General features: G+C 55.3%; 54 protein-coding genes, 1 tRNA gene and 1 pseudogene (1 of these 56 running past the window's edge). 21 read left to right on the top strand and 35 right to left on the bottom strand.

Annotation, left to right across the window (positions count from 1 at the left end; translation table 11 throughout):
* Positions 1–505 carry the 3' portion of a DnaD domain-containing protein gene (locus AC01YT_RS05955; RefSeq protein WP_476673599.1) on the top strand. 200 nt of this gene lie to the left of the window's left edge, so the window shows 505 of its 705 coding nt (coding positions 201–705); its start codon lies beyond the left edge, outside the window; it ends in the stop codon at positions 503–505.
* 88 nt (positions 506–593) lie between these two features.
* A complete protein-coding gene (locus AC01YT_RS05950) occupies positions 594–1,862 on the top strand; it encodes an ATP-binding protein (protein WP_476673597.1) in 1,269 nt (422 codons plus the stop codon).
* A 74-nt stretch (positions 1,863–1,936) separates the two neighbouring features.
* On the opposite strand, the gene AC01YT_RS05945 is transcribed toward AC01YT_RS05950, so the two are convergent.
* The 5 genes from AC01YT_RS05945 to dnaG all read right to left on the bottom strand — a co-directional run bounded on the left by AC01YT_RS05945 (position 1,937) and on the right by dnaG (position 6,372).
* On the bottom strand, positions 1,937–2,110 hold the full coding sequence (locus AC01YT_RS05945; RefSeq protein ID WP_476673595.1) for a 4Fe-4S binding protein: 174 nt from the start codon (positions 2,108–2,110) through the stop codon (positions 1,937–1,939).
* Between the two features lie 136 nt (positions 2,111–2,246).
* The gene (locus tag AC01YT_RS05940) at positions 2,247–2,963 is read right to left on the bottom strand and encodes a CPBP family intramembrane glutamic endopeptidase (RefSeq protein WP_476673593.1); all 717 of its coding nucleotides are present in this window, start codon (positions 2,961–2,963) and stop codon (positions 2,247–2,249) included.
* Complete coding sequence (locus tag AC01YT_RS05935; RefSeq protein ID WP_476673591.1) at positions 2,960–3,406, bottom strand: bactofilin family protein; 447 nt, start codon at positions 3,404–3,406, stop codon at positions 2,960–2,962. The genes AC01YT_RS05940 and AC01YT_RS05935 overlap by 4 nt, the downstream gene beginning before the upstream one ends.
* Positions 3,407–3,463: 57 nt before the next feature.
* Positions 3,464–4,462: a hypothetical protein gene (locus AC01YT_RS05930; RefSeq protein WP_476673589.1), complete on the bottom strand. Its 999-nt coding sequence runs from the start codon at positions 4,460–4,462 to the stop codon at positions 3,464–3,466.
* Between the two features lie 5 nt (positions 4,463–4,467).
* Positions 4,468–6,372: a DNA primase gene (gene dnaG, locus AC01YT_RS05925; protein ID WP_476673587.1), complete on the bottom strand. Its 1,905-nt coding sequence runs from the start codon at positions 6,370–6,372 to the stop codon at positions 4,468–4,470.
* Between the two features lie 87 nt (positions 6,373–6,459).
* Here dnaG and AC01YT_RS05920 point away from each other — a divergent pair, with 87 nt between their 5' ends.
* Entirely contained in the window at positions 6,460–7,155 is a 696-nt protein-coding gene (locus AC01YT_RS05920; RefSeq protein WP_476673585.1) for an acetyltransferase, read from the top strand.
* A 35-nt stretch (positions 7,156–7,190) separates the two neighbouring features.
* Here the strand turns inward: AC01YT_RS05920 and AC01YT_RS05915 are convergent, their stop codons facing one another.
* A complete protein-coding gene (locus tag AC01YT_RS05915; protein WP_476673583.1) occupies positions 7,191–8,501 on the bottom strand; it encodes a serpin family protein in 1,311 nt (436 codons plus the stop codon).
* A gap of 156 nt (positions 8,502–8,657) precedes the next feature.
* Between AC01YT_RS05915 and AC01YT_RS05910 the strand changes: the two genes are divergently transcribed.
* Positions 8,658–8,733, top strand: a tRNA-Glu gene (locus AC01YT_RS05910).
* A gap of 39 nt (positions 8,734–8,772) precedes the next feature.
* On the opposite strand, the gene AC01YT_RS05905 is transcribed toward AC01YT_RS05910, so the two are convergent.
* Together AC01YT_RS05905 and AC01YT_RS05900 are read right to left on the bottom strand one after the other, a co-directional pair.
* Positions 8,773–9,750, bottom strand: coding sequence for an inorganic phosphate transporter (locus AC01YT_RS05905; RefSeq protein WP_476673581.1), 978 nt, complete (start codon positions 9,748–9,750; stop codon positions 8,773–8,775).
* Positions 9,751–9,755: 5 nt separating this feature from the next.
* Positions 9,756–10,385 carry a DUF47 domain-containing protein gene (locus AC01YT_RS05900; RefSeq protein ID WP_315625617.1) on the bottom strand — a complete coding sequence of 210 codons (630 nt, stop codon included), beginning with the start codon at positions 10,383–10,385 and terminating at the stop codon, positions 9,756–9,758.
* 202 nt (positions 10,386–10,587) lie between these two features.
* On the opposite strand from AC01YT_RS05900, the gene AC01YT_RS05895 reads away from it, so the two are divergent.
* The 7 genes from AC01YT_RS05895 (at position 10,588) to AC01YT_RS05865 (ending at position 21,189) form a co-directional block, all read left to right on the top strand.
* Positions 10,588–11,628 carry a LacI family DNA-binding transcriptional regulator gene (locus AC01YT_RS05895; protein WP_476673579.1) on the top strand — a complete coding sequence of 347 codons (1,041 nt, stop codon included), beginning with the start codon at positions 10,588–10,590 and terminating at the stop codon, positions 11,626–11,628.
* Between the two features lie 106 nt (positions 11,629–11,734).
* A complete protein-coding gene (locus AC01YT_RS05890) occupies positions 11,735–13,102 on the top strand; it encodes an extracellular solute-binding protein (RefSeq protein ID WP_476673577.1) in 1,368 nt (455 codons plus the stop codon).
* Positions 13,103–13,194: 92 nt separating this feature from the next.
* Positions 13,195–14,127: a carbohydrate ABC transporter permease gene (locus AC01YT_RS05885; RefSeq protein ID WP_476673575.1), complete on the top strand. Its 933-nt coding sequence runs from the start codon at positions 13,195–13,197 to the stop codon at positions 14,125–14,127.
* Complete coding sequence (locus tag AC01YT_RS05880; protein WP_315625621.1) at positions 14,124–15,308, top strand: ABC transporter permease subunit; 1,185 nt, start codon at positions 14,124–14,126, stop codon at positions 15,306–15,308. Before AC01YT_RS05885 ends, AC01YT_RS05880 begins: the two co-directional genes overlap by 4 nt.
* A gap of 19 nt (positions 15,309–15,327) precedes the next feature.
* Complete coding sequence (gene treS / locus AC01YT_RS05875; RefSeq protein WP_476673573.1) at positions 15,328–16,956, top strand: maltose alpha-D-glucosyltransferase; 1,629 nt, start codon at positions 15,328–15,330, stop codon at positions 16,954–16,956.
* Between the two features lie 197 nt (positions 16,957–17,153).
* The gene (locus AC01YT_RS05870; RefSeq protein ID WP_476673571.1) at positions 17,154–20,219 is read left to right on the top strand and encodes a PAS domain S-box protein; all 3,066 of its coding nucleotides are present in this window, start codon (positions 17,154–17,156) and stop codon (positions 20,217–20,219) included.
* A 103-nt stretch (positions 20,220–20,322) separates the two neighbouring features.
* Positions 20,323–21,189 (top strand): universal stress protein, encoded by an 867-nt coding sequence (locus tag AC01YT_RS05865; protein WP_476673569.1) that lies wholly within the window; start codon positions 20,323–20,325, stop codon positions 21,187–21,189.
* Here the strand turns inward: AC01YT_RS05865 and AC01YT_RS05860 are convergent.
* From AC01YT_RS05860 to rdgB, 3 genes are all read right to left on the bottom strand, one after another.
* Entirely contained in the window at positions 21,165–22,805 is a 1,641-nt protein-coding gene (locus tag AC01YT_RS05860; protein ID WP_476673567.1) for a ribonuclease J, read from the bottom strand. The two genes, AC01YT_RS05865 and AC01YT_RS05860, sit on opposite strands and share 25 nt — an antisense overlap.
* A gap of 235 nt (positions 22,806–23,040) precedes the next feature.
* On the bottom strand, positions 23,041–24,078 hold the full coding sequence (locus tag AC01YT_RS05855) for an NAD-dependent epimerase/dehydratase family protein (protein ID WP_476673565.1): 1,038 nt from the start codon (positions 24,076–24,078) through the stop codon (positions 23,041–23,043).
* 44 nt (positions 24,079–24,122) lie between these two features.
* Positions 24,123–24,761 (bottom strand): RdgB/HAM1 family non-canonical purine NTP pyrophosphatase, encoded by a 639-nt coding sequence (rdgB, locus tag AC01YT_RS05850; RefSeq protein ID WP_476673563.1) that lies wholly within the window; start codon positions 24,759–24,761, stop codon positions 24,123–24,125.
* 104 nt (positions 24,762–24,865) lie between these two features.
* Between rdgB and AC01YT_RS05845 the strand changes: the two genes are divergently transcribed.
* Positions 24,866–25,348, top strand: a complete 483-nt coding sequence (locus AC01YT_RS05845; protein ID WP_476673562.1) for a YceD family protein — start codon at positions 24,866–24,868, stop codon at positions 25,346–25,348.
* 76 nt (positions 25,349–25,424) lie between these two features.
* A complete protein-coding gene (locus AC01YT_RS05840; RefSeq protein ID WP_476673560.1) occupies positions 25,425–26,603 on the top strand; it encodes a sigma-70 family RNA polymerase sigma factor in 1,179 nt (392 codons plus the stop codon).
* Positions 26,604–26,607: 4 nt separating this feature from the next.
* On the opposite strand, the gene AC01YT_RS05835 is transcribed toward AC01YT_RS05840, so the two are convergent.
* The 3 genes from AC01YT_RS05835 to AC01YT_RS05825 all read right to left on the bottom strand — a co-directional run bounded on the left by AC01YT_RS05835 (position 26,608) and on the right by AC01YT_RS05825 (position 29,993).
* Entirely contained in the window at positions 26,608–27,450 is an 843-nt protein-coding gene (locus tag AC01YT_RS05835) for an alpha/beta fold hydrolase (protein WP_476673558.1), read from the bottom strand.
* A 22-nt stretch (positions 27,451–27,472) separates the two neighbouring features.
* Entirely contained in the window at positions 27,473–29,257 is a 1,785-nt protein-coding gene (locus AC01YT_RS05830) for a GAF domain-containing sensor histidine kinase (protein WP_476673556.1), read from the bottom strand.
* 82 nt (positions 29,258–29,339) lie between these two features.
* Positions 29,340–29,993, bottom strand: a complete 654-nt coding sequence (locus tag AC01YT_RS05825; protein ID WP_476673554.1) for a CBS domain-containing protein — start codon at positions 29,991–29,993, stop codon at positions 29,340–29,342.
* Positions 29,994–30,133: 140 nt separating this feature from the next.
* Between AC01YT_RS05825 and AC01YT_RS05820 the strand changes: the two genes are divergently transcribed.
* Both AC01YT_RS05820 and AC01YT_RS05815 read left to right on the top strand, forming a co-directional pair.
* Positions 30,134–31,372, top strand: a complete 1,239-nt coding sequence (locus AC01YT_RS05820) for a trans-sulfuration enzyme family protein (RefSeq protein ID WP_476673552.1) — start codon at positions 30,134–30,136, stop codon at positions 31,370–31,372.
* Between the two features lie 399 nt (positions 31,373–31,771).
* Positions 31,772–32,509 carry a response regulator transcription factor gene (locus tag AC01YT_RS05815; RefSeq protein ID WP_476673550.1) on the top strand — a complete coding sequence of 246 codons (738 nt, stop codon included), beginning with the start codon at positions 31,772–31,774 and terminating at the stop codon, positions 32,507–32,509.
* 13 nt (positions 32,510–32,522) lie between these two features.
* Here the strand turns inward: AC01YT_RS05815 and AC01YT_RS05810 are convergent, their stop codons facing one another.
* The 10 genes from AC01YT_RS05810 to AC01YT_RS05765 all read right to left on the bottom strand — a co-directional run bounded on the left by AC01YT_RS05810 (position 32,523) and on the right by AC01YT_RS05765 (position 42,417).
* Positions 32,523–33,644, bottom strand: coding sequence for a sodium ion-translocating decarboxylase subunit beta (locus AC01YT_RS05810; RefSeq protein ID WP_476673549.1), 1,122 nt, complete (start codon positions 33,642–33,644; stop codon positions 32,523–32,525).
* 9 nt (positions 33,645–33,653) lie between these two features.
* The gene (locus AC01YT_RS05805) at positions 33,654–34,100 is read right to left on the bottom strand and encodes an acyl-CoA carboxylase biotin carboxyl carrier protein subunit (protein WP_476673548.1); all 447 of its coding nucleotides are present in this window, start codon (positions 34,098–34,100) and stop codon (positions 33,654–33,656) included.
* Positions 34,097–34,465, bottom strand: coding sequence for an OadG family transporter subunit (locus AC01YT_RS05800; protein ID WP_476673546.1), 369 nt, complete (start codon positions 34,463–34,465; stop codon positions 34,097–34,099). The genes AC01YT_RS05805 and AC01YT_RS05800 overlap by 4 nt, the downstream gene beginning before the upstream one ends.
* Positions 34,466–34,495: 30 nt before the next feature.
* The gene (locus AC01YT_RS05795; RefSeq protein ID WP_476673545.1) at positions 34,496–36,046 is read right to left on the bottom strand and encodes an acyl-CoA carboxylase subunit beta; all 1,551 of its coding nucleotides are present in this window, start codon (positions 36,044–36,046) and stop codon (positions 34,496–34,498) included.
* Positions 36,047–36,224: 178 nt separating this feature from the next.
* Positions 36,225–37,568: a YbhB/YbcL family Raf kinase inhibitor-like protein gene (locus tag AC01YT_RS05790; protein WP_476673543.1), complete on the bottom strand. Its 1,344-nt coding sequence runs from the start codon at positions 37,566–37,568 to the stop codon at positions 36,225–36,227.
* A gap of 52 nt (positions 37,569–37,620) precedes the next feature.
* Positions 37,621–38,532 carry a PH domain-containing protein gene (locus AC01YT_RS05785; RefSeq protein WP_476673541.1) on the bottom strand — a complete coding sequence of 304 codons (912 nt, stop codon included), beginning with the start codon at positions 38,530–38,532 and terminating at the stop codon, positions 37,621–37,623.
* On the bottom strand, positions 38,533–39,729 hold the full coding sequence (locus AC01YT_RS05780; RefSeq protein ID WP_476673539.1) for a DegT/DnrJ/EryC1/StrS family aminotransferase: 1,197 nt from the start codon (positions 39,727–39,729) through the stop codon (positions 38,533–38,535).
* A gap of 47 nt (positions 39,730–39,776) precedes the next feature.
* The gene (locus tag AC01YT_RS05775) at positions 39,777–40,673 is read right to left on the bottom strand and encodes a vWA domain-containing protein (protein WP_476673537.1); all 897 of its coding nucleotides are present in this window, start codon (positions 40,671–40,673) and stop codon (positions 39,777–39,779) included.
* An 86-nt stretch (positions 40,674–40,759) separates the two neighbouring features.
* On the bottom strand, positions 40,760–41,854 hold the full coding sequence (locus tag AC01YT_RS05770) for a magnesium chelatase ATPase subunit I (RefSeq protein WP_476673639.1): 1,095 nt from the start codon (positions 41,852–41,854) through the stop codon (positions 40,760–40,762).
* A 122-nt stretch (positions 41,855–41,976) separates the two neighbouring features.
* Positions 41,977–42,417 carry an arsenate reductase ArsC gene (locus AC01YT_RS05765; RefSeq protein ID WP_476673535.1) on the bottom strand — a complete coding sequence of 147 codons (441 nt, stop codon included), beginning with the start codon at positions 42,415–42,417 and terminating at the stop codon, positions 41,977–41,979.
* A 358-nt stretch (positions 42,418–42,775) separates the two neighbouring features.
* Between AC01YT_RS05765 and speD (AC01YT_RS05760) the strand changes: the two genes are divergently transcribed.
* From speD (AC01YT_RS05760) to gyrA, 4 genes are all read left to right on the top strand, one after another.
* Positions 42,776–43,153 carry an adenosylmethionine decarboxylase gene (speD, locus tag AC01YT_RS05760; RefSeq protein ID WP_476673533.1) on the top strand — a complete coding sequence of 126 codons (378 nt, stop codon included), beginning with the start codon at positions 42,776–42,778 and terminating at the stop codon, positions 43,151–43,153.
* Positions 43,150–43,575, top strand: coding sequence for an S-adenosylmethionine decarboxylase (gene speD, locus AC01YT_RS05755; protein ID WP_476673531.1), 426 nt, complete (start codon positions 43,150–43,152; stop codon positions 43,573–43,575). The genes speD (AC01YT_RS05760) and speD (AC01YT_RS05755) overlap by 4 nt, the downstream gene beginning before the upstream one ends.
* Entirely contained in the window at positions 43,568–44,398 is an 831-nt protein-coding gene (gene speE, locus AC01YT_RS05750; RefSeq protein WP_476673529.1) for a polyamine aminopropyltransferase, read from the top strand. The genes speD (AC01YT_RS05755) and speE overlap by 8 nt, the downstream gene beginning before the upstream one ends.
* Before the next feature lie 153 nt (positions 44,399–44,551).
* Complete coding sequence (gene gyrA, locus AC01YT_RS05745) at positions 44,552–47,008, top strand: DNA gyrase subunit A (protein WP_476673527.1); 2,457 nt, start codon at positions 44,552–44,554, stop codon at positions 47,006–47,008.
* On the opposite strand, the gene AC01YT_RS05740 is transcribed toward gyrA, so the two are convergent.
* From AC01YT_RS05740 to AC01YT_RS05710, 7 genes are all read right to left on the bottom strand, one after another.
* Positions 47,009–47,215, bottom strand: coding sequence for a hypothetical protein (locus tag AC01YT_RS05740; RefSeq protein ID WP_476673525.1), 207 nt, complete (start codon positions 47,213–47,215; stop codon positions 47,009–47,011).
* The gene (locus tag AC01YT_RS05735; RefSeq protein WP_476673523.1) at positions 47,208–48,023 is read right to left on the bottom strand and encodes a biotin--[acetyl-CoA-carboxylase] ligase; all 816 of its coding nucleotides are present in this window, start codon (positions 48,021–48,023) and stop codon (positions 47,208–47,210) included. The genes AC01YT_RS05740 and AC01YT_RS05735 overlap by 8 nt, the downstream gene beginning before the upstream one ends.
* Before the next feature lie 113 nt (positions 48,024–48,136).
* The gene (locus tag AC01YT_RS05730; protein ID WP_476673521.1) at positions 48,137–48,556 is read right to left on the bottom strand and encodes an Hsp20/alpha crystallin family protein; all 420 of its coding nucleotides are present in this window, start codon (positions 48,554–48,556) and stop codon (positions 48,137–48,139) included.
* Between the two features lie 182 nt (positions 48,557–48,738).
* Positions 48,739–49,797, bottom strand: a complete 1,059-nt coding sequence (locus AC01YT_RS05725; protein WP_476673519.1) for an ABC transporter ATP-binding protein — start codon at positions 49,795–49,797, stop codon at positions 48,739–48,741.
* Positions 49,798–49,820: 23 nt separating this feature from the next.
* Positions 49,821–50,639, bottom strand: coding sequence for an ABC transporter permease (locus AC01YT_RS05720; protein ID WP_476673517.1), 819 nt, complete (start codon positions 50,637–50,639; stop codon positions 49,821–49,823).
* A gap of 17 nt (positions 50,640–50,656) precedes the next feature.
* Complete coding sequence (locus AC01YT_RS05715) at positions 50,657–51,490, bottom strand: ABC transporter permease (RefSeq protein ID WP_476673637.1); 834 nt, start codon at positions 51,488–51,490, stop codon at positions 50,657–50,659.
* A 127-nt stretch (positions 51,491–51,617) separates the two neighbouring features.
* Positions 51,618–52,772 carry an ABC transporter substrate-binding protein gene (locus AC01YT_RS05710; protein ID WP_476673515.1) on the bottom strand — a complete coding sequence of 385 codons (1,155 nt, stop codon included), beginning with the start codon at positions 52,770–52,772 and terminating at the stop codon, positions 51,618–51,620.
* A gap of 187 nt (positions 52,773–52,959) precedes the next feature.
* Here AC01YT_RS05710 and AC01YT_RS05705 point away from each other — a divergent pair, with 187 nt between their 5' ends.
* Positions 52,960–53,388, top strand: coding sequence for a DUF309 domain-containing protein (locus AC01YT_RS05705; protein ID WP_476673513.1), 429 nt, complete (start codon positions 52,960–52,962; stop codon positions 53,386–53,388).
* A gap of 18 nt (positions 53,389–53,406) precedes the next feature.
* The gene (gene fabL / locus AC01YT_RS05700) at positions 53,407–54,183 is read left to right on the top strand and encodes an enoyl-[acyl-carrier-protein] reductase FabL (RefSeq protein WP_476673511.1); all 777 of its coding nucleotides are present in this window, start codon (positions 53,407–53,409) and stop codon (positions 54,181–54,183) included.
* Positions 54,184–54,186: 3 nt separating this feature from the next.
* Here fabL and AC01YT_RS05695 read toward each other — a convergent pair whose 3' ends face one another.
* The 4 genes and pseudogenes from AC01YT_RS05695 to AC01YT_RS05680 all read right to left on the bottom strand — a co-directional run.
* Positions 54,187–54,672, bottom strand: a complete 486-nt coding sequence (locus AC01YT_RS05695; protein WP_476673509.1) for a hypothetical protein — start codon at positions 54,670–54,672, stop codon at positions 54,187–54,189.
* On the bottom strand, positions 54,635–55,216 hold the full coding sequence (locus tag AC01YT_RS05690) for a PadR family transcriptional regulator (RefSeq protein WP_476673507.1): 582 nt from the start codon (positions 55,214–55,216) through the stop codon (positions 54,635–54,637). The genes AC01YT_RS05695 and AC01YT_RS05690 overlap by 38 nt, the downstream gene beginning before the upstream one ends.
* A 108-nt stretch (positions 55,217–55,324) precedes the next feature.
* Positions 55,325–56,662, bottom strand: a complete 1,338-nt coding sequence (locus AC01YT_RS05685; RefSeq protein ID WP_476673505.1) for an MFS transporter — start codon at positions 56,660–56,662, stop codon at positions 55,325–55,327.
* A gap of 88 nt (positions 56,663–56,750) precedes the next feature.
* Positions 56,751–56,999 (bottom strand): annotated as a pseudogene (locus AC01YT_RS05680) (SHOCT-like domain-containing protein); the annotation flags it as partial.

Below are 56,999 nucleotides of genomic sequence, written 5' to 3'. Positions count from 1 at the left end.
GCAGTGCTTAGGCGCGGATGAAGCCAGCGCCCGCGAGGCATTGCGCGAAGCGCTGGAGCGGGCAGTGCAACGCGGAACTTTCTTATGTGTCCACTACGAAGATGGGCAACGTGAAGGCACGCTATATTTCCTTAACACACCGCGAGGACGCGCTGCAGCCGAGGCATTGAAGCGGGGTGAATGGCGACCCCAGCAGTTGAATCATCCCGACGTAGCCCTGGAAATTGAACGACCGAACATCTTCCGTCTTTATGAACAGAACATTGGGCCATTGACACCGATGTTGGCAGAAGCCCTGCGCGATGCGGAGCGCACGTATCCTATGGCATGGATTGAAGAGGCAATCCGCATTGCGGTTGAGAATAACGTACGTCGTTGGCGCTATATTGAGGCCATTTTGCGAGCCCGGATGGAGCGAGAAGGTCATGGAGCCGATTGGAGAGACCCTGAAACGAATCGCCGCAAATATATCGAAGGCGAGTACGGACAATACGTCCGGCACTGAGAGTTCGCCACCGCGACAGTCAAATCTGCCCGGGGATCCCAACTGCCCTATTTGCCACGGTGTAGGCTTTGTACGGCAGGACTTGCCGGTGGGGCATCCGGATTTCGGTAAGTTACAGTTGTGTGTTTGTCGGCAAACCGAGGTCGTGCGGAGTGAACGTGAGGCCTTGTATCGCCTGAGTAACCTGGAAGCCTTCCGCAATATGCGGTTTGAAACCTTTCAGACTCAGGGGCGGCGTGGATTGGGGGACCGTCAAATTCAGTCCCTGGAACAAGCCTATCAGGTCAGTCGCCATTTTGCCCAAACGTTGCAGGGGTGGCTGCTGTTGATGGGCGGCTATGGTTGTGGCAAGACCCATTTGGCGGCGGCCATTGCAAATTTTGCGGTTGAGCAAGGGGTGCCAGTGCTCTTTCTCACCGTACCTGACTTGCTGGATTGGCTACGCTTTGCGTTTGAAAGCACAGATGCAAACTTTGAGGCACGTTTTGAGGAGATTCGCCACATTCGCTTGCTGGTGCTGGATGATTTGGGCACTCAGAATACCACCCACTGGGCGACGGAAAAACTTTACCAGATCATCAATCATCGCTATCTCTTGCGCTTGCCCACGGTGATTACCACCAACCTGACCCTGGATGACCTGGATGGTCGGATACGTTCACGCTTGATGGACGCTGATTTGGTCACACGGGTGGAAATTCAGGCGCCAGATTATCGTGTTCCGCTCAGTGAAGAAGCGTCTTCGCCGTTCTCCTCGCTGGATCTGTTGGCGGATCGCACCTTTGGCAATTTCAGCCTACGAGAAAATGAACCCCTTTCTCGTGAGGTGTTGGAGAGTTTGCAAAAGGCTTATGAAGCGGCCATGGCCTTTGCCGAATCCCCACAGGGATGGTTGGTGTTAATGGGTGATTATGGGTGCGGAAAAACGCATCTGGCGGCGGCAATTGGAAATTACCGCAAGGGCTTGGGGGAAGACCCCTTGTTTGTTGTCGTTCCCGATTTACTGGATCATCTCCGGGCGACCTTTGGCCCTGTCAGTACCATCTCGTATGATCGTCTCTTTGAGCAGGTACGCAATGCCCCGCTGTTGATTCTGGACGATCTGGGTACCCAGAGTGCCACCCCTTGGGCCCGGGAGAAACTTTATCAGATCTTTAATCATCGTTACAATGCCCGCCTTCCCACGGTGATCACAACGTCCAGCACGTTAGAGGATTTGGATCCACGTATTCGTAGCCGCATGCTGGATTTGCGATTGTGCCGTATTCACGCCATCTTGGCGCCGGCCTATCGGGTCATGCCGGCGTCTCCTGAGAGCAAAGGTGGGCGCAGTACACGGCGCGCGCGCCAGGCCTGAATCGAAATAGAAAGATAAAAAAAACACTCACCCCGCAAAGGGGCGAGTGCGTTAGCGCCGGAGGGCAAAAACCATTAAGCCTGGTGAATAGCCCCGTTAGGGCAGACCTCAGCGCAGTTGCCACAGTCCTGGCATTTCGTGGCATCAATCACGTACACGCCGTCTTTCTCGAAAATTGCGCCGTGTTCGCACTCGGTTTCGCACGCACCACAGGCAATGCAATCATCCGCATTAATCACATACGCCATAGTTGGTCTCCTTGGGATTGAATTAATCCGATTAATGTATCCAATTGCTGGTTGAAGGATAGCACAAAGAAAAGATCCCTGTCAATCCGAGGGCATGGGCCATTTGTCATAAAAATCGGCCTGAAAATGTCATCATTTAGAGAGCACGCAACCAGTCAGAAAAGCCCCGGTAAAGTGCCCCGGCCAGAACGTGGTTGCTCTTCTGCATGATCCAGCCGAGCAGTAGACCCTGGGCAAAGGCGATTCCTAAGGTCGTGACCATTGTGGTGACGGGAGCGGTGAGTACCCAGGGCAACCGCCATAGCGCAAAGGCCAAGCCATTCACGAGTAGCCCAGTGCGTGAACCTAGCCAGGCTGACCAGCGGGGCAGTAAATAGCCACGGAAGATGCTTTCTTCCCCCACTGCCACGATCAGGCTCGTGATTAAGGCTTGCCCCTGTTCGTGGGAAATGCCCTTTAGGAGATGCGTAAATTGCCCGCGCAGGAAAAGGGTGATGAAAATCAGCCCTAACCCTAACTGGAGTGCCGGAAGAAGGGTTGCCTGCCCCCAACCGGCGCTCCGCAGGGGTTGCCCGCGGGCTACCAACGCCCCGAGATAGAGCAAGAGCGTCATCCCCATGATGTTGACTTGAGCGGCGGAGAGCGGGGAAACTGCTATTCCGGCGGTGCGGAGGTAAAGCAAGGTACTGGCCAGTGTCAACCCAAACAATGCCGATGCGATGCCACCTTCGCGGCGGGGGTAACGAAAGACTAACGAGGGGTGGCGGAAGCGCGGGCTGAGGGTGAGCAACAGGGTGACGGCCACCACGCCCATTACTTCGATCAGGAACAACAGCCCTTCGCGCCAGGTCATGCTGGTGAATTGTCTGTCCCTTCAGTGGATTTGTCGGGGGTGGATTGACCTTCGGGCGGTTCGAGTTGCAAATCTACTTTTTCTTCCATGCGCACCTGCCCACGCAGGAAGGCACCTTCTTCCGTGGTAAACGTCACGACTGTGACATCGCCCCACACGCGGCCGGTGGAGCGGATTTCCAATTTTTCGGCAATCACATTCCCATAGAGCGTTCCGGCTACAACCACTGTATTGGCGCGCAAGGCTTCACATGTAACCCGACCGCTTTCGCCTATCACTAAAAGGCCGCGGAGGTGAATTTCACCCTCAAATATGCCCTCAATACGTACGCCGCCACTGCCGCGCAAACTGCCCGTCCAGGTCAGGCCAGGGCCAAGCACAGAGGTGATGCGTTCGGTGGGCGTCATGCCAGCCGCAGGTGGGGGGGAAGGTTTGCGAAACATGGATTCACACCTCCAAGGTTTCTACCGTTCGGATATCCTGAGTGTAGGCATTATACCCTAAGGGGCTAGGTTGGGATCGGCCACATACTGCCACCAATTGAAGGCAATCCCATCGCGCTGACCGGTAACATGAGGAAACAAACTTAGCCACCACAGGTGATGCAATCGCATATCGCCGTTGCCCCATTCACTGCAATCCACCCATTGAGGTGCGCCACTCAGATCGGGAAAATTGCGCCAGTTGCGACAGCGACTGAGCACCGGGGTGGGGTTGCCCCAATCGTAATCAGCGCGACTGTTGGGCGCATAATGGACGGTGCCGCATTCAGCCTGGCCAGGATGGGTTTTTTCACAACGGGTAAATCGTTCCCAGAGGTTGGCGTCACTGCTAGTGCGTTGGAAGACGCGGTAAAGGATAAACTCTGCCCGATGAGCAAAGGCTTCTAACATCTCACCCACGCCACGTTGATAGTTAAACCCCATGATTAGAAAACGCCGCCCTGCGATTTGCCCATTCGTCAAGGGTGGAGCGTTGCAAAAGAAAGGGTTTGGGCCAGCCATAACCGATTCATAAAACCCAAAGAAAGGTCCACCAAAGCACCAGACCTCGTCAATGATTCCATCGCGCACTTTCTCTAAAATCCGGTAGGTTGTAAACAGACGGGTATAGTCCACTGTGTCGGGCTGATGCCCCTGACCGCGTTGTAAGGCGTCCAGGTATGCCTCGGGGGTGTAGATAAACCCATCCACTTTGGCGGGTATACCGTCCACGGTCACGCGCTCAGCGATTTGGTAATTGAGATAACCATAACTGACCGCTTGAATGTCCGCGATGAAGGTTGCAATCAGATTTTCGGGCGAGTTCCAGCCCAAGGCTTCGATGAGCCGCTGCCCACCTTGTGAGGGAATCTGAGGGTTAAAGACAATCATCAAAACCCGGCGGCGGATGGGCGTTGGGGTTCCTCCAACCGGTTCAGAGGGGGGAGAGGGAGGAGGTGATGTGGGGGTGCCAAAGAGGGAACGTAGAAAATCTAGAAGGGCTTTTAGGATGTCCATATGGTTCAATCCGGTTGCAAGGGTTGGGCTAAGGCTTTTTCAAGAAGGGCACGCAGTTGAATCAATTGAGGGATCAGAGGCGCAATCTCATTGCCAACCTGAGTGTCCTCCTCCGATCGGTTCTCATGTAAGAAGCGATATTGCTGAAGCGCAGCGTTGACCCGGGCAAGGCGCATTTTGACTAAGGTGCGGGCAATGTCTTCTAATTGCTGCTCGGGGGTCGGCTCGCCATGGGGAAGGGGAGCAAGAAGGGCTTGCAGAAGTTCCTGAAGTGCCTCACCAGTGTGTTGTTGCAGGTAAGGTAGCACTTCCATATCATCCTGGTCTAGAGCTTGAAGAAGCGCCTGGGCTAAAGCCTGGTGTGAGGCTTGCTCAAAATCCTGCGGCGAAAAGCGGCTTAGCCCGGCTTGTTGTAAGATGCGATTGAGCAGGTAAAGGTTCTCGGGGTGGCGCAGAAGCAGGCGTAGGCAGTGAGTCTCCATAGCATGGAGTGGGGGTTGGGTGTTGATCAGTGGAGAGACAATCCGTGCGGCTGCGGGGGTCGTGCCGCGCTGCCGGGATAAGGCGGATCGGGCGGGAGTGGCCCGCAAGAGAGCGCGTTCATCCACGCGCAGTAGGCGTGCCAGACGCTGACGATAATCTTCGCGCTCAACAGCATCGGGCACATCTTCGATCAACGGCAATACCTGAGCGGCAATCTCACGTTTGGCTTTGGGGTCATTCAGGTCGCGTTCGGCTGCCAGCGTTTCCATGACGTGGATCACGATAGGCTTGGCATGCGCAACCAGGTCTGCCCAGGCCTGAGGGTTGCTCAGCACGACTTCATCCGGATCTTGACTGGGGGGCAAGGTGGTTACCCGCAAATCGGCCTGTAGGCGAGCCTCATGGTGCAACAGACCGCGGGCATCAAAAATCAGTTCATCTGCGTGATCCATGGCTTGACGGGCGACCTCTAATCCCCGTAATGTGGCTTTTTGGCCAGCGGCATCGGCATCCAGAGCCAGGACAATATGGCGGGTGAAGCGCTTGAGCAAGCGCAATTGATCCTCGGTGAGGGCGGTGCCCATGGGTGAGACGACATTGGTAAAGCCAGCTTGATGCAACGCAATGACATCGAGATAGCCTTCAACGATGACCACCTGATCCTGAGCACGAATCGCCTTGCGCGCCTGATCCAAGGCGTAGAGCAATTTGCCTTTATCGAAGAGTGGTGTCTGAGGGGTGTTGATAAACTTAGGCACATCCTCAGGATTGAGCACGCGGGCGCCAAAGCCGGCCATGCGTCCTTGGGGGTCGCGGATGGGGAACATAATGCGGTGGCGAAAACGGTCATAAACGCCCTGACCATCCTCGCGCTGCACAACCAAACCGACTTGAAGCAGATCCTCGACACTGTATCCCTTGCCCAGGAAGTAATTGAGGGCGGCATCCCAACGATTGGGTGCATAGCCAAGGCCAAACTGTAAGATTGTCTCATCCCGTAAACCGCGTTGGTGGAGATAATCAAAGGCTAACCGTCCTTCGGGGGTCTGGGTAAGGTAATGTTGATAAAAGGTGACCGCGTTTTCGAGTAAATCGCGTAGGTGTTCCAGCGCCTGTTCTTCCTCGGGTGGTGCGGCCTCAATTGGGCGCAATGCTACACCGGCGCGTTCGGCTAGGTAACGTAGCGCTTCGCTAAAATCCCAGTTCTCTTTCTTCATGACGAAGCGGAAAATATCTCCCCCTTCGTTGCATTGACCAAAGCACCGCCAGGTGCCCGTTTCGGGAAAGACCACAAATGAAGGTGTGCGGGTATTCGGGTGAAACGGGCAGAAGCCAATATAATTTTTACCTGTGCGGCGCAATTTGACCGTCTCGCCGACCAGATCCACAATATCAATACGGGCTTTTATCTCGTCAATAACCGACATATCGGGTTAATCGGCCTGATTGGGCAAAGTGGGCTTGGTGTTTCAAATATAACATAGGGTTTGGGCTTTTGTGATATAAAAAAAGAGATGGGCGTTCCGGTTTTAACTGATCTAAGGGCTGATTTTAACCCAACAGCGGTGGTGCTTTATGGTGGCGGTGGTCACGGCAAGGTCTTGATTGAATTGATCCAAGCCTTGAGGTTGTATCGTTTGGTAGGAATCGTAGATGATGGATTGACCGCAGGCGAGCACGTGTTGGGTGTGCCGGTGCTGGGAGGGGCGGAGGTTTTGCCGCAATTGTATCAACAAGGGGTGCGCTTGGCTGTAAACGGTGTTGGGGGAATTGGTCGCCCCGAGGTGCGATGGCGGGTGTTTGAGACCCTTCTTTCAGCGGGTTTGACCTGCCCGACATTGGTGCATCCGGCGGCGTATGTTGAGCGGAGCGCCCGATTGGAAGGCGGTGTGCAGGTGCTGCCCCAAGCGTATATCAGCAGTGCGGTCAAGATAGGGTTTGGCACGGTTATTAACGCGGGGGCAGTGGTTTCTCATGACTGTGTGCTTGGGCAGTGTGTTAATCTCTCACCAGGAGCATTGCTTGCAGGCGGGGTGCTAGTGGAGGATTTTGTGCAGATCGGTATGGGGGCAACGGTCAACATTGGTATCACGATTGGCCGCGGCGCGCGGATCGGAAACGGCGCCACGGTCAAGGCGGATGTACCCCCCGGAGGTGTAGTGCGCGCTGGTACTATTTGGCCTCCACCGGCGTCTCCCCAAGGCGGTTGAGGTTTTCCGCCTTGGGGAGAGAAACATGTAAGTGCTTAGGGTTGAAGCACGCGTCCGACAAAGAGGATGCTCCCGCTCTGGTGATCGCGGATGAGGAAGATGAAAGGACGATCAACCCGCAGGGTAGCCGAACGCGCGGGCATGGAGGTGCGTTCCATGATGACCGCTGTGGTTGCAGCGGCTTCGGTGCCGGCTTCATCCACGGTCACAAATCCCTTGTGCACCACGTTTCCAATATAGAGGCCGGGGGGGTATTCGCTCATGGCGGTGAAATCGGCTTGTTCGGGATCGAAGGCAATTTTCATCCCCATATCTTCAAGGGTTGTCTTGAGGCTTAGACGGGCGTCATACGTAAAGCGGGGCATGGATAAATCGAGTTGGGTGGGTTCAAGATGGGTCAGGATTTCGTTCAGATAGGACGGAGTGAGAGTTTGTTCGAACGCCCTGAATTGCCCTATGGTGGGCACGATCAGCACCATTTCGTAATCACCACCGGCATAGGGCAAGGCCGCCGCCTGGTACCTCTCGCCTTCGGCATAGGCGAGTTCCTTGTTGAGATGCATCATAGGAACACGCACTTTCTGCCCGTTTAGAGGGGTAAACTCTCCCTCCTGAGTCTCCTCAGGTTTGAACGGATAGCGCCAGGCCGCTTTAAAGTAGATGGCGTTAGTTAGAACCAGGCGGGTTTGGGGCGTGATATCCCCTTTTTGTAACAGGTCACGAATTTTATCGCGGGTTTGTTCGGCCACCCAGGCGTTGATGCGTTGGCGTGCTCCTTCGGGATTGGTGGTAAAGTCCAAGGTCTGCAAGCCGGCGTTGTAATTCTCGGCTAATAGGTCGAGAAACGCACTGCGGAAGGGTTCATCTTTTTGGCCCCATAACGCATTGGCAATGTGAAGTTCAAACGGGGGTTCCTCGGCATTGGGTGATGCGGGTGGGGCGGTCAGGCGTTGATTAAGAGTATTTAGGGCGGGGTGTAGGCGTTCCGGAGGGAGGGTAAAATGAAGCGTTTGGGCCATGGCTTCGGCCGTTTGACCAGCGGCGCCGGCATAAGTCATGGCCAGGGCAAGGGTAATACTATAGGGTGAGTAAAACAAGTTGCCCTCTTCATCCCGTAAATGCTGATAGAGATCAAGGGCAAAGGCGGTATTACCCTCAACTAGGGTTTGCAGGTCGGTTTCGGGCACGTTGGCTGGGCTACGATAGGGTTTGTCGGAACGTACCGGGATGATCTCACCCGAAGGTGGGGGTGAGGTGGGGGTAGGTTGGGGTGAAGGCAAAGTGCAGGCAGTGCTAAGCAAAGTGAACAAAATGACGGTCAGCAGGCTGGATTTCCAGGTAGACATGGGCACCTCCTCCTTGCAATTTCGTTTGGGTTGGACATGATTTAAGACGCTGATGAGGGATTGGGAGTTCCGTTTACGCCAGGGTGTGGGGTGCACATTTTCGTTGACAACCCCCTCTACCCATGATAAAATTTGCCACGCTCGGAGTTCCAATAGGCCCCCATCGTCTAGCGGCCTAGGACGTGGCCCTCTCAAGGCCAAAACGGGGATTCGAATTCCCCTGGGGGCACCAGAAGCTAATAAAGACCGCCTCATCGGCGGTCGTGTTGGTTTAAATTTGCCCTAATGCCATGTAGAGTGCTGCGGCGAGCAGCGCGGTAACCGGAATGGTCAGTACCCAAGCGAGAGCGATTTGTCCCGCCACGTTCCAGCGAACTTTGCTCACGCGGTGGGCTGAGCCAACACCCAGAATGGTTGCGCTGACCACCTGGGTGGTGCTCAATGGCCCGCCCCACAGTGCAGCGCCCAGGATGACCAGGGCAGAAGCTACCTGGGTACAAAACCCATCCACCGGGCGAATTTTGTAGAACCGCCGCCCCAGGGTGCGGATCAGACGCCATCCACCAATTGAGGTTCCCAACGCCATGACCCCCGCGCTAGCTGCGACGACCCACACCGGCACCTCAAAACGCACCAGGCTACCTTGCGCCAGCAATCCCAAGATGATTACTCCCATGGTTTTCTGTGCATCATTCGTGCCATGGCTGAGTGCCAGTGCAACCCCGGTCAGAATTTGGGCGTTCTTGAAGAACCAGTTGATGCGTAGGGTGGCGTTTCGGGCGAGGTAAAACACCAGGCGGGTGATTAAAAACCCCACGACCAGCCCGACTAAAGGGGAGAGGAACAGCGCTACTAGGATTTTAATCAAGCCGGCACCGCGGATCGCCGAGGCTCCTGCAGCAAGCAGGGTGGCGCCGATCAAACCGCCGACCAGGGCGTGGGAGGAGCTGCTGGGGATGCCAAAATACCAAGTAAACACATTCCACACGATACCTGCTAGCAGGGCGGCGGCTAGAACTTGGGGGCTAATGGCTTCTGCTTGGATGACATCGGCGCCAATAGTTTTCGCAACAGCATACCCAAAGAGGAATGGCCCTGCAAATTCGGCTAGGGCGGTGAGCAGAAGTACCCAGCGTGGGTTCATCACCCGTGAAAAAATGATGGTCGCCACGACGTTGCTCGAGTCGTGGAAGCCATTCAGGAAACCAAAAACCAGCGCCAGGACGATGAGAAGGGTAAGCCAATCCATGGGAGTTAGGAGATCTTCATGATGACATCGGCGATAACGTTCGCTGCGGCATCCTCGCGGTCAGCGGCATTACTCAGATGGCGGTAAATTTCGCGCACCTTGAGGATGGTCATCATCTGTTTGAGGTTCTTGGGCTCGCGGAATAAACTGGCCAGGGCTTCGCGGTAAACGGTTTCCACTCGATTTTCCAGGGCTTTGGCACGCTGGGCATGGTCACTGGCGACACCGTAGTGGCGTGTGCCCAGGCGCTGCATGGCCAAATCAATTTCCTGAGCAGCATCATGTAGCAAAGACACCATGCGGATCATATAGGGGGTGGTGGGAACGTCCAGGATTTCCATTTCGTCCACGGTGGTGTAAGCATAATCCAAGACGTCGTCAATTTCACGCGAAAGAGCAAAGATGTCCTCGCGATCAAAGGGAGTGATAAAGGTGCGCATTAATTCTTCAATCAGAATGCGACGTACTTCGTCGGCCTCTTTTTCAACTTCAGCCACCTTACGCGCCAATTCGGTATTGCGTTTCTCCATATAATTGCGCAGCAATTGGAGTCCTTTGACCGTCAGTTCGGTTTGGGTCATCAATAATTGCAAGAATTTATCGGGTTTGGGGGTGAAAATCTTGCGCAGATTCATGTGCTCGCGTCCTGAGGGGGTGAATTCGCAGATTGGGTGTGCGGACGATGTGGATTGATTATAGCAGAGTTTAACAAGAGGTTAACAGAGGCCATGATGCAATAATCGGCAACATTTATTTCCGAAAGTGGCTCTTGACTTTGCAAAGAAACTTCTGTATGATGAAATTGCTAACACGTGTTAGCAAGCATCTGGAGGTGCGATGGCCACGCGAAAACGGGTGACAGCACAGGATGTAGCCAGGTTGGCGGGGGTATCACGAACGACCGTTTCCTTCGTGTTAAACAACGTGACCGACATGCGCATCAGCGAAGAAACGCGCCAGAAAGTGCTCGAGGCGGCGCGCTTGCTGAACTATCACCCCGATGCCGTGGCGCGGCGCATGGTCACCGGACGGACGCGCGTGGTAGGATTCGTGCTGCGCCAAAGCCCTGAGCAAGCCTTTGCTGACCTCTTTCTGCCTCAGGTACTAAATGGTCTCAGTCAAGCAGCAGCGCGCCAGGGCTACCAAGTCTTGTTTGAGCCCATTCCCCCCGACCAATCCAATACGATGTATTCTCGCTTGGTCAATGAGCGCCATGTAGATGGGATTATCCTTTCTGGTCCGCGCTTTGATGATGAGGATTTATTGCGCCTGCATCGCGAAGGGGCACCGTTGGTGCTGATTGGACGTCTGCCAGATGTGGAGATTCCCTATGTGGATGTAGACAACATCGGCGGCGCCCGTATGGCCACAGAGTATTTGATCCAAAAGGGGCACCGTCGCATCGGACTGATCACCAACGCGCCTTTGTCCTACACCGCAAGTGCGGAACGCCTCTCCGGTTATCGCCAGGCGCTGGAAGCTGTAGGGTTAGCTTTTGATGAAACCCTGGTGCGTTATGGGAATTTCACCCCCCACAGCGGTTATCAAGCTATGGCAGCGCTGCTTCAGGTGCGTCCCTTACCCACGGCGGTCTTCGTGGCTTCAGATACGGTTGCCCTAGGAGCACTGCAGGCCATCCGTCATGCAGGATTACGCATTCCCTCCGATATCTCTCTGATCGGTTTTGATGATATCCCCCTGGCCGGCTTTTTGGATCCACCACTGACCACCATCCACTTACCGGCGTTTAACCTGGGCTGGGAAGCAGCTGAGATGCTTCTACAGCGTTTGAGCGCCGGGGAGGCAACCCCACCTTATCGGCTATTGGCGACCCACTTGGTGGAACGCGAATCGTGCGCTCCGCCCAGGAAATCCTAGGGACAACTCTGAAAGGAGGTGATGTGCAGGTTGATGAGTGTCGTGGCTCTATCGCTTGTCTCTGTACGATTCGTCTGTTTATCCTGACAACACCTAGGAGGAAAAGATGTTTAAGCGTATCTGGAAAGTTATGGTCGTCCTGGTGGGTCTGGCGCTGCTGATTGCCGCTTGCGCGCCAGCGGCAACTCCCACTCAGGCACCCACCCGACCCCCTGCGGAACCGACTCAACCGCTGGCACAACCTACCCAACCCCCTGCGGAACCCACTCAGGCGCCAACGGGCGGGATCGACTGCATGGGTGCTAAACCCGGTGACGAACTGACCATGCTCTATCAATGGTCAGGGCAAGAGGAAGCACGCCTGAATGAGATTCTCAAGCCATTGGTGGATGCCTGCGGCATTGTGATCAAGCCCGAATCCACCCGCGATCAGGCGCTCCTGGATACCAAGGTGCAGGCCGGCACACCTCCGGATGTGGCGTTCTGGAACGTCGCACAGTTGGTGCAGTACCAGGACAAACTGGTGCCTATGGACGTACTGGGTGCGCATCGTGAAAACTATGCTGATTTCTTCGTCCAGCCCGGCACCATCAACGGCAAATGGCTGGGCCTGCCAGTCAAAGCGGATATCAAGACCATCATTTGGTACAGCCCGGCTGTCTTCAAAGCCAAGGGTTACACCGTTCCCACCACCTGGGAGGAGTTGGATGCTTTGGTAGAGAAGATGGTCGCCAATGGGGATGTGCCCTGGAGCATGGGTTTCGAATCTGGCGATGCCACCGGCTGGACCGGATCTGACTTCATTCAGGACATCTTGTTGGTCAAACGAGGTCCCCAATACGTACTGGATATCATTGATGGCAAGGTGCCCTACAACGATGCAGGCGTGAAAGAAGCCTATGAGATTTACGGTAAATGGGCGAAGGACCCGAAGTACACCGTGGGTGGTGCCCAGGGCACGCTCTCTACCGGCTTCCTGGATGCCATTTACAAGGTCTTCTCGGATCCGCCCGAGGCCATGATGGTGCGCCAATCCGGTTTTGCCGGCGGTGAGATTGCCCGCAAGTACCCTGACCTCGTCTATGGCGAAGATTATGACTTCTTCATGGTACCGGGTGCTCAGGGCTTGCAGGGTGGTGCGGACTGGATGATGGCGTTCCGCGATACCCCCGCCGTGCGCGCGTTGGTGGCTTACCTCTCTTCGGAGCTAGGTGGAGCGAACTGGGCCAAGGCCGGCTTTGATCTCTCACCCAATAAGGGCGCGACCGGTAACTACACCGATCCGGCGCTGTTGAAGAAGGGCGAGATGCTGGCGAATACCCAGGGCTTCACCCCCGATATCGGGGATACCATTCCCGGCGGTTTTGGTAAAGCTGAGTGGACCGGGATCATTGAGTTCATCAACGGCACCAAAGACCTAGATACCGTTCTGGCAGATATTGCCAAAGTGCAGGCTGAAGCCCTCGGGAAGTAATGTGGGCCGAACCTAACCGTTGACCGTTTGCTTTTCCCCGTTGCCCCTCACGCGAGTGGGGGGCACGGGGAAGTTGCCCGCGAGAGGTGGACATGGCAAAGGAAGCGGCTTACGTTCCCAATATTCTCCGCCAAGGGCGTTGGGTGCCCTGGCTATATCTTGGGCCAGCCCTGGTGCTGATGAGCATATTTATCCTCTACCCCGGCCTGAATACCCTTTACCTTAGTTTTCGGAATCAGAACGGGAGTGACTGGGCTTATACTACCTGCCTGGCTGGCCAGCCGTGCTGGGGCATCTTTGAAAATTATCGCTATGCGCTGACCTCCTCCATCATGCGCACGGCATTCGGGAATAATCTCAAATGGATTATCTTCATGGTCAGCGGCACTGTCCTGTTGGGATTGCTCATCGCGACCCTGGCGGATCGGGTGCGCTATGAAGCGCTGGCAAAAGCCATTATCTTTATGCCTATGGCGATCTCATTCGTTGGCGCTGGCGTGATCTGGAAGTTTGTCTACGATTACGGCTCCAGCCAGGTGCAAATCGGCTTATTGAATGCGCTTATCACTGCCCTGGGTGGGCGGCCGGTTTCCTGGTTGACCGAACCGCAGATTAATACCTTAGCGCTGATTGTGGTTGGCATTTGGATGTGGACGGGGTTTTGTATGACTGTGCTCTCGGCGGCGATCAAAGGCGTTCCGGCTGAGTTGCTTGAGGCGGCGCGAGTGGATGGCGCTAATGAGTGGACAGTCTTTTGGAAGATACGGGTACCGCTCATCTTGCCCACTATTGCGGTGGTGATCACGACGATGATCATCAACGTGCTCAAGATTTTCGATATTGTGTACGTGATGACCGGGGGCAATTACGGCACCGAGGTTATTGCCAATCGCCTATATATCGAAATGTACACCAGTTACAACACCGGACGTGCAGCGGCCATTGCTATGGTACTCACGGTGATCATCATCCCGGCCATCGTTTTCAACATTCGCCGCTTTCGGGCACAGGAGGCGATGCGATGAACTTGGAACGTTTCAAGCACTGGCTGGGAAGTCTTCCCGTGCATGTGGTCCTATTGGGCCTGTGTTTCATCTGGCTTTTGCCCACGCTGGGGTTGCTGGTAACCTCATTTCGTCCCTTCCAGGATGTTAACGAGACCGGGTGGTGGCAGGTGTTTGATCCGCCGAAAGGGGCCCGCGAGTATCAGCAATTTTGTGCCGCTTGCCACGGGGCCCACGGCGATGCCCTGCCTAATGCCGACTTAAGCAACCCCGATCTGGTGCAGCGCTACCGACGTTCGTTTACCCTGATGGCGGTCTTGAACCAGGACATTAACGGCCAACCTCACTTGGGCGAAAAGCCGCTCCCAAACGAGAACCAAGCTGCCCTAATCGCCACTTACCTGCGCCGTCTCTCCGGGATTGAGGTACGCCCGCGCTTCACTCTGGATAACTACATTGATGCAATTGTAGGCTATCGTGGCACGCGCAATTATCGCACCGACTGTGCCGAAGGGGTGCAATCAGTGGATCTTTACTGTGATTGGCGCGATTTGGGCAACCCGCGCGGAATGGGGCGGGCTTTGATCAACAGCCTAATTGTGACCATACCGGCCACCATTTTACCTATTCTAGTGGCGGCCTTTGCGGCTTACGCCTTCTCGTGGATGGAATTTCCCGGGCGGCAGTGGCTGTTTGCTTTGCTGGTGGGAGTACAGATTGTGCCTTTGCAGATGGCTTTGATTCCCGTCTCACGTTTGTATGCTCAATTAGGCCTCAATGGCACCTTCCCGGGCATCTGGATGTTCCACACCGGTTTCGGGCTGCCTTATGCCATTTTCCTGACCCGTAATTTTATGGGCTCACTTCCGCGGGAACTTTTCGAATCGGCGTTTCTCGATGGTGCTTCGCATTGGACGGTCTTCACCCGCCTGGCGATCCCGCTTACCGTGCCGGCCATTGCCTCGCTCGCTATTTTCCAATTCCTGTGGGTATGGAATGACCTTTTAGTGGCCTTGGTATTTTTAGGAGGCACCAAGCCGGTGTTGACCTATCAGATAAGTAACCTGGTGACCTCGCTGGGCGGTGGTTGGCATTTACTCACCGCGGCAGCGTTCATTTCCATGATCCTGCCAATGCTGGTATTCTTTGCCTTCCAGCGCTATTTTGTCCGGGGGATGCTGGCAGGCGCGATCAAAGGCTAAATTTATCATCGAGGGTTGCATGAGCGAATCCCATTGGTATAAAAACGCGATCTTTTACGAGGTTTATATCCGTGCCTTCGCCGATGGTAATGGGGATGGGCACGGCGATTTTATCGGTCTGACGCAGCGGCTGGATTATTTTCAAGAACTGGGGGTGGATTGTCTGTGGCTGTTACCGATGTATCCCTCTCCATTGAAAGACGATGGCTACGATATTGCCGACTATTACAACATCCACCCGGATTATGGCACCTTAGAGGATTTCAAGGTCTTTTTGCGCGAAGCCCACGCGCGGGGTTTACGCGTGATCGCTGATCTGGTTGTCAACCATACTTCTGATCAGCATCCCTGGTTCCAAGCGGCGCGCTCGGATCGCAATTCGCCGTATCGTGATTACTACGTCTGGAGCGATACTGATCAAAAATATCAGGGCACCCGCATTATCTTCCTCGACACTGAGCGCTCAAACTGGGCGTGGGATGAACAGGCCGGTCAGTACTACTGGCACCGCTTTTATTCCCATCAGCCGGATTTGAATTATGACAATCCGGCGGTGCAGGAGGAGATGCTCAATGTAATGCGCTTTTGGTTGGAGATGGGGTTAGATGGCTTTCGCGTGGACGCGGTGCCCTATCTCTTTGAGCGTGAGGGAACCAATTGTGAAAACTTACCGGAGACGCACGCCTACCTCAAACGAATGCGCCGCTTTGTGGAAGATAACTTTCCGGGCGCGATTCTGCTGGCCGAGGCCAATCAGTGGCCGTGGGACTTACGTCCGTATTTTGGTGAAGGGGATGAATTCCACCTATCATTTCATTTTCCCCTGATGCCACGCCTCTACCTGGCGCTTGCCAAAGAAGATGCGATGCCGATCGTCAATATTCTGGCTCAGACCCCTCCCATTCCCGATAATTGCCAGTGGTGCACCTTCCTGCGCAACCATGACGAATTAACTTTGGAAATGGTTACCCCCGAAGAACGGGAGTTCTTGTGGAATTATTATGCTCCTCATCCCCGCATGCGTCTTAACTTGGGTATTCGGCGGCGTTTGGCTCCATTGTTAGATGGTGACATTCGCAAGATTACTTTGCTCCACTCTCTCTTGTTCAGCCTACCTGGCTCGCCGGTACTTTACTATGGTGACGAAATCGGGATGGGGGACAACATCTGGCTGCCGGATCGCAATGGCGTGCGCACTCCCATGCAATGGGACGCCAGCCCCGGGGCGGGATTTTCTACCGCGCCTCCAGAACGTTTCTATACCCCGTTGATCCAAGAAGGGCCGTTTGACTATCGCCGCGTTAATCTAGCGGCACAAAAGGCAGATCCCAAGTCGTTGTGGCATACACTCCGCCGCATGATTGCGGTGCGAAAAGCCCACCCCACGCTGGGGCAGGGCGATTATCGTTTGATTTATCTCGAGACGCTGCCGGCTTTCCTGGGAGTCCTGCGCCAGAATGGTGAGGAAACCATCCTTGCACTGCATAACCTGACCGACGCCCCGTTAGCCTTTACGTTGCCGCTTCCGGAGTTCCAGGATTGGCGCTGGGAAGGGGTGCTCAACGAAAGCGGCAGCGGTCAAGTTCCCGTCACGGGATTTCCGGTTTGCCTGGAACCCTATCAGTATCGCTGGCTTAAACTGGGGTAAAAAATAGCCTGGGGGAATGAGCACCGTTCCCCGGGCGCCTCTTCTAACCTTACAATTTTGCAAACTTGGGAGGTTGTAAGGTTGGTCTTCTATTCATTCATGTACAATAAGAGACGTATTAGTAGGTGGGTTGATCCATTGTTTCATTAGGGGTGGTTGTGGCAAGAGCAGAACGAATCAAAACAGGAAATACCCTCATGGGGTGGGCTGAAGCGCTGTGGGATGCCTCACCGCTGGCGGTTGTGGTATGGCGGGAAGGGGAAGCGGGGGCTGAGGTTATCGCCTGGAATCGCGCCGCGGAGCGTCTCTTTGGATGGGAACGTGAAGCCATCCAGGGACAGTCTGTGTATTCTCTTCTGCTAGCCTCAGAGGATGATGTCGCGCGCCTGCGCGAGGTTGTTCAGCAGCCACCCGAGTCAGGCGATCCTGCGATGCTGGCTCTGGCCTGCCGTAGCAAGTTGGGGCGCATCATATGGACGACTTGGTCATTGATGTCCTTACCCGATTCGGCGGCTACTTTTTTGGCTTACATTGAGGAAAATACCGAGCCACACATCTTAGCCGAAGCCCTGCGTCATAGCGAAACCACTTTCGAGAGTTTGATGACCAGCCTGGAGGATGGAGTGACCATTCTCCGCTATGGACGGATCATTGTAGCCAACGCGGCGATGGCTCATCTGCTGGGGTTGGCTGCGCCGCAGGCCCTGATGGGCAAAGATTGGCTGGCATACCTGAGTCCTGAATCGCGCGCCCTGGTGGAGGCAGAAATCCCTCCCGACCGGGCTGAACTTGGGTCTAGCCGGCGGTTGGAATTAACGTTCTCACGCTCGGATGGTCGGCACATAACCACCGAGAGCACTTTCCTCACCGTGCCTTTTGCGGGGCGCCCTCACGTCATTGCTATTCATCGGGACATTACCGAGCGTAAACGGTGGGAGCAGCAGTTGCGCGTTAGTGAAGAACGCTACCGCACGCTCTTTGAAACAATGCTGGATGGTTTTGCCCTGCATGAGATCATCCTGGATGAACAGGGTGACCCTTATGACTATCGCTTTTTGCAGGTCAATCCGGCGTTTGAGCGTTTGACCGGGCTAAGCGTAGAGCAGGTGATCGGACACACAGCGCGTGAACTTTTGCCAAACCTGGAGCCTAATTGGATTCAGGTCTATGGTCGAGTGGCGCTCACAGGGCAGCCGGCCCATTTCGAAGAATTCAGCCGTGATCTGGGGCGTTGGTTTGAGGTCACGGTCATCAGTCCGCGGCGGGGGCAATTTGCCACGTTCTTCAGTGATATTTCGGCCCGGGTGCAGGCGGAACAAATGCAGCGCTTGCTCACTCGGGCCTTGGAGCAAGCCGATGTGGTGCTCATGCTGGCCGATCTGGCCGGTCGGTTAACCTGGGCGAACCCGGCGTTCACCCGTCTGACCGGATATACCTTGTCAGAAGCAATGGGCACCCCATTATTGCGTTACTGTGGGCAACCCCAGCAAATTGGACTGGCTTTTACACAAGTCAGAGAGCGTGGTGAGGCTTGGGAGGGCGAATGTAGCGGGCTACGCAAGGGCGGTGAACCCTTTATCGCCCGGGTGAGTATCTCGCCGGTGGAGGGCCCCCAGGGCGAGATCGGCCATATCGCCGTCGTTGCCTGGGAGATCACGGAGCAAAAACATCACGAACAGCAACGCGAGGCTCTCTTGAGTTTGGCAAATGCCCTGCGCGGGACCGAGGTGTTGGAGACCATGCTCCCGATCATCGGCGAGACCTTTGTGCATGCCATGGAAGCCTCGGCTGTGACTCTTTCGCTCTATGACGCTGACCGTGATGTCTTGGTGGTGCGTTATGCCTTTGGCTTGTGGCAGGATCTGGCCGGGCAAGCCATTCGTTCCGATGAGGGTATCACGGGTTACGCGTTCACCCATGGCGAGCCTTATTTTTTAGACCATGTTCTAGATAATCCCCGCCGCCTTTCAGATCCACGGATACATTATCCCTCTTGCATGGCGGTCGTGCCGTTGGTAGCAGGAGAGCACCGCATTGGTGCGATCACGGTGGGAAGAGAACGGCATTTTAGGCCCGCTGATCAAATGATGTTGATCAGCCTGACCGAATTTGCAGCTAGCGCGTTGCACCGGGGGTTACATTATCATGCCTTACAGCAGGCGTTAGGGCGGTTGAATGCCCTGCGTCAGATTGACCTGGCCATTCTCTCCCAGGGTCTTAACCCGGAATCCATGCATGTCCTAGCGCGTGAGACGCGTGAGCACATTGCCGTGGATGCGGTCAGCGTGTGGATTTACTGGCCCGAGGAGCAGGTCCTGCGCTTGAGCGCCGGGAGTGGCTTTCAGGCTCCTCTACCGCTGGAATTAACCTGCCGTCCAGGAGAAGGGCTGGCCGGTGCGGTGGTTGAACGGCGTGAACCGCTCCGCATTGATGCGGATCTGACCAAGCGGCTGCGCGGGATGGCTTGCCCCTTCCCAGCGCAAGAAGAAGGGTTTGTGGCTTATTATGGCTTGCCTTTACTGGTCCAAGGTGAGCCGCGTGGTGTGTTGGAGATCTATCACCGTGTGCCGCTGATCCTCACCGCCGACCAGAGTGAATTTTTAGTGATGCTGGCGCAACAAGGGGCGATTGCGGTCGAGAATGTCCATATCTTACGCGAACTGCACGCGGTAAACCGGCAACTTCGTCAAGCGTATGACCAGACCCTAGAAAGCCTGATCGGTTTATTAGAGTTGCGCGATGATGAAACTGAAGGGCACAGCCGCCGTGTGGCGGAGTTCACCCTGCGGATTGCTCGCGAGATGGGGATGAGTGAGGAACAGTTGGTGCACATCCGGCGCGGCGCCTTGCTGCACGATATCGGTAAGGTAGGTATTCCAGATGCGATCCTGCTCAAAAAGGGCTCCCTCACTCCAGAAGAATGGGTGATCATGCAACGGCACCCGGTAATGGCGTTTGACATCCTTTCCAAAATCCCCTTCCTGCGTCCGGCGTTGGACATCCCCTATTGCCACCACGAGCGCTGGGATGGCAGTGGTTATCCTCGCGGGCTTAAAGGGGAGCAGATTCCATTGGCGGCGCGCATCTTTGCAGTTGTCGATGTCTGGGATGCCCTGCTTTCACAGCGCCCCTACCGTCCCCCTTGGCCACGGGAGCGGGTCCGTGATTATATCCGTGAACAGGCGGGTAAGCTCTTTGACCCCCACGTGGTTGAAGTTTTTTTGCGTCTGGAAGCGGATTTCACCCCTCCACCGGCGGGGTGAATGCGCGGGACAACAAAGTGGCTCCATAGGTGTTGGTTATGGCTTCAAATATATTGTGGGGGTAGGGTATCTGCGCTATCATAGTAGCAGGATAGCCGGTTGAATGGACCAGGCACGCATCCTGATTGCAATTGAAGTACAAGCGCCGAGTTTTCCGGCGTTAGATTTGGGTGTTCTCTTGGCCGAATCTCTCCGCTGGCCAGTGGATATTTTGTGTATTGGCCACCCCACTTCTGAAAAGACATGCGTTGCGCACTTGGATCGTAAAACTAACGATTTGAGTGCGGCGGGACTGATGGGGAATCTTATTTGGGGGCGGGAGCCGTTTGTGGAAGCCATTCTGGGTCAGGCTCGTCCTCAAGAGGATACCCTCCTCATTTTTAGCGATATCCATCGTCCACGCTGGCGGCGATGGGCGCATTCGGGGCGCTTTCGCCAATTGCAAGCGGCCTGGTCGGGCCCATTGCTGCGGGTACGGCGAGTAAATTGGCCGTGGCGGCACTTGCTAGTTTGTAGTGGGGGGCTGGATTATACTGTGCCGTTGGAGCGTTTCATGCTGGATCTGGGCCTAATCCTGGGCGCGCATTTGACGGTGTTGCATGTTGTTGAGCCGATTACATTGAATTATCCCTTGGCTCAGGATGTCCATCGTCACCGATTGCACCTGCTCGAGACTCACACCCCGCAAGCGCGTCATTTTGAGGCGTTATTAACCAGAGCTGCCCAATTGGGTGTGCCTTGTGAGTTGAAGGTACGCTATGGGCCAGTTGTACGGGAGATTCGATCTGAGATCCGGAGCGGGGAATATGATCTGATCGGGATGGGCTCACCGCTTAGCGCCCGTAGTTTAAGGCGGCTCTTCCGCCCTGAGGTGACGACCCTGGTGAACGCCGGGGTGGAAGAGCCGCTCTTAATCATGCGTCAAGCTGTAGATCCCCCTGGGGATTACTCACGGGCAGAGGTGACGTAAATCAGCGGGCGGCGGCGGGTTTCATTGTAAAGGAAGTTGCTGAGCGCCTGCTCAACATCGCGATTGAGGTTCCCGTTGGCACGCGCTGCCACCTCGGCCACGCGCTTACGGGCGCGCGCTAAGACCTCATCCGCATCACCGGCGGTTAGGAATCCGCGACTGGTGATCACCGGTTCACGGCGCAGACTGCCGCTGAAGCGGTCCAATACCAAGTGCACCATGACAATCCCATCGCGAGCGAGGGCTTCGCGTTCGCGCAGCACTTCTTCATCTACTTCACCCACACCGGAGCCATCCACAAAGACGTAGGACGTGGGTACCCGCTCACCTAGACGCATTTGCCCATTGACGAATTCGAGCACCTGGCCGTTTTCAAGGATGGCAATGTTCTCGCGCGGAATGCCCATTTGCTGGGCCAGGATGGCATGCCGATAGAGATGGCGCGGTTCGCCGTGTATCGGTACCAGGTACTTGGGGCGCGTCAGGTGGATGAGCAATTTCATTTCTTCCTGGCTGGCATGCCCGGAGACATGCACCGGGGCAATGGCCTCGTAGATTACATTCGCCCCTAACTGGAAGAGGCGGTTAATGGTCTGATAGACGTTTTCCTCGTTGCCCGGGATGGGATGGGAAGAGAGCACCACCGTATCGCCGGGAATGATGTCGAATTGGCGGTTTGTACCGCGCGAAAGCCGTCCCATGATTGAGGTGGGCTCACCTTGCGATCCGGTACACATGATAACCACGCGCTCCGGTGGCAGGGCTAGGGCTTGCTCTAATGGGATAACAAGGTCATCGGGCAAGTCCAGGTAGCCAAGTTTCCGCGCCATACGCATATTGTCCACCATGCTGGTACCCACAAAGGCGAGTTTACGATTGTGGCGTTGCGCGGCATTGGCCACCTGTTGCATGCGCGAAATCAGGGAGGCGAAACTGGCCAGGATGATGCGTCCTGGGGCTTCGGCGAAGACTTGATCCAGTGCCGCATCTACCACCCGTTCCGAAGGTGTCCAACCCGGACGTTCGACGTTGGTCGAATCGGCCAGGAGCGCTAAAACGCCGCGCTGGGAGAACTCGGCCAAGGTGGCGTAATCGGTGGGCCAGTTATCCACCGGCGTCTGATCGAATTTATAGTCGCTGGCATGCACAATCAACCCAACCGGTGTCTCAATGCCCAACCCTACGGCATCGGGAATGGAATGGCAGACGTGGTAGAACTTAATCTTAAACGGCCCAATGTGGATTGTCTCGCCAGCCTGAACGGTGTGCAAGTCACTGCGTTGCAACAGCCCGCCTTTGGCCAGTTTGACCTCGATCAACCCCCGGGTGAGTGGGGTGGCGTAGACGGGGGCTTGTATGTTCTCTAAAACGTGGCGAATGGCGCCGGTATGGTCTTCGTGACCATGGGTGATAATAATCCCTTTGACCCAATCCCGCTTGTCCAGCAGGTAGGTGATGTCCGGAATAATGTAGTCAATCCCCAACATATCGTCGTTAGGGAACATTAGCCCCGTATCCACGATGAGGATCGAGCGCTCGTACTCGTACACCATCATATTCCGCCCGACCTCACCGAGACCGCCGAGAGGAATGATGCGCAACTTTGAATGTTTCATTGCTAAACCTTACTCCAATTTCCTAAAATTTTCCAAACGCTAATCAAAGCGTCTAAGATTCAAGCAAAAACCCCGGTTATACTTTCACCGGGGCCCCATGAGGGTAAGCTGAATTACCTTGGGCAATCACAACCAGCATACCCCCAGACGTGGCCGGACATCCGGCGAATTTCTCAAAATTCATTGTTTGAATTTTAGCATACAATATCAAGATTGTCAAAACAATTTTTACTTGCTAGAAGAGCCACTTTACCCATCTCAGCGCCTTCTGACGCCAGGGAACGCGATGAGTTACCCCCGCTTTGCCGCTGAAGCGGTCTTTGTTCGCTAGATACCAGCGGAAATTGCGCACCAGCGCCTCGCGGTTGGAGTAACGGGGTTGAAAACCCAGGTGCTGCTGGGCTTTTTCAATCGCCACAAACGAATCCCGCGCCGCGGTTTCATAAATCCAGGGATAAAGCGGGGAGAGTTTGAGTGCTTCGAGCACTTTCAATGCCAAGATGGCTGGGCCAGCCGGGAAGGGAACAACACGTTTGCCAAAACCGGCTTCATCCAGGACGGCTTGAAAATCCTCACGCATGGTGCCGAATTCCGCGGCTCCAATGTTGAAGGTGTCGTTGACGATTTCTTTGTCCAGAGTCATGCAGGCCAGTATGGCTTGACATAAATCTTCCACATCCAATAACTGGTAGCGGTTCTTGCCTGAACCGATCAGAGGAAAATTGCGGCCTTCGCTGGCCCATTCGTATAGAATAGTAAAGACCCCTAATCGTTCCGGGCCGACGAAGGATTTGGGGCGCAGAATGGGCACGCACATGCCGCGCTGGCGAAACTCGAGGCAAACGGCTTCGGCTTGTACCTTTGCCTGCCCGTAAGGCCCAACACCGCTCAGAGGGTCGTCTTCGTAGATGGGGTGATGGTCCGGAACACCATAGACCGCGGTGCTGGAAATGTGGATAAACCGTTCGACCCCCAAGCGTTGAGCATGTTCAAGCAACAGTCGCGTGCCTTCCACATCGGTGCTGAAAATATCGGCGGGCGCGTAAAGGGGAAGTGCGGCGGCAGTGTGAATCACGATTTGTGCCCCGGCCATACTTTGACGCACCGCCTCAGGATCGCGAATATCCCCCTGAAAGAATTGAATCAATGGACGTTCGGGATAAGTGAAATCCACCAGGTCAATCCCTGCGATCTCGGTGTAACCCTGTTGCAACAAGTAGCGCACCAGATTGATTCCTAAAAAGCCGCTGATGCCGGTAATATAGATGCGCATTCTTTTTTCCTTGCTTGATGGGATGGTAGCACGGTTCGGAACGGTTAAGGAAGAGGATCGCTGGGAGTCAGGTTTAGGACTCGCTGGAGGAAAGGACGCGCAGCCTGGAGGGCGCGGGCGCGGTGACTGACGCGGTTTTTGACCTCAGGCGGTAATTCGGCCATGGTTTTATTGTAATCAGGTAGGTAGAAAATTGGGTCATAGCCAAACCCGTGCTGTCCGCGTTCATGGGTAATGATAAAGCCAGGGCAAGTGCCTTCAGCAAGATAAATTTCTCCCGTAGGCAGGGCTAACGCAACCACACAGCGAAAACGCGCCGGCCACCCCGGAAGGCCATCGGGCACAGGATGGGGGCGTAGGCGTTCGAGCAAGTAGTGGCGGCGGTCGGCATCAGTGGCGTTTGGAATGGGGGCGTAGCGCGCGGAATACACGCCGGGCTCACCCCCGAGCACATCAACTTCCAGCCCAGAATCATCGGCCAAACTAGGTAGGCTACTGACGCGAGAGAACGCCACTGCCTTCAGCACAGCATTTTCCTGGTAGGTGTGCCCGGTTTCTTCAACCTCGAGATTGAGCCCAATTTCAACCGGTAGAACCAGTTTGAGGGGCAAATCGGCCAGAATGGCCTGAATTTCAAGGCGCTTGCCGGGATTATTGGTGGCGATTAAGAGGGATGTGGGCATAGTTTTTGTCAATTTTATCATATTAATGAATATAACTTGACTTGTCCATTTGAGGATGCTATAATCAAGTTGTCTTGAAATTATAGCATTGTTAAGAAGCCACTGTGATCCATCCACGTTTCCCGCTCCGCATTAACGTCGGTTTCCTCGTTCATCAAACGGTGGGGGCAAATCGCGATTTTACGTTTGATTTCCCATTGATTCAACTTGGCGCGGATTTTGAACTGACGACGTTTCAGGGCACGGCGCACATCAGCCGTACCCAACAGGGTCTTCTGGTGGAATCCGAATTTAGTGGGTTTGTGGCGTTGGAGTGTGTGCGCTGCCTGGAAACCTATGCTCAGCCGTTGACAACCCATTTTTCCGAACTTTACTCGTTTCGCCATCGGCGTAATGCCCCGACCGATCTTTATGTTCCCGATGATGGGTATATTGACCTTGCCCCTCTGGTGCGAGATTATTTGATTTTGGAACTGCCGATCAAACCGATTTGTCGCCCAGATTGTCGCGGGCTATGTATGTATTGCGGTACGAACCTTAACCTGGCTACGTGTGAACATCAGATGCAGGTCATGTTAGATGGATAAATGGCGATTTGGCGAAGGGGGTTCTTGACATTAGCGTGGAATTCACCTCAGCCCAGGCAAAGGCAGGAGGGAAAGTGTGATTAATTCGGGCAGGCCCAAGCGTAGTGCAGAGATTCTGGATTTATTGCTGGAGAAGGCCGAGGTCCAGGGGTATTTAACCATCGAAGATATGCTCGAGGTGTGCCCTGAACTGGAACAGGATGCCGAACGCCTGGAAAATCTTATGGGGCTTTTGCGACGTCAGGGAATTGAATTCTTTGATCGCGAGAGCGAGCCCCTGTACAGCGAAACGCTCTTTGAATCTGCCGAAGCCGCCGACGTGCCGCTGGATATGGATTGGATCACCAGCGATGATACGGTGGGCTTATACCTCAAGGAAATGGCGCGCGTGCCGCTGCTGACGGCGGAGGAAGAACGGGAATTGGCCCAGCGGATTGAACGGGGACGGCTGGCGCGGCGTATCCTAGAACACTTGAACGGTCAGGCTACCCCGCAGCAGCGTCAGGAACTTGAACAACAGGTTTTAGAAGGCATCCAAGCGCGTGAACATCTGATTAAGGCGAATACACGTCTGGTGGTCTCTATTGCTAAACGCTACATTGGGCGAGGGGTGCCATTTTTGGATCTGATTCAGGAGGGGAATTTGGGCCTGATGAAGGCCGTGGAAAAGTACGAGTATCAACGTGGTTTCCGCTTCTCTACCTATGCGACCTGGTGGATCCGCCAGACCATCACGCGCGCCATCGCCGACCAGGGGCGGACGATTCGCGTGCCGGTGCACATGGTGGATCGTATTCGCAATTTATACCGTGTGGCGCACGAATTAGAACAGCGGCTTGGACGCGCACCTACGCAGGCTGAACTGGCTGAAGAACTCAACGTTCCACCGGAGAAGGTAGATTGGATGCTGCGCGTTTCGTGGCTTCCCCTCTCTCTGGACAGCCCGGTAGAGGAAGACGAAGAAGATACCGAACTGGCAATGTTCGTGGAAGATCAAAACACCCCCTCGCCGATGCAGAGTGCGTATGATAAACTCTTGCGCGAGAAAGTAGAAGCGGTATTAGATACCCTGCCGCCGCGTGAAGCACGTATTTTGCGTTTGCGTTTTGGCCTTGAAAATGGGCACACCTACACCCTGGAAGAGGTAGGGCAAAAATTTGGTTTGACCCGCGAGCGCATTCGACAGATTGAGAGCAAAGCCCTACACCGCCTGCGTCATCCGCGACGCTCTCGCCAATTGAAGGAATACTTATAAGGCTTCAGGTGTTTGCATGGTTTTGATCGGGCGCAATCACATCTTGGAGCCAGGGGGTTTTTACCGCCGGGGGTTCCTGAGTCAGGGTTTGAGCAAGAAAAGCTCGCAAATGAGAACGGATTTCGGTGGGCTTTTCCAATATTGCCCAATGGCCGACATCCGACATCATCATGATATTGAGCCGGTTAGAGGCTAGATGACGCAAAATGCGTAGTGATGAAGGGGAAAGCAGTGGGTCTTTGGCGCCACAGATCCACAACGCCGGCACCCGTAGGCTTTTCAAGCGCTCACGGGTATCGAAACGGGACAGCGCCTTCCAATCTGCACAGCGCACTTCGGGGCGCTGGCGGGCAAAGATTTGAGTGACGAAATCGGCGATAACGCGCGGTGTGCCCGGGGGTAAGAGGTGCTGCTCCAGGTTTTTTAAGGCGATTGTACGTGTCAGCGGGTTTTCTAGGCCATCAAGCCAGACTGATGGAAGGTTGATGAAAGGGAGGCAACTGATGAGACCCAAGGCCTGCACCAGATCAGGGTATTCCAGGCCAAGATGTAGGGCGACGGCTCCCCCCAATGAGGTGCCGACCAGGATTGCGCGCGGTATGTTCAGGCTAGCCATGAATTCGATGATCTGTTGGGCGTAGGCTTCCACCATCTGCAACCCTGTGCCGACGGAACGACCATGTCCGGGCAAGTCAACGGCCAACACGCGATAACCCGACAAGCGGCGCAACACCGGTGGCCAGATGCTGGCCTCTTGGCCGATACCGTGGATGAGAAGCACTGGAATAGGATGGAGATGGCCGCCCCCTTCAAAGTACAGGAAGTGGAGTGTGTTTGTCAGGGGCACACCTCCTTCCAACGTAAAAATTCTAAACTTTCTCGCGGGTGCCAATGAGCCCGCGGTGGAGCCGTTCGGCCGCGGTTTCGGTCAGAGGAATGACAACATAGACCCGTGTGCCTTTGCCCGGGGCAGAGTCAATATAGAGCAAACCGTTGAGGAGTTCGGTGCGTTCGCGCAGGTTAACCATGCCCAGACTGCCACGGTGCTCGTAATTCGTGCCAACCTCTTTGGGATCGAAGCCTTTGCCGTTGTCGGCGATTTCAACAAAGGCAATTTCCTGTTCCCGCGGTAGAAAGCGAATGCGCACGCGAATTTCGCTCGCCTCGGCGTGTTTGCGTGCATTGTTGACCGCCTCTTCGATAATGTAGAAGACAATAGTCTGGCGATTAGGATCCAGGTGCTTAACCACGTTGGGGTCAGCGTCGAGACTCACCTTCTGTTGGTACAGTGCCCACATTTTTTCGCACATGACCTTCAGAGCCGGAATGAGTCCCTCGGATTCTAGGATCAGCGGGCGCAGAGTAAATAGCATGTGCCGAATCTCTTCTGTGGTACGGCGGGCCAGGGCTTCAATCTGTTGAAGTTCCTCGGCAACCTGGCCGTTGATATGGCTTTTCTCCAAGGTCTTGCGCAAAATACTCAAGCGCATCGCAATGGCAGAGATGGATTGCGTGGGCCCATCGTGCAGGTCACGTGCGAGTTTTTTGTGGGCCTCTTCGGTGGTTTCAATCAGACGCTGGCGTTCCTCTTCCAGTTGTTGGAATAGGCGCGCATTTTGGAGCGCAATGGTCACTTGGTGGCTGATGATTTCCAGGAGTTCGCAACGGTCTGAGGTGAAGAAGTTAGGATCAGGGTGAGCAAAGAGCATGGCGCCGAAGACCTGCATCCCACGTACCAGGGGCAGACAGAAGGCGGAACGACAGTTTTGCAGGGCAACCAGGCGACCTAACTGCGGGTCTTGCGCCGGTTGAGTTAAAATCTGGGGTTCGCCGCGCTGCAGAATCTCTGCCAGGGTTCCCTCGCGTGCTTGCAGGACAAGATTCTGATCAATTGGGGGCAACCCGCGGGCGGTGGCAATGGCTAACCCTTCCTCGCGAAACATTAAGACCACGCTGACCAATGGTAGGATGTCGGCTTCTTCATTTAGGGCGGCCAGGCTCAGATCCAGCGCGGCATCTAGGACCACCTGATGATTCAGCGTGCCGCCCAGGGTTTCTACCATATCATAAAACGTTTGGATACGGCGCCGTTCGCGCTGTTGGGCTTTGCGTTCAGCCTCACGGCGGAGCGCAAGTTGGGCTTGATAGCGTTTACGCACTGCTCCAATCAAGCGTGTGCTTAACATCCCCAGCAGCACGCCGGTGAGAAGGTTAAAGGCCACCGTGCGCCCCAAAAGCAGCAGACCCTCCAGGTTTCCACCGCTGTGAGAGTAATATGCGCCGCCTTGAAGCAAGCTCAACAGCAGCGCCACTCCCAGGCTACCTCGCCATTCATAATAAATCGCCCCTGAGAGCAGGGCATATAGGCCAATCCAGAATAAAGGCCCGCGTTCGCCCCCACTAGCCAGGAACATGCCCAAACTGATTAAGAGATCTACCGTTACATTGATGGGGCGGTGAAAGACCAGGCGGCGGTTGTTAATAGCCAGTGAGGATGAGGCCAGATTCCAACTCACGCCGAGGGCGATCAGCACGACAAAGGCCCAATTGCCGCCAATGCTGAAGGCCAACATTAACGTGGCGGCAATGAGCATCACCCATCGCAGTAGGATGGCAATCCAATCGGCGAGGTAAGGAAACTCGGACTGACGCACCACCTGAAAATATACCCTAAAAGTGAAAGACTGCCCGGCACCTGTAAGGAAACTGCAAGGTACCGGGCGTAGCCTATCATATTTATACTGGCTTCATCTCGCGAATATCCACGACTTTTTCAGCCACAGGTTGCACCGCTTTTTGGAGATCCTCCAAGTCCACTCCGCTGACCTTGACCGTCACACGGCGTGTTTCGGTGGATTCCCCTAAAAACGTGCCCAGGGCAATGATATTGCCTCCAGTGTTTTGGATGGCGCCGGTTAATTCATGCAGTTTGCCCGGCATTTCACGTAATTCTACCGTCAGGCGGACTCCCGGGATCCGTGCCCCAAGCATTTCCAGGAAAATACGGAAGAGGTCCGTTTCGGTGATGATCCCCACCAGCCGATCACCGCGCATGACCGGTAGCCCTCCAATCTTATTATCGGCCATAATGCGCGCGGCTTCTTCGAGTGGCGTGTCTTCGGTGACGGTGATGACTTTGGTGGTCATGACCTGTTCAACTGTGATTTTGCTCAGTAAATAATTGATCTCCCAAACGCTCAGCGTGGTGGCCTTAGAAGGTGAGGCATTCATTAAGTCCAATTTGGACACGATACCAACCAATTTGCCTCGTGAATTGACCACCGGATAGCGGCTAACGCGGTCACGGCGCATCTGGGCAAGAGCATCTTGGACGGGCATGGTGGGGGGAATGGTAATGACCGGGTGAGACATGCGTTCGCCAACTAACATTGCTAACCTCCTTTCAATTTTCCTAATTGTACAATAGCCTGATAATTTCATTTTATGGAAATTGTGTCAATTTTATATTGGAGATAAGGATGACTCAAAACCGTTTATAATCGAGATGAATTTCACAAAGAGGTGTAACAATGACCACTCAAAATTTCACCTGGGGTCTCAATACGCTGATCAATCATTGGGGGGAGCACGATGATCCTTATGGTGCGCATGTGCTTCCCATTTACCAGACCTCAACCTTCCGTTTTCCGGATGTGGATACCGGGGCGGCGTTGTTCAAAGGTGAGGCCCAGGGCCACATTTACACCCGCTTGAGCAATCCTAATCACGAATTACTGGCGCAGAAATATGCTGCCTTGGAGGGGTTTGATCTCCTGCGGGAGGCTTCTGATTCTTCGCCGCAGGACATTGTAGCTGCGCAAATTTTTGCCTCAGGCATGGCGGCGGTCACCACTGCGCTCTTAGCCTATGTGCATCCGGGGGATACGGTGATTGCCCAGCGGACGCTGTATGCGGCTTCCTACGTTTTTTTGCAACAGTTTGCGACTCAATGGGGCGTTCGCGTTGTTTGGGTGGATGATCTGCGCCCGGAGGAATGGGAAAAGGCGTTTCAGGCCCATCCTCAGGCGCGTTTGGCTTATGCTGAGTCTCCTGCTAATCCGACGCTCAACTTAGTGGATTTACGGGCTTTGGCCGAGATTGCCCATCGTTTTGGGGCTTGGCTCTTTGTGGATAACACCTTTGCCACCCCCTATTGTCAGCGTCCGCTTACCCTGGGAGCCGATGTCGTTATCCATTCCACGACTAAATATTTGGGTGGGCACGGAGTCATCGTGGGAGGTGTGGTGGTTAGCCGGCATGTGAATTGGGTGCGGGTTGATTTGCACCGCCTCTATACCTGGTTAGGCCCAAGCCCTTCGCCTTTTGATGCCTGGCTGGCCGATTTAGGATTGCGCACGTTTGCGTTGCGTATGGAACGACACTGCCAGAATGCATTGGCGCTAGCACGTTACCTCGAAGCGCACCCCAAGGTGGCGCGGGTTTACTATCCGGGACTGCCTTCGCATCCTGATTATGCGTTGGCGCAGAAGCAAATGAGTGCATTTGGTGGCATGATCGCGTTTGAACTGGCGGGCGGGCTGGAAGCGGGCAAGGCGTTGCTGAACAATGTGCGGGTGATGACTCTAGCGGTTAGCCTGGGCAGTGTAGACACCTTGATACAGCATCCAGCCAGCATGACCCATGCGGCCATGTCGCCGGAAGATCGGCGCAAGAGCGGGATCAGCGATGGGTTGGTGCGCCTCTCGGTGGGTATTGAAGAGGTGGAAAATTTGATTGCGGATTTGGATCAGGCTCTGGCACGTATTTGAGAATAAAAACGGGATAAAAACTTAAAATCATCTCCTTAAAAAGTGGCGCGGTAGCCGACTCTTGGTATAATAAATTTCGCACCGAGGGTTAGACTCCCACCTGCACCATAGATTTGGGTATTAACACCGGCGATAAGGTGGGTGCTCTGCGGGTTAAGCCGGTTCAATGCCATAAAGCCGTTAGAGTAATGCCTGGAATGCAATGAGACGCTGTTCTGAGGATTTATTTTTTATTCTTTGCTTTATTGAACCATCTATCGCGGAGCAAGGCGTGGACGGTCGCGGCGGATTCTCCAACCGAGAGACGCGGACCGAAGATGTGTGTCGGCGACCCGGATTAGCGTTTTCACGGGTATCTTAGCAGGTTACTATTCTTACGCTTGAGAGATTACAGTGGTGATGTCGTCAAGCGAAGTCAAAATCTTATTAATTGAAGGCAAGCGTTCCGACCGGACCTCATTTGCGGGGGGGTTGACGAAAAAGAATTTCCTGGTCGAGTGCGTTGCCAATGGATCGGCAGCGCTTACCTACTTAGCCAAGAGTTTGCCGCATTTGATCATTGTGGATGCAGCCTCCATGCGCACCAGTGGGCGGCGCATTTGCGCTACATTGCGTAAAAATGCACCCGATATTCCCATTGTCTTGATTGTAGAAGAAAATGCATCCGATGAGCCGATTCCGGACGCAAATGTGGTCCTCAGGTTACCCTTTACGCTTCAAAAACTAATCAACCGGATTCGGCCTTTCCTGCCGCATGAACCGCGCAAAGTTCTACGCGCGGGGCCGATTTCGCTGGATTTGGAAAAACGGGTTGTGCGTTGTGAGGATCGCCAATCGCCTTTGACCCCGCGGTTAGTGACCTTGCTGCGCTTGCTTATGGAGCGCCCCGGCCAGGTGGTGGATCGCGAGACGCTCTTCACCCAGGCCTGGGACACCCAGTATATGGGTGATACTCGCACCCTGGACGTGCACATCTCGTGGTTACGCCGCGCCATTGAAGCCGATCCGCGTAATCCACGTTACCTGAAGACGATTCGTGGCATCGGCTATCGCCTGGATATCGAACCGGATACGCGCCCGCTTGAAGTGCTTCATCCAGTGCAATTAAACGGCCAAGACCTTAATGGGCGCCCTTAGATGAAGTGCCCTCTTAGTGCAAAAAGCCCAGCGTTAGCGCCAATAACAGCCCGCCGGCGATGACACTGCCGAGTTGCCCGGCGGTGTTGGCGCCCATGGCGTGCATCAGGATGAAATTGTCGAAATCTTCTTCTTTGGCAACCTGAGCGGCCAGGCGCCCGGCCATGGGAAACGCGCTAATTCCACACGCCCCGATCAAGGGGTTAACCTTACCACGGGTGATAAAAGCCATCAACTTTCCGAAGAGCAATCCGGCAACCGTATCTAAAACGAAGGCCATGAAACCCAATCCCAAGATCATCAACGTGCGGGCATTGAGAAAAGATTGCGCCGTCATCGTGGCGCCGATGGTCAGCCCCAAGAAGAGTGTTGCCACATTGATTATTTCGTTTTGAGCGGCTTTACTCAGCCGTTCGACCACACCGCTTTCCCGCAATAGGTTCCCTAGCATCAAGGTTGCAATGAGTGGGGCCGCGTCTGGGGCGATGAGACTCACGGCAATAGTCACTGCGATGGGGAAAACGATAACCACACTGCGCGGAACCGGGCGCGGGGCATACTCCATGCGTATCATTCGCTCTTTGCGCGTGGTGAGCCATTTCATCACCGGAACTTGAATGATCGGGATCAGGCTCATGTAGGAATACGCTGCCACGGCTACCGGGGCGAGAATTTCGGGCGCCAATTTGGTGGTGACAAAAATCGCGGTTGGTCCATCAATGGCCCCGATGACACCGATTGAAGCCGCCTGATTGAGCGGGAAACCCAATGCCAAGGCTAGCAACAGTGTGCCATAAATGCCAAACTGCCCGGCGGCGCCGAGCAAAGCCATCTGGGGCATTGCCAAGAGGGGGCGAAAGTCAATCATAGCGCCGATGCCGATAAAAATTAACAGAGGAAAAAGTTCAGATGCAATACCGGCGTCATATAGCACTTTGAAGATACCATGCTGGGTGGACATTCCCACATTGGCCAGCACGCACCCAAAACCAATAGGTAAAAGCAGGACCGGCTCGTATTCCTTAACCACGGCCAGGGTCATCAAACCCAGGCCAGCGGCGATCATAATAGCGTTGCCCCAGGTGAACCCGGCAAATCCGCGCGTAATCTGGGCAACTATTTCGCTGAAGTCCATAATTTTCCCTCAGTCCGTAAATTCCAGCAAAATCTGCCCGTGCTGAACCTGATCCCCCACATGAACATGAACGGCTGCGATGGTGCCGGCGCGAGTAGCGCGAATAGCATTTTTCATCTTCATCGCTTCCAAGGTAAGTAGCTCTTGTCCGTATTCCACCTGGTCGCCAGGGCGTACTGCGATGGCGGTAATCACCCCCGGCAGTGGCGCTTTGACACAATGCCTACCCCCTTGGTTGGTCGAAACGGTGGAACGAGAGGGGGGCGATGTGCAGGGTGTGTTGATGGGGGGCGGGGGAGGTACCGGCAAGGCAACTGGAACGGCGGGTGATTCGGGTTCACCCTCTGGCCAAACCTCAAACAGTTCTCCGTCCACATGAACTCGGATCGGGCGGGAGGTGAGGTCGTCTATTGTGACAGTGAAGATTTGATCCTCTATCTTGATGCGGAATTTCATCGGGCAGCACCTCGTAGTTTGCGCACACGCGCCTCATCAATGGGGGTGAAGCGGTTTAAACGGTCAGCCATTTGCCAGGGGGTTGGGGCGCTTGAAGGCGGTTTAATCGGTGTAATACGGTGAGATTGCAAGCCCAGCGCAATCGCCACAGCGGCAGCCGCGGCGCGTCGGCGGCGGTCTAAATTCTCGCTTTCTTCCAAGGGTGAGGGAGGCAATGACGACGCGATTTCGGGGGGTTCGCTGGTGGTAAGGTGGTGTTTTGCAGTAAACAGGCGCACCACAAGGTCCATCAGTAGCCATAATAAGATCAAGGCTAAAAAGACCAATCCCATGCCGACCAGCGTGATCAGTAACCCTTGGCTCAACGGGGTCTCCATAGCGACGAAACCTTTCCTTTAGAGCGGGAGATTGCCGTGCTTGCGCAGTGGGGATGTGCTCTTTTCGCGTAGCGCCTGAAGGGCAGCGATCAATTTAGGGCGAGTCTCACGCGGCTCAATCACATCATCCACGTAACCGGCGCTGGCTGCGGCGTAGGGCGTGAGAAAGCGTTGGCGGTACTCTTCCACCAAGCGTGCACGTTCCTGAGTCGGATCGTCGGCGGATTCGATTTGCTTACGGAAAAGGATATTCACTGCACCTTCGGGACCCATCACAGCAATTTCGGCGCTAGGCCAGGCAAAGGCCAGATCTCCACCCATAAATTTGCTGCTCAACACCACATAAGCACCGCCATAAGCTTTGCGGGTAATGACGCTGATTTTGGGAACCGTGGCGACCGAATACGCATAAAGAACCTTGGCGCCATGGCGAATAACGCCGCGGTGCTCTTGGTCGGTGCCGGGCAAGAAGCCGGGTGAATCCACAAATGTAATCAGGGGGATGTTGAAAGCATCGCAGAAGCGGACAAAGCGGGCGATTTTGTCGGAAGAGTCAATGTCTAGCACGCCTGCCATGACTGCGGGTTCCTGAGCTACGATTCCGACCACATTCCCGCCCATACGGGCTAAGCCAATGATGGCATTTTGAGCAAAGGTCGGTTGTAGTTCGATGAAGGTGCCGTGGTCCACGATGCGGGCAATGACCTCATGCATGCTGTAAGGTACGGTGGGATCCAGTGGCACCACACTGTTGAGGGCTTCATCCATGCGGTTAGGGTCATCTTCGGACGGAACGTAGGGTGGGTTTTCCAGGCTGTTGGCGGGCAAATAAGATAGCACGCGGCGGCAGAGGGCGATGGCTTCTTGATCATTAGCGGCCTTGAGATGGGCCAATCCACTGATGCCCAGGTGCACGTCGGCGCCGCCGAGTGTTTCAAAATCCACAACTTCACCGGTCACGGCTTTAATAACATCTGGCCCGGTAAGAAACATGTGGGATTGCTTCTCGACCATAATAATCAGGTCGGTGACGGCGGGAGAGTAAGAAGCGCCACCGGCACACGGCCCCATGATCAGGCTGATTTGGGGGATCACGCCGGAATAACGGGCATTGCGCAAAAAAACCTGGGCATAGCCCCCTAAGCTGCGCACCCCCTCCTGGATGCGCGCGCCACCGGAGTCAATCAGCCCCACGATGGGTGCACCGGCAGCGGCGGCCAAATCCATCACCCGCGCAATTTTATGTCCGTGCATCTCGCCCAATGAACCACCTTGTACCGTGAAATCCTGGGCGTAGGCATAAACTACCCGGCCTCCAATTTGCCCAAAGCCGGTGATGACACCATCGCCATAGGTCTTGTCGGCCTGGCCTGTCAGAACGTCGTCCCGTTGCTGAACGTAAGGTTCTAGTTCATGGAAGGTACTGGGGTCAAACAACAGTTCAATTCGTTCCCGGGCAGTAAGTTTTCCCCGTGCATGCTGGCGGGCAATCCGCTCTTCGCCCCCAGCCAGGCGCACCTTCTCCCGCATGGCGCGCAATTCCAAAATCCGAGGATCTTCTTCCGGCATGGTTGTCCTCTCTCCCATTGCAAGGTTGGCAAGATTATTATACGGGGCAAGACTGGCTCCTCGATAGTGAAAAAGATAGAGTGATTGCCCCTGCACCGGGTGACGTTTATAAGGATTCTGCGGGTGTTATGGGGTGACAAACGACTATGAGCGGCGTGAGGTTCGTCACGCTTTCTCCTCAGCGTCCGTATTGTCCCTCCAGCGTCATCGCAAAAAGCACATGGTCATGAATGGTCTGGAGTAAGGCGGTTTTGTCCAGCCCGGCGGGTAAGGTCGGGGGCAGGTTTAACGCATAGAGGGTAAAGCGGTAGCGATGGGGCTTACCCGGAGGGGGACACGGGCCGCCATAACCCACGCGCCCGAAGTCGTTCCGTCCCTGCGTGCCGATTCCTGGCACGCTCTCTTGATTGGGTATCCCTTCGGGTAAATCTCGCCGTTCAGCGGGAATATTGTAGAGTACCCAATGGGTGAATGTGCCTAAGAGGGCATCCGGATCGTCCATGATCAGTGCATAACTGGCTACTTTGGGTGCAGTTGCCTCCCAGGCCAACGCCGGGGAACGGTCGGCGCCCTTACAGGTGTATTGGGAGGGGATCATGTCTCCCGCTGAGAAAGCCGGACTGGTGAGGGAGAACCCTACCGGTTGGGGGGTGACCAGTGATACCGAGCGCAGGGGCGGCGTTAGGACAAAGAGGTTCCCCACGATTCCGGCCAGCAGTGCTGCGCTGAGAGTGCATAAGGCGTTCACGCCGTCGTTGTTCAACCAGCGATAGCCTCGCAGGTAGGCAGTGGTACTGCCGCAGCGGTGTTGCGGGTGGCGCTCCGTTTCTTTGTGACAGGAGGGACAATAATACATCACTTGAGCGCTGGCGCCCAGGAGCGAATCAACCAGGCTACCTACGAGCCCGCTCAGTGTAACCACGAGCAACACTGCCAGCGCTGAAAAGTGGGACCGCAATAAGGGGGGTGGAAACAGCCCGGCTAGCAACGCAATCCACATTGCCCCACACAGGGCAGCCAGGGTACCTAGCGCGGTGATACCGCCAGCGCTACCCGGCTCAACGCGTTTCCCTCCCAAGATACGCCGGGGGGATTGGGATGACAGAACGCCCAATTCGGTCGCCCACGTATCAGCGTTGGCCGCCGCCAAGGCGGCGGCACCGACCAGCCAAGGCAGCAGGGAGGTTGGCTGTGCGGCCTGCCAGATCACCGCCAGCGTGGCTATCCCACCATTGGCCAGCACCTGCCAGGCATCCCGGCGATCATCCTTGGCATACTTCTCTCCCAGGCTCATCTTGCGTGCTCGTGCCAGGCGCGAGAAAAAGGTTGAGGTGATGAAGAAACCCAGGAGTAAGGTCGCCCAGGGCAAGCCCCCCAGACCAAAGATGAGCCCGCCCAAGCAGGTTGCGGCAATGGCGCCGCTCCCGCTCAGGCTGCCTAAGCGGTAGGCCAGCAGGCTAATGATCAGAGCCAAGCCCAATCCCAGCCCAATTTGTAAAGAATTTATCACTGGCGTTGCCATGATTTTCGTTTCCTTAGGAAGAGCCGTGTTCTAAAACTTACGTTTGGTTTTTTTATCTCAAACCGGCCAATACGCAGGCAATGGTGAGTAAAATCAACGCTAAGTCTCCTCCGCCCCAAAGCAAGTAGGATTTGGCTTGTCCTTCTTTCTGGCGGTAGAAATAGAGACCCAGGATCAAGCCGCTGCCATAGGTTAGCACGCCTAAAATTGGAAGGAGCATTAAGCGTTGGGCTGGTAAGGGGGACGGGGGTTGAACAAAGGGGGAATAACCTAAGATAATGGTTGCACGAGAGGCTGCTAGAAGACTGCCAAGGCTGAGTAACCCCAAGAGGAGAAGGATACCGCCGATCACCATGGCGCGAGCAATCCTGTCTTGCCATAGATGAGCGACGAAGGCTACCGGGCGGGCTGAATAAGGGGTGAGCGGGTTGAGACTGCCCAATTCCAGGGCTTGGCGAAAGGCACGCGAAAAGGCGGATGGATCTTCCGGCGAGATGGCAAACACGCGTTGGGGGGTGGCAATAAGGAGCAGCGTGGTGGTTTCCGCCGCCAGAAATTCAATATCGCCCAATTCGGGTACCTTGCGATTACCAAGGATGGCTCCTGGCCAGGCGAAAAAGGGAAGGAGTAAGGGGAACCCCGCCTCATTGCCGGGGCGAATCCATTCGATGGATGCCAGGGGCAGGTGCTCAACACGCAATCCCCAGCGTAGGCGTAATCCATCACGGTCGATGGTATAGGTAGCGCGCCAAAGTGCTGCCAGGCGGTAGCCAATCCCTAGGCTGGCGATACCTCCCAGGAGCGCCAATACCAGCCATAACAACCAACGCGGGCCAGGCCGTTGTTCGGTCAATTGGGCCAGCGCTATCCCCAGCACGGCCAGGCTTGCGATCAGGGCTAATCCGTTGATCCAGATTCCGCGTTGCCGCGGGGGATGAAAGATCCAGAGAGAACTTTCTTCCATTCAGAGTGATTTCAAGACCATTTGCAAGGCATGGTAAACGTAATCTACCTGCTCTTCGGACATGACCCCGGAGAAGGGCAGTGCTAAGCCGCGTTCCCCCAGGTCTTCGGTGACCGGGTAGTCACCGCGACGGTAGCCAAACCGCTCTTGCATATACGGCTGAAGGTGAATAGGTAAGAAATACGGGCGCACCGGCACCCCATATTCGCCCAGGCGGGCCGCCACCTGTCCGCGATCTATGCCCGCTGCCAGGCGGATGACATAGACAAACCAGGACATACGTGTGGTTGTTGGAGCGATATAGGGAATTTCAACCCCATCGAGGACTTTGAGGCGCTGGTTATACCAGGCGGCGACCTGTTCACGCCGGTGCAGAAGTTCCTCAAGCCTTTGCATTTGGGCCAGACCCAGCGCGGCGCTGAGTTCATCCAGGCGATAGTTATAACCCAGGTAGGTATGCTGCAACCAGGTATCGCCCGGGGCACGTCCCTGATTGCGCAGTGCCCGCATGAAGGCTGCGGCTTCATCATTATCGGTGACGATCATTCCCCCTTCACCCGTTGTGATCTGTTTGTTGGGGTAGAAACCAAACGTTCCGTAGTCGCCTAAAACACCGGCTTTACGCCCTTTGTATTCGGCACCCAGGGCCTCACAAGAGTCTTCGATTAGTTTCAGATGATATTGGTCTGCCAGTTCATGCAGGGCATCCCAATCCGCCGGTTGACCGAAGACGTCCACGGCAAGAATGGCTTTCAGTTGCCCGCGATGCCGCCCTTGGCCGCGGCGCGGCAGCCAACGTTGAGCCACTTTTCCACCTGTGGTCAGGTCATGGACTGCCTGCATAGCCTGTTGGAGATCTAGATTACCGGTTTGGGGATCCACATCAACAAACACCGGCATGGCACCGGCGTAGAGGATCACGTTAGTGGATGCCACGAAAGAGAAGGGCGTGGTAAGCACCCAATCACCCGCTTCAACGCCGGCGGCCAAAACACATAAATGCAGGGCCGCAGTGCCAGAGTTAACGCCAATCGCGTGTTTGACACCAAGATAACGGCAAAAAGCGGCTTCAAAGGCTTCAATTTGGTCCCCCATGCTTAAGTGGGGGGTGCGTAGGACCTGGGCAACGGCTTCGCGTTCCAGGTTGGTTAAATCCGGCGACGACATGGGAATGTGAGGGGTTGTTGTGGTCTTCATACCTTCAATTCTACCCCGAATGTCAAACGCCGGGTTGGGCGCGCCGTTTAGCGGCGATCTTCCAGGGTTGCGGGTGGGGTGCGCGCGTTCAGTTCCCGGCGTACCGTGTAATATAGACTTTCAGCGCGAATGTCGCCTGCGGTGTAACACGGGGCTTTGAGGTGATCGGCTAGAGCCTGGGCCAATCCCTGATCAAAGGCTATGTGTTCCATGTTGATGACAATGCTGTGTACCCCTTCCCGGGCGATTTCATCGGCATAGAGATAGGCTTCCTCCAAGGGAGGGAGGTGGCTAATCGAGACGTTGCCCGCACCGTCAGTGAGCACGATCAATAACGGCATTACGTCGGGATGACGGAGGCGTTCGCGCTGCAGTACCTCTAAAGCCAACTTGAGCCCGGCGGAAAGGGGGGTCTTACCCCCAACCGGAATATCGGCCAGCGCCGTCTGTGCCAAGGTGACTGAGTTCGTTGGAGGTAACACGAGTGAGGCACGGTCTTTTTGGAAGACGATCAGACCGACGCGGTCGCGCCGCTGATAGGCGTCGTTGAGTAGGGAGAGGATGGCGCCCTTGGTGGCCTGCATGCGTTCGGCCACAGCCATAGACCAGGAAGCATCTACTACGAAGAGGATCAGGTTGGCGGCACGACGCACCCGCACTTTGCGCATAAGATCACTCCGATGAATAGCGAAGGCAAGATGGCGCCGTTCTTCACTACGTTCCTTTTGGAAAGGCGCTGCCGCACGCAGGGTAGCATCAAAAGCCAAATCATCTGTTGGACGCTGGGCAGGTCGAGCCTGGATGTAACGCCCGCGCTTGCGTTCGGTGCGGGTGCGTGAGCGGCGGCCGGCGAAGCGGCGCATCATCTTATCCAGCGGCGTATCCAGGCGACGCGGTTCAAAAGGCTGCGTGGCTTGGACCACCTGACCGCCATCCCACCACATGGCACTGTCCTGACGGAAAATATCCTCGCGTTGGGTGGGGTGAGGTGGGGCCTGCTCTTGCGTCTCTTGACTGAGGGTCTGGTCAGTTAAATTTTTTTTTGCCGGGCGGCTTCCTCCTCGCGAGTAGGCACCGGCTCGGTGTGTTTGCCGGTGCTGCTGGCGCCTTGCAATTGCTCAATGCGGTCCTGCAATTCTTCCATCGTCATTTCGGCTTGCTGGAAGGGAGCGCGTTTGAGCCGATGGGGCAATGCCAGTTCGGCGGCCAGAGCGATATCGCGTCCGGTTACGCTGGTACGACCTTCAAAGGCGGCATGAGCTCGCGCAGCTTTGAGGATAACCATGTCGGCGCGGTGACCGTCCACATTCAAAGAGGCGGTTAGGGAGGCAATGGAGAGTAAATCGCGCGAGGTATAAGTCACCTGGGGCAGCAACTGACGCGCCTGCTCAATCTGGTTTGAAAGTTCTTGCTCCTTAGGTAGCCATTCCTGACGAAAGGCTTCGGGGTTGGCTTCAAAAGCCAGATTGCGTTCGATGATCAGCACCCGTTCACGGGGATCGCGGATGCCTCGAATTTCGACCGAGAGGGCGAAACGGTCGAGTAATTGCGGGCGTAGTTCACCCTCCTCGGGGTTCATGGTGCCAACCAAGATAAAGCGCGCCGGGTGGCTGAATGAGATGCCCTCGCGCTCGATGATGTTCACACCCATGGCGGCGGAATCGAGCAAAATATCCACTACATGGTCATCAAGCAAGTTTACTTCGTCAATATAAAGTAAACCGCGGTTGGCGGCAGCCAACACGCCCGGCTCGAAGTGACGTTCCCCTTTTTGGATGGCCTTCTCGATATCCAGGGTGCCCACCACACGGTCTTCGGTGGCCGAAATGGGCAGGTTGACAAAAGGGATTGGGCGGGTGGTGACCGGGAGATTCTCACCTCGGACGGCACGTTCGCGGCATTCGGTGCACCAGGTGGCAGGCGTATCGGGATCGCAGCCAAAGCGGCAGTCCGCAATGACCTTAATATGCGGTAACAGCGCTGCCAGGGCGCGCGCCGCCGTGGATTTGGCGGTGCCGCGCTCGCCGCGGATCAAAACCCCGCCAATGCGCGGATCAATGGCATTCAGGATCAGGGCGCGTTTCATCTGCTCCTGACCCACAATGGCTGTAAAGGGATAAATCACCGGCATATTGATCTGCCTCTCTCGCTACCAATAGGTTCTCGCAGGGTAAGTTTACCACGATTTGCAGCAGTGAGCGTGGGCCTGTCGAGCCTGTGGCAGCGCGAATTTGGGTTAGGAGGGAATCAGGGGAGGCCAGACGGAAGCCCCAATTCATCCAACCAGGCCCGGATACGCGCGGCAATCTGATCCCGAACCTGGCGGAATTTTGCTCGTTTGACCTCATCTTCGCCTTCAAATGCCGCCGGGTCCTCAAACGGCCAATGCAGTCGGATGCCCTGGCCGGGGAAGAAGGGACAGTTCTTTTCAGCATCGGCGCATACGGTGATCAGGTAGTCAAATGTCATTTTCCCGCGGTAAGTGTCCAGGGATTTCGAGGTCTGTTGAGAGGCATCGATCCCTATTTCGGCGAGCACTTGTAGCGCGTAAGGGTTAACGCCCTTAGGTTCAATGCCGGCGCTGTGAACCTCGAACCAATCGCCGCCGTAGTGGCGTAAAAGCGCTTCGGCCATTTGGCTACGGGCGGAATTGCCGGTGCATAGGAAGAGAACGCGTCTTTTGGTCATTGTCTTAATTCTATCGTGATCTAGTTTGATTTTAACCAGTTTAAATTAAGAAAAATCAAACAGTGGGTTAGGGTAAGGTTAAATCCGTGAAAAAATGCCCCAAAATATTGACATTTTTGGCAAAATCGTTGAAAATAAACCCCTGACTGCAGACGATAAGGGGTGATTTCACCTCACTGCTGCCCACTCCCCGCTCGGGCAGCGGCGGGGCAAGGGGAAGGGGTTTTGGTGGGTTCTTGACCTGCTGAGGCCCCCTCTATCTTTTATCCGCCTTGCCGGGAGCGTGGAGGTACCTGTTGGCTGACCACCCCGAACGTTGCAGCACATTTATCCCAAAAAGAAGGAGGTTTATGGACAGTTGGACGGGCAGCTGCGCTTGGGGGAACACTATATTTGTGATCTCTCAAACTGCAACCGAGAACTGCTCTACGATAGCGAGCGTTCCCGCGATTTGTTCTTCCAGGCAGTGAGAGATAGTGGGTTAACCATTGTCAGCGAGGGCTACTATCCTTTCAGCCCGCATGGTTTCACTTGTTTCCTCTTGTTGGCCGAGTCCCATGCGAGTTTGCATGCGTGGCCAGAATATGGTTACTGCGCTATCGACCTGTTCACCTGTAATCTGGACCTTGATATCAAGCCATTGGTGGACAAACTGATTAGCCTGTTTGGGGCGCAAGACGCCCAAATTCGCGTAGTCAGCCGCTCTGCGGTTTGCCGGGAGGAGTGCCCAGTATGAACGCCTCATTAGAATCCCCCACTCTGGTGCGTTACATCATGGAAGAACCCGGCGTGCCTGCCACGGGTGAAAAGCCGTGGGGCTGGCATCTGGTGTTGAATCTGTATGAATGCGATCCGGAGCGCATCACCTCGGCGGACGTCATCCGGCAGTTTGTCATTGATCTGTGTGACTTGATCCACATGCGTCGCTTCGGTGAGCCTCTAATCGTCAACTTTGGCGAAGATCCACGCGTCACCGGTTATTCTCTGGTGCAACTCATCGAGACCAGTAACATCACCGGGCACTTCGCCAATCAGTCCAACGCGGCTTACCTGGATATCTTTTCATGCAAGGAATTTGATCCAGAGATAGCCACCCGTTTCTGCGTGGAAACCTTCCGCGCGAAAAAATTTAGTGGAGTGTTTATCAACCGTGGCTGAGACCTGGGTTACCGAACAATTACATTCGTTTTATCGCCAGTCACTGCGGGTGAAGAAGGTGCTGGTGGACGAGCAAACGCCCTACCAGCACCTTCAAGTGGTGGAGACCGAGTTTTTCGGCAAGGTGCTGATTTTGGATGGGATAATCCAGTTAACCGAGTATGATAACGCTGGCTACCACGAGATGATCACCCACGTTCCGATGCTGGCGGTGGAGAACCCGCGTACAGTGTTGATTGTGGGCGGTGGGGATGGAGGCAGCCTGCAGCAAGTGTTGCGTTACCCCTCGGTGGAGCGGGCCGTGGTTTGTGAATTGGATCGGCGTGTGGTGGAAGTGTGCCGCGAACACTTTCCAGCCTTTGGCGATCCTTATCGTGACCCGCGGGCAGAGGTGGTCTTCCAGGATGCTTTCACCTATCTAGAGAACCCGCCACTCAAGTTCGATGTCATCGTCTCAGACACCACCGATCCCATTGGGCCGGCGGAGAAACTCTTTAGCCCTGATTTCTTCCGTCGCCTAGCGGCAGCGCTCAACCCGGGCGGGGCGATTGCAATTCAAAGCGAGCAGATGTTCTTCGATCAGGCTTTGATTCGTGACATTTATCGCTTTGCCAAGACGCTTTTCCGCGCCCCAGCATACTACTATACCCTAGTGCCGACCTACCCCGGCGGCGGAATTGGGTTCATGTATATGTCGGATGTGCCCTGGACGAACGGTTTGAACAAATCCTATCCGCCGGGGCAGATGAATTACCTCAACCCCGACGTGCACCGGGCGGCCTTTGCCTTGCCGGAGTTCTTCCGGCGGGTGCTGGAAAGTTGATCGCTTCCTAGCCGTATTCGGACATTGAGGCGAAGATCTCTCGTGGACATTTGCCCGCGGGAGATCTTTTTGCCGCTCCGGCTTTGGGCCAGGGTGCGGTATAATCCTAACGTTGCCTGAAACCGGGTTCAATTTTTGGAATGAGAAAAGGTTATGGAAGTTGGCACTGTCTTTCCGGTAGATATTGATGAACAAATGCGCTCAGCGTACCTCGACTACGCGATGAGCGTTATTGTGGCGCGGGCGCTGCCCGATGCGCGCGATGGCCTTAAGCCGGTTCATCGTCGCATCCTCTACGCAATGCATGAATTAGGCTTGCGTTCGAATGCCCCGTATAAGAAATCTGCCCGCATTGTGGGCGAGGTGTTAGGTAAGTATCACCCACATGGCGATATGGCAGTATATGATGCCATGGCGCGCATGGCACAAGATTTCTCAATGCGCTATCCTTTGGTTGATGGTCAGGGTAACTTTGGCTCAGTGGATGGTGATGCCCCGGCGGCCATGCGTTACACCGAGGCGCGCCTGAACGCCCTGGCCGAAGAGATGCTGGCCGATATTGACAAAGACACGGTGGATTTCACCGATAACTTTGATGGTTCGCTCAAAGAGCCGGTGGTCTTGCCCGCGCGCCTGCCCAATTTACTACTCAACGGCGCGTCAGGGATCGCTGTGGGCATGGCGACCAACATTCCCCCACACAACCTGAATGAGTTAAGCGCGGCGATTGCCTATGTCATTGACCACTACGATCAGATTGACGAAATTACCGTAGACGACTTAATGAAACACCTCCCTGGCCCGGATTTTCCTACCGGTGGGGTGATCGTGGGGCAAGAAGCCATCCGCCAGATGTATTCAACCGGACGGGCGCGGCTGACGGTGCGCGGACAAGCGCATATCGAAGAGATTCGCGGTGGGCGTTACGCCATCATCATCACCGAGATCCCCTTCCAGGTGAATAAAGCCAGTTTAATCGAACGTATTGCCGAATTGGTGCGTGAGGGACGTATTGATACCATCGCCGATTTGCGTGATGAATCAGACCGGCGCGGCATGAGCATTGTCATCGAATTAAAACGCGGTGCACAACCCCGCAAGGTGCTCAACCAGTTGTACAAGTTCACGCCTTTGCAGATCACCTTTGGGGCGCATCTTCTGGCGCTGGTAGACAACGAGCCGCGAGTGCTTTCGCTCAAGCGTGCCCTGCAAATCTACATTGAGCACCGTCGCGAGGTGATCGTCCGTCGATCGCGCTTTGAATTGGAAAAAGCGCGCCAGCGAGCCCATATTTTGGAAGGTTTGCTGATTGCTCTGGCGAACCTGGATGAGGTCATACAACTGATCCGCCAGTCCTCGGATGCCGATGTGGCGCGTAAGCGCCTGATAAGCCGTTTCAAACTCAGCGAAGCCCAGGCACAGGCGATCTTGGAAATGCCCTTGCGGCGATTGGCTGCGCTGGAACGCAAGAAAATTGAGGATGAGCATAAATCCCTGCTCAAGCAGATTGCGGCTTTGGAAGATTTGCTTGCCTCACCCAAGAAAGTGCTCAAAGCCATCAAATCCGATTTACAAGAACTGACCGAGAAATATGGCGATCAGCGCCGTACACGCATTGTCGTCGGTGAAAAAGAGGACTTTGAGGAAGAGGATCTGGTACAGGATGAGCCGGTGTTGATTATCCTGACGCAGAAAAATTACATCAAGCGGGTGTCACCCTCGGTGTTTCGCACCCAGAGCCGTGGCGGGCGCGGTGTTACCGGTCAGTCCTTGAAGGATGAAGATGAAACGCTGATGTTGTTAGCTGCCCGCACGTTGCACACCATCCTTTTCTTCTCTGACCGGGGTAAGGTCTATGCCGAGAAGGTCTATCAAATCCCCGATGCCGGACGCACCGACCGGGGCTCGCCGATCACCAATGTCCTTTCACTGGATAGCGGTGAGCGGATCACAGCGGCAGTGGCGGTGCCGGATTTTTCCGCGGCGCAATACTGCACCATGACCACGGTGCGCGGCAAGATTAAGCGGGTGGCTTTGGAAGAATTTTCCAACGTTCGTGCCTCGGGACTGATTGCGATGACGTTGGAAGAAGGTGATGAACTCGGCTGGGTGCATCTAACCAGCGGCAAGGATGAGTTAATCCTGGTGACGGCGAAAGGTCTGGCCTTGCGCTTCAAAGAGGAAGAAGTCCGACCGATGGGACGCCAGGCCGCGGGAGTGATTGCGATCAAATTACAGGCTGGTGACCGCGTGGCTTCCATGGATGTGGTGCATCCAAACGCCGATTTGCTGATCGTCACCGAACAGGGGTATGGGAAGCGCACCGCGCTCAAAGATTTTCCACGCCACTCGCGCGCCAAATCTGGGGTAGCGGCTTTACCGGCAACTGCGCTGAAGGCCAGCGGCATGGTGGCCGCGGCGCGGATGGTACAGGAAGAAGATGAAGTAACACTGATTTCAGCCGGTGGGGTTATGCTGCGGCTCAAGGTGAAGGATATCCGGCGGATGACGCGCGTCGCGCGCGGGGTACGCTTGATGGAACTGGATAAAGGTGATACCGTAGCCTCGGTGGCGCGTATTGCCGCCGCCGATTTGCGCGCAGGTGGGTGATTAGAACAACATCATCCGCCCGGTAACCACCAGGCACAGCATTCCGAGTACCACGGTCATCAAGAACAGCAGCAACGAGAGCACAAACCGCTGGGCAGCCGTCATCCCCAGAAACTCGCGCCGGCGACGTCGCCGGCGCGACGCGGAAGGCTTAGGTTCTTCTTCGGAAAACGATACGTCAATCGAACCGCGTAAATCGTCAAGCATCCTCACCTCCTGAGGATCCGGCAAATGGCGCAGCGAGAGGGCGAATCTCCCCTGCGCTCAGCCGATATTCAAAGCCGTCTTCTAACCGCAAGCGTAAATGCCCTTCGGGGCTCAATCCCTCCACGCGTCCGATCAGGGGGGGATTATGTCCATCGCTGGCCTGAACCCATTCACCGCGAAATGCCAGGTGGTCTTCCCAGGCGATCATAAATTCGGGGCTGGTCAGGCGAGGGCGCCAGACAAAAAAGGCCTCAAGGACGCGCCGGAGCACGTCCCAGCGGTTTATGGGATGTCCCAAGACCTCTTCCAGACTGATTGCCGGATAGTGCAGTCCCTCGGCTGGGGGCACAGCGGCGCGTCCCACGTTAATCCCGATGCCCACCACGGCCCCTTGCAACTGCTCTTCCTGCCAGGCCAGTTCAACCAAAATGCCGCACACTTTGCGTTTGTCAACCAGTACGTCGTTAGGCCATTTGATGTGGGCGTCCACCCCAAAACCAACCTTGAAAGCCTGGGCAACGGCCAGTGCACCCAACGCCGTTAGACGTTCAACCGGGAACGGCAACTGCGCATTGGGCCGCACAATGAGGGTAAACGCTAACCCTGCCTCAGGTACGGTGATCCAGGTGCGACCTAACCGCCCCCGCCCGTGAGTTTGGTGCCCTGCCACCACCAAAGCCCCATCCGATGCACCCTGATCCAACCAGGCTAAAGCGATATCGTTGGTTGATCCAATCTCTTCATAATACTGCCAGGCGGGCAGATTTAGGTCGCGCAACCAATGTTCAAGCGCAGCAGATTCCATCATGAGGTAATTATACTTGTTACCTCCAAACCGTGGGTGCAGAGGTTGGGCTTAGGTGAAAAATAAAAAAACTCCCACAGGTAACTGTGGGAGCGGGATGGAACGTAGCGATTAGATTAGCGCGCCACAACTTTGATCGTGCGCGGACGGGCTGCAGCGGCTTTGGGTACCCGCAGAGTCAACACACCGTCCTTGAGGCTGGCGTCGGCTGAGGCGGAATCCAGTTCATCCGGCAGGTGAATCACCCGCATGAAGCGACCGCGCGGGCGTTCTTGGAGGATGTAAGTGGCTTTCTCGTCATACTCGGCTTTGAGTTCGCCCTGGAGAGTAACCGTATTATCCTGGATCTGGATTTGAAGTTCTTCGGGTTTCACACCGGGCACTAACGCCGTGATCTCATAGCCTTCGTCATTAACGCGAACGTCCACCGGCACCCAGACCGTGGGCGATTCTTCGGGCCATTCCTCGTTGAGAGCACGATCCAACCAGCGCCGCATCATCCAGCGACCGTAGGGCATGCGCATGTACGTCATCATAATCAACCTCCTGTAATCGTTTGGCTATTCTATCTCTTTGGACATTGGATGCCTTTATCTTAGTCACGGTGTATAGGAATTTGGCAAATAAAACATCAGCGTTTTATATGAATCTGGACATAAGAACCGATGACCCGGCATTTTTACGCGCCGGGTTGTCGGTTAAAGGATGATGGATTTGATCAGGCTTCGTTGATCACCCAACAGGCATGAGGGGGAAAGTTGATGATGACTTGATCTCCAGGGCGGGGCAAGGCCAACTGACGCTCGTTGAAGAGATCGGCCAACACCTCGCGTCCCTGCAAATCTACCCGCACCCGCACAATGGCGCCGAGGAACATCACATCCAGGACGCGTCCCTGTAAGTGATTGCGGCCTTCCACCGTGCCGAGGTTCATTTCCTCCGGGCGTAGAGCCAGGGTAATGACTTGACCGCGATTTAGGTGCGGCAGCGGTTCAACCTGTAACACGTTGTTATCAAAACGCACTTTGCCCTGCTGGGGGTCCTCAACAATCACTGGGATGAGATTGAGTTGGCCGATGAACGAGGCCACGAAGCGGGTTTTAGGGTAGTTATAGACCTCAAAGGGGGTTCCGACCTGCTCGATTCGTCCTTCATACATCACTACGACGCGGTCCGAAAGCGAAAGCGCCTCTTCCTGGTCATGAGTGACGTAGATGGCGGTGATGCCCAAAGTTTGCTGAATACGACGGATCTCGGCGCGCAGTTCGACGCGAATTTTAGCATCCAGTGCTGAAAGGGGTTCATCGAGCAGTAAGACGCGTGGGCGGATAGCCAGCGCCCGTGCTAATGCAACCCGCTGTTGTTGCCCACCCGAGAGTTGGTAGGGGTAGCGGTTTTCAAAACCAGTTAAGCGAATCAGATCGAGCATCTCGCCGATGGTCTTGCGAATCTCTTCCGGCGGGCGTTTGGCTACCTTCAGCCCGAAGGCAATGTTGTCAGCCACGGTGAGGTTGGGAAAAAGAGCATAGGATTGGAACACCATGCCGATATGGCGGCGGTTAGGGGGCAGGGTGGTAATGTCGTTGCCATCCAGAATGATCTTGCCACTGGTAGGTAATTCAAAACCGGCGATCATGCGTAGGGTGGTCGTTTTACCGCAGCCGCTCGGGCCCAAGAAGGATACAAATTCCCCCCGCTCTACTTCCAAATTGAAGTCCCGAACAGCCAGAGTCAGCCCGAAGCGTTTGGAGAGGTTTTGCAGACTCAGATAGGCCATATGTCCTTTCACCACGAAAGAGTTTAGCGCGCACCGAACGCTTGATCACCACCCAAGGCGCGCCGTCCCACAAATTGGAAAAGCATCGTGAACGCCCAGGTAAGGGCGAAACTGATGACGGCTAACGCCGCGCCCTCATAGGCGCGATTTTGCCCCACCTGTGACATATAAGGCCCAAAAGCCTTCAGCCCAACCAGAAAACTGGCTATGGTCAATTCTCCCATGACAATGGTAATGGTCAAAAAGGCACCACTAAGAATGGCGCTACGCAGGTTGGGGAAAATGATTTGAGTGATAATCACCCACCAACCGGCGCCCAGGCTCTGGGCAGCTTCGGTCAGGGTGCGAATATCTATGGCTTGAAGCCCAGTGTCCACGGCACGATAAAGATAGGGGAGCACCAGTACCACGTACCCCGCCACCAACAGGATCTGCGTACCGGTGAATGAGTTGGTCAGCAGGAAGGGGGGACGGCTGAAAACGCGGATCAGCCCAAAGACCAACACAATGGCTGGTACAACAAATGGCATCAGGGTGATGAATTCCACCACCGGTCGCAGTTGAGGCAGGCGCAGGCGGATCCAATAGGCAGTGGGAACAACTAAAACGACTCCTACCACCACCGTGAGTAGCGCCATCTCGAGCGAAAAGGTAAAGGCGCTGGCGAAACGAGGATCGCTGAGCACGCGCTGGTATGCCAGCGCACTCAGTACACCTTTGCGCGCTCGCAGTGAGAAGTCTATGGTCGCGATAAGGGGGACGAAGAAGTAGAGTCCACCTAGAAAGAGGATGAACCAGGAGAGCAAGCGCTGGCGCAGGGGGGCGTGGGTATTGCGGTCCATGTCAACCTCCGGAGGGTTTAGCGGCGCAACCAGCGCTCACTGCGCCGTCGCAACACATAATAAATAGCCATATTGAGCGCCATGATCACAATCATCCCGAACGAAAGGGCATACCCTAACCCAGGATTGTAGAGTACATCTCCCATGATTTGAGCGCCGATGAGAATGGTGATCAGGTTAATCAATCCACCTGTGAGCGAGAGCGCGGTGGCGTAAGCGCCGAAGGCATTCCCAAAAAGCAAGATGATCGCACCTAGGATTGACGGGGTCAGAATGGGTAGGGCAACCATACGCCAGTAGTCCCAGGTGCTGGCGCCCAAGTTCTCGGCAGCTTCGCGCCACTCGCGCTTAAGCCCTTCCAGGGCCGGGGCAATGATCAAAACCATCAGTGGAAACTGGAAATACATGTAAGTTAGGCTTAAGCCCCAGAACGAATACAGGTTGAAACCGATCTCGTAGATATCTACCCCCAAGGTTTTGAGCAACACCGTGACCATGCCCAGGCGCCCGAGCGTGGCCACAAAGGCAAACGCTAAGGGCACACCGGCAAAGTTCGAAGCCACGCCGGAGAAGGTGAGCAGGGCATCCCGCGCCCAACGGGGCAGGCCGCCTAAGGTGACCGCATAAGCCAGCAGGAAGCCAAACAGCCCGCCACCCAGGGCTGTGGCTAGGCTGATGCGAATGCTGATCGAATAAGCGCTCAGGATTGAGGGAGAAAATAAACTGCGGATGTTATCGAGGGTGAAATGCCCTTGGGTATCCCGGAATGAGCCCACCAAGAGTGACAATGAGGGCAATAGCATGAACAAAGCCGCAAAGATGAAAAAAGGGGCTACGCCTATCCACACCATCCATCCGGTGCCAGTACGGGTGCGGCGCAAAGGTGATTCTGGGGAGGGCTGCACTGTGGCAGCCCTCCCTCCTGAAGGTGATTGAACTGTCGAGACGAGGGGGCGGATTTCGCTCATTGGGTTAATTTTACTTGACTTCGGCTCCGACGACCTTATCCCAGTTCTCGGCAATGTAGGCTTTGGCCGCGTTCAGTTGCTCAATGGTGGGGAAAACGGCCTTGGCATACAATTCCGCCGGGGGTAGTTCAGCCAAAAGGTCTGCCGGGATGGCGTTGCGTTTGACCAAATCATCAAAACGGATGGGGTGGCAACCGCCCTTGAGCCAGATCAATTGTCCCTCGTCGGAATAAAGGAACTCCATCCACAACTTGGCAGCGTTGGGATGGGGAGCATAGGCACTGATCGCCTGGATGTAAACACCCGCGATGATACCGCTCTTGGGGATGACCACCTCAATTTCGGGGTTGCCTTCCAGGGCTTTCTTATCGGCCAGGGCGTTGTAATCCCAGCGGAAAACCACCGGGGTTTCGCCTTTGGCAATGGTGGACTGCTTCGCGATCACCGGAACGAAATTACCGACTTCGTTCAGTTTCTTGAAGTATTCCAGGCCGGGTTGGACGTTATCCAGCGAACCACCGTTAGCAAGGGCTGCGGCATACACGCTCATCTGCGCCTGGGCGGAGAGGCGCGGGTCGCCGGCCAAGGCAACCTGATTCTTGTATTCCGGCTTCAGCAGGTCAGCCCAATCTTGGGGCACGTTCTTAACGACATCTTTGTTGACCTCAAAAGCCATGACGCCGTAGTAATCTCCATACCAATAGCCATCCGGGTGCTTGAGGTTGTCGGGGATGGTGTCCCAGGTAGATACCTTGTAAGGCATGGCCAGTTGTTCTTCTACCAATTGTGGACCAAAGGCATATCCCACGTCAATCACGTCTGGGGCTTGAGGGCCCTTACTGTCTTTATTGGCTTTGATGGCTTCAATTTCCTCGGCAGAACTGGCATCGGGATTGAGTTCATTGACCTGGATGCCGTACTTTTGCTTAAAGGTCTCGATGGCTTCACCGTAATTGCACCAATCGTGTGGTAATGCGATGGTGGTAAGCATGCCCTCTTGCTTGGCGGCAGCGATTAGGTCTGCCAGCGCACCGCTCTCACCCCCGGATGAGGCTGGCGGCTGGGTGGGAGCCGCGGTGGGTGTGCCCGCACAGGCGGCCAGAAAGGCTACCAGGACAAGCAAACTCACCCAGCGGAAAAGGCGGGACAACGTGAGGGCTTTCATAATTCTTTTCCTCCTTATTTGGGGTTGAATTTGGGGAATGATTCTATTTTATACTAAAAACAGGATTAAAAACGTTACCCTGAAGATCAAAATTGGCTTAAATGAAGGTAAACGTTTCACCAAAGAATTGTTAAGAAAGGTGGAGGGTATGCTATAATCGCCTCGATCTTGGCTTATGGAGTGCGCAATGTGTTTTGATTTCTCTGCCTTTTCGCTGGAGAATTTCTCGGATCCTTGTCAACAAGAATTGCACCCTCGGGCGCGCGTAGGATTGGCGCTTTTTGCCGAGGGACAGTATTTTGAGGCCCACGAGGCTTTGGAAGAAGCCTGGCGTGAGAGCCATGGCCCGCAGCGGGCGCTCTATCAGGGAATATTACAGGTGGGCGTGGCCTATCATCACATCCTGCAGGGAAATTACACTGGTGCGCTGAAAATGTTTGCTCGGGCGCAGGCGAACTTGGAAGCGTTTGAGCGCCCGTGTTCGGGGGTGGATGTGCCACAATTACGGGAAGATGCGCGGCGGGTAGAGGTGGCGTTACGGGCACTGGGCGAGGCACGCATCCATGAATTAGATCGTAAATTGCTCAAGCCTGTTCCGATGATCAGCTCTGAGTAGCGCGGGAGAGAACATAACATGGAATCCAAGCCGTTTGCGGGTAAGGTTGTTCTAGTCACTGGCGGAGGGCGCGGGATTGGGCGAGCCATCGCCCTCTATTTTGCCGCGCGAGGTGCCGATGTGGTGATCAACTTTGTGCGCAACCAGGAACATGCCGAAGAGGTGGCAGATCAGGTTGAAGCCCTGGGACAGCGGGCGCTGATGGTACGAGCCAACGTTGGATATCCGGAGGAGATCGAAAAACTGTTTGCCCGCATTGCTGAAACGTTCGAGGGTCTGGATATCTTTATCAGCAATGCTGCTACCGGCTTCAACCGTCCTGGGATGCAGCAGAAGGTGAGCGGGTGGGATTACACCATGAACGTCAACGCGCGCGCTTTCCTTTTCGCTGCCCAAAAAGCGGTTCCTTTAATGGAAAAACGCGGCGGCGGGCACATGGTGGCGATCACCAGCCCCGGCTCGCAACGGGTTCTGCCCGATTACATTGCCGTAGGGGCCAGCAAAGCCGCCCTTGAGGCACTTACCCGTTACCTGGCAGTGGAACTGGCACCCAAGAACATTATCGTCAACGCTGTCGCCCCTGGCATTGTACTGACCGATGCGCTCAAGCATTTTGCCGCTCTCAGTGACCCCGAGGTGATCGAGCGGGCAATTGCCAACACCCCCGCCGGCCGCTTGGTGACACCTGAGGATGTGGCCGGGGTGGTGGGGTTCCTATGCTCACCGGGAGCGGCAATGATACGCGGCCAGGTGATTGTGGTGGATGGCGGGTATACGCTGATCACGCCTGGCTGAGATTTATATTTGAAGCCCGAATAACCTGAGCCAAGGGCGCGCATTTTGGGCCAGGAAAGGCCAGGGGATGGCGACCAGGGTTAATAGTAAGGCCAGGCCGAAACCAAGTGCGGCCTGGCGGTGCTTTTGCGCATCTGTCGGGGCTTTCTTGCTCAAGGTGCGCGCCATGTGGGCGATCCCGAGCGCAATCAGCATGAGGAAGATGTGTTCCACGGCGAAGAAGCGCAGCCCTACTTCACGCATGGCAGCGCCAAGATTCCCGATCAACACACCGCCCCAGCCGCGGGTCAGGTACAGGATAAGTCCGAGTAATATTTGCAAATCGAATGCCAGGGTGAAGAGCATCCCAGCGCGTCCATCCTCAGGGGTGAAGGGGCGGTGACCGATCCAACCACCAATGGAGCGGACGAGAGCCACACCACCCAGGATTAAAACCGCCCAGCGCGTCAGGTTATGCAGGCTCAATAGAATCAGGTTGAGGGTATCCATGAATGTCCTCCTGAGAAGAGATGTAAGTGGTTAAGGTTTCCAACACGTGTTCTAACCAGTGCGCCTCGGCAGCCAGGTGATAGCGTTGGTGTTCCAGGGCCAGTGCAGCTGCCCCGGCATGTGCGGGGGCGTTTTCCAACCTCAGGCGCCGGGCCTGGATCTGGGCAAGCCGCTTTTGAAGCAGGTTGCGAGCTTCGTGGGGGGGTAAGGCATCCAGGAAACTCAGACCTATGTCCCCCGCGAAATAGATGGGGTGATAATCGCTCAAGTTCTTGCGCAGCAACTGCCAGAAGGCATGTTCGCCCTCGGGGGTTAGATGGTAGATGCGCCGCTGGAGACCGCGGGCGGGGTGATCTTTGTTCCAAGTAACCCAACCTTTTTGTGCCATGCGCTTTAGCAAATAGTAGGCGGTTGGTTTCTTTAGGGCTGTGCAGGCATCCCAATCATGAGCGATGAGAGCATTGAGGGCATAACCGTGAGTAGGGCCACGACGGAGTAATCCGAGCAGGAGCAATTCATTGGCCTCATCTTCAGGCAGGGGCATGGCAGATCACCAAGGTGTTCAAAATAGTCAAAATTGACTATTTGAATTGTATGGAATTAGAGGACTTTGTCTAGCCTGATTCAGGTTAGCAAAGGGATGAAAAACCCATCATCCGGGGGTGAGAAGAAGGCGGGTTTGTTTATGGCTTGCCAGGGACAAGCAGATCATTGCGAAAAGGGTTCGACAGATGTAACCTGGGAGAGGGGCTGACTTTCCAGGTTGGCGGTGACCGGCCAGAATAAGGCGATAAGACTCATTGCACTGCATCCCAAGCCGCCGATGATGTACCATGTTTGTAACCCCAACCAATCGGCAATAGGGCCGGCAAAGAGCATTCCCAGGGGTGTCATGGCTGAAGCCAGGCTGTGGATCACGGTAAATACGCGCCCTTGGATTTCCGGTGCGACTCGTGCCTGCACCAGTGCGTAGAGCGGCCCGTTGGTGATAGGGTTGGCTATCCCTAACCAGAACATCAACCCCAACGCTATAGGATAGGCTGATGGTGGCAGAAACCCCATCCCCATCGCGCCTAAGCCGGTGGCAAACAGGCCCGTCATTGAGGTCCATAATTTGCGCCGGAAACCCCCACACACTTAGAAGTAACCCGCCTAGGACCACACCGATACCGTATCCGGATTCGAGCCAACCGAGATGGATGGCTTCCCCACGAAAATGGCGGGTGACGAGCAAGGGCAAGAGTGCAAAAGCGGGGTTGAGTAAGAAGTTGATCAGGGTGGCCATGAGCAAAATAGCCAGCAAACCGGGCCAGGCGGCGATATAACGCAGGCCTTCTTGCACATCTCGCACTACCAGGCGTGGCGTCACGGCCGATTGCGCATCCGTGCGTTGTGGCTGGGGAATGTGGACTAGCCAGAGCAAGTTGACGGCAATCAAGGCGGTGAGGATGTCAATGGCAAGGATGTGCGGCAGGGGCCACAGGGTTAACAAGAAGGCACCGATTGGTGGGGCGGTGATGTTGATCAGGCCGTTGAGGGCCTGGTTAGCACCGGCGATGCGAGAGAGGTGACGTTCTGGTACCATTAGCGACGTGGATGCTTGCATCGCTGGCCAGTGGAATGCGTTGCCTAGACTGCGTAAAAACAGCACGACGTAAACATGCCAGGGTTGGGCGCGCTCAAAAGCAAACAGGATGACCAGCCCCAGCGTAGCCATGGCAATGGCGCTATCAGCGAGCATCATCACCCGGCGGCGATTCCAGCGATCCACCAGGGCCCCGGCGAACGGTCCTAAGAGGACCTGAGGGAGCAAGCCGAAAAGAGAGGCGGTTGCCAGCACAACGGCCGAACCGGTGGTTTGGGTGAGCCACCAGATCAGCGCAAAGTGCGCTAATCCGCTGCCAAAAAGAGAAAAGACCTGCCCAATCCACATAGGGGCAAAGCGGCGCAACCAGTAGCGATCTACCTCGGGGGAAGAAGGAATACTCATAGGAGCTCTACTCAGCGAAAGGATCACTCTCCCGTGCCACACAAATGGCCGGGCTTTTGGCAATGAACGAGGCGCTGAGCCTCAACGGTTACTCAATGAAGACCTCGACGTGCTCGCCGTCTTCTTCGTCGAAGACATCTACCAGCGTGCCGGTTTCACCGGATCGAATAAACTCCATCAGGCGATTAATGTCCAAACCTTCCACTTCGGGGGTGAACCGCATCCCCATCTTAATCCCGGCTGAAACCAGATTCAGCGGCAGGCGGATGTTGGCGCGCACTTTGCCGGTATCGGTATCGGTGATGCGCACGCGTAGCCAACGCCCGCTTCCACCGGG

This window comes from Thermanaerothrix sp., from assembly GCF_056331585.1.
The sequence above is the reverse complement of the archived record's forward strand: the minus strand, read 5'-3'. Positions and strand labels throughout refer to the sequence as shown.

Excerpts from the sequence above, each read along its gene's own strand:
- AC01YT_RS05945 (WP_476673595.1), bottom strand. The coding sequence starts at position 2,110 with ATGGCGTATGTGATTAATGCGGATGATTGCATTGCCTGTGGTGCGTGC.
- AC01YT_RS05940 (WP_476673593.1), bottom strand. The coding sequence starts at position 2,963 with ATGACCTGGCGCGAAGGGCTGTTGTTCCTGATCGAAGTAATGGGCGTG.
- AC01YT_RS05935 (WP_476673591.1), bottom strand. The coding sequence starts at position 3,406 with ATGTTTCGCAAACCTTCCCCCCCACCTGCGGCTGGCATGACGCCCACC.
- AC01YT_RS05930 (WP_476673589.1), bottom strand. The coding sequence starts at position 4,462 with ATGGACATCCTAAAAGCCCTTCTAGATTTTCTACGTTCCCTCTTTGGC.
- dnaG (WP_476673587.1), bottom strand. The coding sequence starts at position 6,372 with ATGTCGGTTATTGACGAGATAAAAGCCCGTATTGATATTGTGGATCTG.
- AC01YT_RS05920 (WP_476673585.1), top strand. The coding sequence starts at position 6,460 with ATGGGCGTTCCGGTTTTAACTGATCTAAGGGCTGATTTTAACCCAACA.
- AC01YT_RS05915 (WP_476673583.1), bottom strand. The coding sequence starts at position 8,501 with ATGTCTACCTGGAAATCCAGCCTGCTGACCGTCATTTTGTTCACTTTG.
- AC01YT_RS05905 (WP_476673581.1), bottom strand. The coding sequence starts at position 9,750 with ATGGATTGGCTTACCCTTCTCATCGTCCTGGCGCTGGTTTTTGGTTTC.
- AC01YT_RS05900 (WP_315625617.1), bottom strand. The coding sequence starts at position 10,385 with ATGAATCTGCGCAAGATTTTCACCCCCAAACCCGATAAATTCTTGCAA.
- AC01YT_RS05895 (WP_476673579.1), top strand. The coding sequence starts at position 10,588 with ATGGCCACGCGAAAACGGGTGACAGCACAGGATGTAGCCAGGTTGGCG.
- AC01YT_RS05890 (WP_476673577.1), top strand. The coding sequence starts at position 11,735 with ATGTTTAAGCGTATCTGGAAAGTTATGGTCGTCCTGGTGGGTCTGGCG.
- AC01YT_RS05885 (WP_476673575.1), top strand. The coding sequence starts at position 13,195 with ATGGCAAAGGAAGCGGCTTACGTTCCCAATATTCTCCGCCAAGGGCGT.
- AC01YT_RS05880 (WP_315625621.1), top strand. The coding sequence starts at position 14,124 with ATGAACTTGGAACGTTTCAAGCACTGGCTGGGAAGTCTTCCCGTGCAT.
- treS (WP_476673573.1), top strand. The coding sequence starts at position 15,328 with ATGAGCGAATCCCATTGGTATAAAAACGCGATCTTTTACGAGGTTTAT.
- AC01YT_RS05870 (WP_476673571.1), top strand. The coding sequence starts at position 17,154 with ATGGGGTGGGCTGAAGCGCTGTGGGATGCCTCACCGCTGGCGGTTGTG.
- AC01YT_RS05865 (WP_476673569.1), top strand. The coding sequence starts at position 20,323 with ATGGACCAGGCACGCATCCTGATTGCAATTGAAGTACAAGCGCCGAGT.
- AC01YT_RS05860 (WP_476673567.1), bottom strand. The coding sequence starts at position 22,805 with ATGAAACATTCAAAGTTGCGCATCATTCCTCTCGGCGGTCTCGGTGAG.
- AC01YT_RS05855 (WP_476673565.1), bottom strand. The coding sequence starts at position 24,078 with ATGCGCATCTATATTACCGGCATCAGCGGCTTTTTAGGAATCAATCTG.
- rdgB (WP_476673563.1), bottom strand. The coding sequence starts at position 24,761 with ATGCCCACATCCCTCTTAATCGCCACCAATAATCCCGGCAAGCGCCTT.
- AC01YT_RS05825 (WP_476673554.1), bottom strand. The coding sequence starts at position 29,993 with ATGTTAGTTGGCGAACGCATGTCTCACCCGGTCATTACCATTCCCCCC.
- AC01YT_RS05820 (WP_476673552.1), top strand. The coding sequence starts at position 30,134 with ATGACCACTCAAAATTTCACCTGGGGTCTCAATACGCTGATCAATCAT.
- AC01YT_RS05815 (WP_476673550.1), top strand. The coding sequence starts at position 31,772 with ATGTCGTCAAGCGAAGTCAAAATCTTATTAATTGAAGGCAAGCGTTCC.
- AC01YT_RS05810 (WP_476673549.1), bottom strand. The coding sequence starts at position 33,644 with ATGGACTTCAGCGAAATAGTTGCCCAGATTACGCGCGGATTTGCCGGG.
- AC01YT_RS05805 (WP_476673548.1), bottom strand. The coding sequence starts at position 34,100 with ATGAAATTCCGCATCAAGATAGAGGATCAAATCTTCACTGTCACAATA.
- AC01YT_RS05795 (WP_476673545.1), bottom strand. The coding sequence starts at position 36,046 with ATGCCGGAAGAAGATCCTCGGATTTTGGAATTGCGCGCCATGCGGGAG.
- AC01YT_RS05790 (WP_476673543.1), bottom strand. The coding sequence starts at position 37,568 with ATGGCAACGCCAGTGATAAATTCTTTACAAATTGGGCTGGGATTGGGC.
- AC01YT_RS05785 (WP_476673541.1), bottom strand. The coding sequence starts at position 38,532 with ATGGAAGAAAGTTCTCTCTGGATCTTTCATCCCCCGCGGCAACGCGGA.
- AC01YT_RS05780 (WP_476673539.1), bottom strand. The coding sequence starts at position 39,729 with ATGAAGACCACAACAACCCCTCACATTCCCATGTCGTCGCCGGATTTA.
- AC01YT_RS05775 (WP_476673537.1), bottom strand. The coding sequence starts at position 40,673 with ATGTGGTGGGATGGCGGTCAGGTGGTCCAAGCCACGCAGCCTTTTGAA.
- AC01YT_RS05765 (WP_476673535.1), bottom strand. The coding sequence starts at position 42,417 with ATGACCAAAAGACGCGTTCTCTTCCTATGCACCGGCAATTCCGCCCGT.
- speD (WP_476673531.1), top strand. The coding sequence starts at position 43,150 with ATGAACGCCTCATTAGAATCCCCCACTCTGGTGCGTTACATCATGGAA.
- gyrA (WP_476673527.1), top strand. The coding sequence starts at position 44,552 with ATGGAAGTTGGCACTGTCTTTCCGGTAGATATTGATGAACAAATGCGC.
- AC01YT_RS05740 (WP_476673525.1), bottom strand. The coding sequence starts at position 47,215 with ATGCTTGACGATTTACGCGGTTCGATTGACGTATCGTTTTCCGAAGAA.
- AC01YT_RS05735 (WP_476673523.1), bottom strand. The coding sequence starts at position 48,023 with ATGATGGAATCTGCTGCGCTTGAACATTGGTTGCGCGACCTAAATCTG.
- AC01YT_RS05730 (WP_476673521.1), bottom strand. The coding sequence starts at position 48,556 with ATGATGACGTACATGCGCATGCCCTACGGTCGCTGGATGATGCGGCGC.
- AC01YT_RS05725 (WP_476673519.1), bottom strand. The coding sequence starts at position 49,797 with ATGGCCTATCTGAGTCTGCAAAACCTCTCCAAACGCTTCGGGCTGACT.
- AC01YT_RS05720 (WP_476673517.1), bottom strand. The coding sequence starts at position 50,639 with ATGGACCGCAATACCCACGCCCCCCTGCGCCAGCGCTTGCTCTCCTGG.
- AC01YT_RS05715 (WP_476673637.1), bottom strand. The coding sequence starts at position 51,490 with ATGGTGTGGATAGGCGTAGCCCCTTTTTTCATCTTTGCGGCTTTGTTC.
- AC01YT_RS05710 (WP_476673515.1), bottom strand. The coding sequence starts at position 52,772 with ATGAAAGCCCTCACGTTGTCCCGCCTTTTCCGCTGGGTGAGTTTGCTT.
- AC01YT_RS05705 (WP_476673513.1), top strand. The coding sequence starts at position 52,960 with ATGTGTTTTGATTTCTCTGCCTTTTCGCTGGAGAATTTCTCGGATCCT.
- fabL (WP_476673511.1), top strand. The coding sequence starts at position 53,407 with ATGGAATCCAAGCCGTTTGCGGGTAAGGTTGTTCTAGTCACTGGCGGA.
- AC01YT_RS05695 (WP_476673509.1), bottom strand. The coding sequence starts at position 54,672 with ATGGATACCCTCAACCTGATTCTATTGAGCCTGCATAACCTGACGCGC.
- AC01YT_RS05690 (WP_476673507.1), bottom strand. The coding sequence starts at position 55,216 with ATGCCCCTGCCTGAAGATGAGGCCAATGAATTGCTCCTGCTCGGATTA.
- AC01YT_RS05685 (WP_476673505.1), bottom strand. The coding sequence starts at position 56,662 with ATGAGTATTCCTTCTTCCCCCGAGGTAGATCGCTACTGGTTGCGCCGC.